The sequence below is a fragment of the Lysinibacillus sp. NPDC093692 genome, from assembly GCF_050280125.1.
In the GTDB taxonomy this organism is placed as follows: domain Bacteria; phylum Bacillota; class Bacilli; order Bacillales_A; family Planococcaceae; genus Lysinibacillus.
In genome coordinates, this window is the sequence record NZ_JBNNUW010000003.1 from 247,065 (window position 1) to 299,314 (window position 52,250).

The following is a 52,250-nucleotide window of genomic DNA, read 5'->3' on the forward strand; positions in this document are numbered from 1 at the left end:
AGCGAAAGAATGTCCAACAGATTGGACATTTTGGAAATAAAATAAGAGAAGTAGCCATTTCTACCTCTCTTGCTCAATATTCTCTAGAAACTTTCCATCTTTTATTGTAGTAATCTTTCATATCATTTAGAGCTTTTTCTTTATTCTCTGTACCAATTTTCATCAAAAGAGAGATGTAGGGCTTTGCCCACAGTAATACCAAATTGTATAAAACCTCTACCTCTTGCAGTTATGATGTTACCATCTTGTACAACTAGGTCTTCAGAAAAATGATTAAGATCGAAGAATTCTAATTTTTTAATACCTTCTAGCGGCAATCCAACAGTATACTTTCTGTTTTTTAATACTCCGGCTTTCGCTAAAAGAGTTGGAGAGCTAGAAATACTTGCGATGGTTGCTCCTTTGGCATGCGCATTACCAATAAAATCAATTAATTCTTGCTCATTTATTAGTAAAGCTATATCCATAGAGCCTGGTAGCAATAAGCTATCGATTTCGTCAAGATTAACTTCACTTATTTGTGTATCGACTATACAAGATAAACCAGATTCCCCTTTGATTTTTTCATTGTTTAACCCAACAGTAACAATGGGTTTATCTCCTTGCATTAAAATAGATAATGCTACACTCAATTCATATTCACTAAATTGGGGGTACAATAATATAGCGGTCTTTTTCATATAATTCTCCCATCTATTTTAAAACGAAGATTTAGAACAGCACTATAGTGAAAGTATATCTTATACCCACTCTTCATCTAAGACAGCATAGTAGTATTCATCCCACCACTCATCTTTGTGTGGTATACATTTTTTAAAATAACCCTCGCGTCTCATCCCGATTTTCTCCATCACTTTATAGGATGGGATATTTTCCGGCTGGCAAGTAGCAATAATTCTATGCAGTTTCATTTCTTTAAATCCGTAGTCCAGTACAGCTCTTGCAGCTTCAGATGCGTATCCATTGTTGTAATAGCTCGGATTCAATACCCAGCCAATTTCGTACGTATGATCACCAAAGTATTGATGGAAAACAATATGACCAATAACTATACTTTCACTTAGTAAAATAATAGGGAAGTGTTTTGCTTTTTCACCGCTATTTTCTGAAACAAACTTTTTTGCTTGTTCCTCATTAAAAACGCCCTCTGGAATATACTTCATCACAGTTGGATTTGAAGTATATTCATAGACAGCTTGCCAATCTTGAACTTCGAATTCTCTTATTAATAGTCTGTTAGTTTTGATAAACATTTCATTCTCCCCCAAGCATAAATTAAATGATATTTGGAACCATATAAATTAGTTATACACTTGTAGTTCCTTAAAGTCATGCAATTTATGGTATTTATTTCTAAAATATAAGGATACTAGAAAGGTTGGTATAACTGCATTTTAAGGGGAAACATGCTATACTTTGCATACCATATTCATTAAGATATGTATTGAAAGGTGTGTAATTATGTTATCAAAAGAAAAAATTAACCGAATCAATGAACTTTCTGCTAAGTCTAAAAATGGTACTTTAACAGAGGCAGAAGCTAAAGAACGAACAGCGCTTCGTAAGGAATATCTAGATACATTTAGAGCAACAATGCGTGATACAATTGAAAACGTAAAAGTGGTAGATGCTGAAGGAAATGATGTAACACCAGAAAAAGTTAAACAAGCGAAAAAAATAAATTTCTAAATTAATGTGTCACATTTAAATCAATTACGCCTCGGCGTAATTGCGTCTGGATTTTGAATTGTGCTAGCACAATTAATTCCTTTCAAAATCCGTGATATCCGCCGGAGGCATTATCTTTATTCAGTTAGTCTTATACGGTTTAACTTCTGTGAAAATAGTATATTTAAAATAAATATTTCTACTGAATAAAGATAAAGTATGTAACAAAACGTTAATAGTATAACAAAAGCATTGTTTTCTGAAGCAATGTTGACTAAACTGTATAAGAACAATATATAGGACGAGAAAGGATGTCACAAAATAATGACTCAACATGCGGATCAACTAGCGATTAATGCTATCCGAACATTGTCAATCGATGCAATTGAAAAAGCAAACTCAGGTCACCCAGGTTTACCGATGGGGGCAGCGCCAATGGCTTATACGCTTTGGACAAAACAACTTCGCCATAATCCGGCTAATCCAAAATGGTATAACCGCGATCGTTTTGTACTTTCTGCAGGTCATGGCTCTATGCTTCTATACAGCCTACTTCACCTTGGGGGCTACGGTTTACCAATGGAAGAAATTCAAAACTTCCGTCAATGGGATTCATTAACTCCAGGACATCCTGAATATGGTCATACTGTAGGGGTAGAGGCAACAACAGGTCCTCTAGGTCAAGGTATTGCTATGACAGTTGGTATGGCAATGGCTGAACGCCATTTAGCAGCTACTTACAATAAACCTGGACATGACATCGTTGATCACTATACATTTGCACTTTGTGGCGATGGCGATTTAATGGAAGGTGTAGCAGCTGAAGCTATCTCTTTAGCAGGTCACTTAAAGCTTGAAAAGTTAATCGTATTATACGATTCAAACGATATTTCTTTAGATGGTGATTTAGAAAAATCATTCTCAGAAAATGTCCAAAAGCGTTTTGAGTCTTATGGCTGGAACTATTTAAAAGTTGCTGATGGTACAGATGTTGAAGCAATTAACGCAGCTATCGAAGAAGCTAAAAAATCAACTGGCATGCCAACACTTATCGAAGTGAAAACAGTTATCGGTTTTGGTTCACCAAACAAATCAGGTAAAGCTGCTTCTCACGGTGCACCACTTGGTCAAGATGAGGTAGTTTTAACAAAAGCGGCTTATGAATGGGCTCACGAGCCATTCCAAATTCCTGCTGAAGCCTATGATACATTCGCAGCAGCTGCTGAAGTTCAAGGAGCACAACCTGAAGAAGCTTGGAATGCTAAGTTTGAAGCATATAAGCAAGAGTTCCCAGAATTAGCAGCGCAGTTTGAAAACGCAATGAATGGTCAATTACCGGAAGATTTCGCTTCAGAATTACCAGTTTATGAAGCAGGTAAGTCAGTAGCAACTCGTTCTTCTTCTGGAGATGCAATCAATGCAATTGCGAAGAAAACACCATCATTCTTCGGTGGTTCAGCTGACCTTGCTGGGTCAAACAAAACTACGATGAAAGACGCTGGAGATTTCTCTGCAGATGATTATGCTGGCCGTAATATTTGGTTCGGTGTACGTGAATTTGCAATGGGTGCTGCTATGAACGGTATGGCACTTCACGGTGGTCTAAACGTATTCGGTGGTACATTCTTCGTATTCTCTGATTATGTTCGTCCAGCTGTACGTCTTTCTGCATTAATGGGTCTTCCTGTTACTTATGTATTTACACATGACTCAATTGCTGTAGGGGAAGATGGTCCAACGCACGAACCAATCGAACACCTTGCATCTTTACGTGCAATGCCTAATTTATCTGTTGTTCGTCCAGCTGATGCAAATGAATCAGCAGTTGCATGGGAGCTAGCAGTAGCATCTGAAAAAACACCAACTGTTTTAGTATTATCTCGTCAAAACTTACCTGTTCTTGATGCATCTATTGATACAGTACGTGAAGGTGTTACGAAAGGTGCTTATACAGTATCTCCTGCTACAAAAGAAGTGGCAGATGCCATTTTAATTGCAACTGGCTCTGAGGTTTCACTTGCAGTTGAAGCACAAAAAGCACTAAAAGCTGAAGGCATGGATGTGGCAGTTGTTTCAATGCCATCTATGGATCGCTTCGAAAAACAAGACGCAGCTTACAAAGAATCTGTTCTTCCAAAAGCTGTGACAAAACGTTTAGCAATCGAAATGGGCGCATCATTCGGCTGGCATAAATACACTGGTTTTGAAGGAGACGTTCTTGCAATTGACAAGTTCGGCGCTTCTGCACCAGGTGAATTAGTAATGGAAAAATACGGATTCACAGTAGAAAATGTTGTAGCGAAGGTTAAAGCTCTATAATTTAATAAATACCGCAATACTCAGTAAGGGTTAAATCTCCACTGAGTGTTGCGGTATTTTTTCGCGTTTAGAAGATTTCATTAAAGAAATCAAATAGTTGCACAATGAATTAGAAGTATGGCAACAAAGTAGTAAAAGGCTTTGGAACTTCCTCCAATGTTAGCCCATCAACAATAGTCCACTAAATCAAAGAAGCTGACATCTGTGCAATGACTGAGAGGCTTGCAAAAAGTTGCCCAACATCGTGCTGTTGCTGTCGCTTCGCTTTCACACAAAAAACATTTGTTGGCCTAAAACCTTCGGACGTGATTATCGAGGCATATTTAAAAAATACGAAACGGCATAGATAGAATGCAGTTTCGTATTTTTTTGGAAAAACTCACTTTGCAAGCCCGTTTTGAAAAGCGTAGACAACTGCTTGCGTGCGATCTTGAACATCGAGTTTCGCTAAAATATTGCTGACATGTGTTTTTACAGTTTTTAATGCAATGAATAGTTCATTGGCGATTTCCTGATTCGCTTTGCCCTTTGCCATGAGCAATAATACTTCCATTTCACGATCGGTAAGTTGCTCATACAGTGGGGTACTAGAGCCATGGCGCATGCGATGCATCATTTTTGATGTTACTTCTGGCTCTAAAACAGTTTCGCCACCCATCGTTTTACGAATGGCTTCGGCGATTTGTTTCGCATTTGACGTTTTTAAAATATAGCTGACTGCACCAGCCTCTAATGCAGGATAGACTTTGTCATCATCTAAAAAACTTGTCACCATCATAATTTTTGCTTCTGGCCATGCTGCTAAAATTTCAGCTGTCGCCTCAGCTCCTGTCATGACTGGCATCACATTGTCCATTAAAATAATATCTGGACGCAAGGCGAGAGCGCGTTCCACTGCCTCTTTACCATTTTCAGCTTCACCTACTACAGTGATATCTGGTTGTGCTGACAAATAGGCAGATACACCGATACGCACCATTTCGTGGTCATCCACTATTAACACTTGAATCATTTACTTCAACCTCCTTTTGTAAAGGGATTTTCACCTCTACAATTGTACCTTCCCCAGGTACTGACACAATTTTGTACATACAGCCTATCTCCACAGCGCGTTCAGCAATGTTTTGTAGACCATAAGAAGTAGATTTATCGGCTTCGACATCAAAGCCGAGGCCATTGTCCTGAATACGTAAAATTGCTAAATCATCGCGGGCAACGAGCAATAATTCAACTTCACTTGCTTTGGCATGCCGTAGCGTATTCGATAACGCTTCCTGTGCAATGCGGAATAAATGATCCTCTTCCGCTTTGGATAACGCCATTTCCTCAAGTTCATATTCAATATGAAAAAATACTTTTTGCTGCAGCTCAATTATAAGTTCCTCTAGACCTTGTGCCAGCGTTTTATTATGCAGAGCAACAGGGCGTAAGTGTAATAATAATGCACGCATTTCAAGCTGTGCCTGTTGCACAATTTTTTCGACCTGCTTTAAGCTCGTAGCATTTTCATCGGTTTCGGTTAAGGCGGAAAGTAACATCGAAGCTGCGAATAATTGCTGTGATACTGAATCATGGAGCTCGCGAGCAAGACGTTGACGCTCAGCAATAATTCGCTCTTGAATAATTTTATCATTAGCTTCTGCACGTTCATTGGATAAGCGCTGCAAGCTTTTTCGTTGCGTATCAATTAACTCACTTGTTTGAACTAAAGCTTTCTTCAAGGGTTTTGGTAAAGGTTGTTTTTTAGGTAAAACAAAATCAGGTTCAACTAACTGTTTCACGATACGGGTCGCCTGAGCTTCTCTAGCACGGGCAGTCATACTAATCCAGCTGGCAATCAGTAAACTAAGTGCAAAAAGAATGACGACAATAAAACCACCGAGTGGAATATTATTGTAATTCTGTTGCCATAAGGGCTCCCATGTTTTCTCGTTTGGCTCGCCCCAAACAACGACAAGGAGACCGAATGCAGCACTCATCAATATAAAAAGTAGGGTAAATATCCTTGAGATAAAAGCAATCATTTACGTAGCACCTCCAAGTCCCCAAGCCATGTTGCAACATGTATAACAAGGGTACGCTTTGCATCCTCAGGGTTTCCATCTGAGAAACTTACACTTTCATTGAGTATACGTTGTGGACCAACATGTAGGCACTTTAATTCACCAAACAATGTTGTATAGTGTAAGCGGAATGGTATTTCATATGGGATATAAATTTGTACCTTACCAATGCCTTGTCGAATCGTAATAATACTTGTGCCGGTAGGTAAAATTGTTTGTGTTGTGTCAATCGTAATGTCGCCTGCAAGTCGTTGTATTTGGACATCTTGCCATTTATAAGCTTCTACTGGTGCAGGGAATGTACCGAATAATTCACTTTTTGTAGCGGGAAGCTTTTCGAAAAGCTCCGCACCAATAACTTTGGCCGTGTTTTCTCTTTGCAAGTATTGATAGAGCATATATAAAAGAATAATGACGATAAATAAGCGTAAACTCCACATCGTAAAGAGTGCGATCGAGATAAAGAAAATTCCTGTCCATTTAAAGAAACGATTTTTTTTCGAGAAACTTAAATAAAGAAGCCCTACTCCAATCAATAGACAAAAGGCGCCACCATTATTAAAAATTGTGAGCTCGACAAAAACGAGTAAAAAGAAGCATAGTACCCAAAAAGTGAGCTTATTAGTTGTGAAATTTTGCAAGAGGGTCACCCTTCTTTCTACTAAGAGTATAAGAGAGGGAATGGGTCCCTCTATTTCAAAACGTGAAAGAATGCGCCTCTAAATACGGCGCATTTCTTTTTATTATAACATGTTATTTATTTTCAATTAGCAGTGGTGCGTTATCTTCTGCGACATTTTTTTCAAGCTGTGCAAGACGAGTTTCGAAAGATGTTACTTCATGATCTTTGTCGATTTGGTAAGCAAGTTTATCGATATATGATTCTAAATCTTCAAAGTTGGTTTTATTGTTTTTAGCAATCATACCGTCCATTTGATGATGAGCGCGTGTGACGTTTTCTTTGCCCATAAGCTGTAATTGACGTACTTTCATATCTTTAATTTTGTGTTTCATCGTTTCAAATTTGCGTTCAAGCTCGAAGTATTCACGTGTGCTTGCTTCAATACTAGTTTGTAATATATTGTTACGTGCTGTGTATGCAGCTACTTCATCAGTAGCAAAATCGATTAGATCTTGCTCACCGCTAGTATTCGCTAATTGAAGTTGAGCTTCACGTTTAGCTAGTAAATCTGCATTTTGCTTAAATTCCTGCTCTAGTTTTTCCTTTAATTGACCTTGACGCTCTAATAATTTTCCAGTTTGCTCTGTTTGTTTTTCTGCTTCACGAATGTATTGGTTTAACATTGCAATTGGATTTTTTTGTTCTTTCTTATCAAATAAATGATGCAAGTCTGCCTCTATTGTATATTTAAAACGTTGAAATAAGTTCATGTAAATTCGCTCCTTTTATTTTGTTAAGTTAGACCATTCTTTTTCAAAGTTTGTAAACGGATCTTCTTCTTTAGCTTCAATTGTTGGGATTTTTACATCTTCGTTGTTCCATTTTTTATAGATAACGTAGATGACAGCGATTGCTCCTAAACCAATCATTGCTGGGATATTAGATATTGCTGATAGAACACCTATCAGACCTACTGTAACCCATAAGATTTTGCCGAATGTCGATTTACTCGCAGTGTAGAAGTGCATACCGAGTGCTACAAACAATCCTGAAAATAGTAGCCCTGCAAGCGGTCCAGTTAAAGCAAGTGCAACACATCCTGCGATAAAGCCTCCTATTAGTAGAAAAAATTTTCTCATATGTTTTAGCTCCTTTCGTTGATACCTTTATATTACCTATTAGCGCGCTTTGCTAAAACGGACTGGAAATTGATTTTACTCTAGGTCTTGAGGCTGAGAGTATTCTAAGTACTATAAAAAAAAGCGAAAATGCAATTAGCCATAATGTAATTAATAGAACTGAAAGTAGAAAGTTTTCGACAAAAATAGAAGATGAATGCCTCCTTCTTTTGACAAATTAAAGAGTTTGGATGAGCTATACTTATAAAAAAGAAATGAGCGAAGGAGGATTTCTAGTGAGAACCTATTCCATATATAAAATAAAAGAAGAGCATTTAACGTTTATTTTTGGCAGAGAGCGTAAGTTGTTAGAGATGATGCAAGGCTGTGAAGACGCTAACGAGAAATCCTTAAAAGAACTTGCATATATATGTGAAACCGTTCGCTTTGATGAGATAGCTACGATGCTAGAGGCGCAACTAGATTCCAAGTATGCACATTTAGAGAGAGCTCGTAATGCATTATTTTTAGAACATCCTATAAAAGGAAAAATGGCTATTTATTTAGTGGAACGCAAAATTTGTGTCTATTGTGAGGGTTCACGGATGCTTGATTTGGATCTATTCCAAATGCTTGCAAAGATGAGCGAACGCTTTATTGCATTTAATAAACAAGATAATGAGTGTGGGTGGCTAAAGCCAATGAAGTATACAATGCATTAGGAAATTTCACTACAATATATAGTAACACGCTAATATTTGGTGTATAATGGAGCGTGGAGAGTTTTTTTTCTCGGTATATATTGTAGTGGAGGAGGTTGGTTGTATGCCTACATGGGGCTGGATTATTATTGTAATTATCGCATTAGCAGCGGGCGCGGCACTTGGGTTCTTTTTAGCTCGTCAAGCTATGATGAAATATTTAAAAGAAAACCCACCGATTAACGAACAAATGATTCGTATGATGATGGCGCAGATGGGTCGTACGCCGTCTGAAAAGCAAGTACGCCAAATGATGTCACAAATGAATAAATTCCAAAAATAATTGGAATTTTTAAAAAGCAACTAGTCCAAGCCTGGGCCAGTTGCTTTTTTAATTATTTCAGAGACAAATCTTCGGATTAAATCGATTTTTGTGAATAATATAAATAATTTGTAAAAAACATATAATTCTATAGGAAAACTCGTTATAATGGAAATATTCTATTTAAAGGAGTTGTGTGCATTGCAGAAAGAAAAAACAAATGTTGAAAGCTTTGATTTAGACCATACGAAAGTAAAAGCGCCATATGTACGTTTAGCAGGTGTTAAAACAGGAAAAAATGGCGATGAAGTGTACAAATATGATATTCGTTTTAAACAGCCTAATAAAGAGCATATGCAAATGCCTGCATTACATTCCTTAGAGCATTTATCGGCAGACATTATCCGCAATTACTCTGACCACATTGTTGATTTCAGTCCAATGGGATGCCAAACGGGCTTTTATGTATCACTAATCAATCACAATGATTACGAAGACTTATTGAATATTTTAGAAAAAACATTTACAGATGTAACTAAGGCCACTGCAGTCCCAGCGTGCAATGAAGTGCAATGCGGATGGGCCGCTAGCCATAGTCTAGAGGGTGCGCAAGCGTTAGCTAAAGAATTTTTAGCAAAACGTGATGAATGGCATATCGTTTTTGCAGAATAAAATGAAAGGCAGAAAAGTTGTTATATCAACATTTCTGCCTTTTTTCGTAGCTTCTTTCAAAAATGAAATGGAATGACATTGGACGAAGAAGAATCACGATTAATTTTTTGGTAGATGAAGTTTTCTAAAAAATCATGGATTAAATCCTCATATTCAGCCATATTTTCATTAAAGGATTGTGCATGAGCACCATTATCAAATAGCTGTAGTTTCTTAGGTCCAGTTTTTTTATTGTATAAATCCAGTGACATGGAAGCTGGGATAAATGTATCAGGAATACTATGGATAAAGAGTACTGGCTTTTTAATATTTGTTACAGCTTCAGAAGGAGTCACACTTTTAAAGGAATAACCGTCTCGCAAGCGGACGAAGAAATCGGCAAAACGAATTGGAATAATCGAACCGTATTTAAATTCGGTCTTCGCAATTTGTTTTAACAGCATTGAAAAATCAGAGAACGCACAATCAGAAATATAGAAATCTGCACCGTCCTCTACAGTTCCTGCATATAGGAGCATTGTTGCGGCACCCATCGATTCACCATGAATACCAAGAAGAGCGTCTTCACCAATCATCGCCTGGATAGTTTTAACAACTGCGTCAAGGTCATTTTTTTCATAATAGCCGTAGCTAGTCGTTTTCCCACCAGTTTCCCCATGCCTACGATGGTCAAAAATAACGGAATTGTAACCAAGTCGTTCAAAAAGTCGAGCGTATTTGACGGAGTTAATTTTATTTTCCGTTACGCCATGGCAAATAATGATGGTATTATTTGTTTCCAAAGGTTGAAACATAATACCGCGAATCGTATATCCATTTGGAGAGTCAATATTTAATTCACATTTTAAATTTTTATTGTACCAAGCTTCGTCAAAACGTTTTGCAGTCGTTTCCCGTTCACGAACAAATTCAGGATCCTTTTGCTTAATGAACATTAATTTATTGGAGAGCGCGAAGCCAAACAGACCTGTTGCTGCTGCGGCAAGCGTCGTCGTTATACCTGAAAATAAAAGCATTTTCTTTTTCATTATTAACACCTCCACGTCCTGTTTCTTTTGTTGTCTAGGCATACAAATGACATCTTACGTATGTATGCACTTTGCTTAATTGTAATGTTCCCAACTGAGATTGTTTAAAACACGTCAACATTTTACAATATCTTTGGCAAAACTGCGATTATTTCTATTATCGAAAATCGTCAAAATATTTGTTAAAATAGATATATCTGCTAGTAGCATATGCATGCAGTGTTCATTTTTGAACGGGGAAAAGGGGAGAATGTTTATGACAAATGAGGTAGTAATAGTAAGTGCAGTACGTACAGCTATTGGTTCATTCCAAGGAACATTAAAGGATGTACCAGCGACAAAATTAGGGAGCATAGTTATTAAAGAAGCATTAGCACGTGCTGGTGTAGCAGGTGAAAAAGTTGACGAGGTCATTATGGGGAATGTCTTATCAGCTGGGCTTGGACAAAATCCAGCTCGTCAAGCAGCAATTGCAGCAGGTTTACCACATGAAGTATCTGCATTAACGATTAATAAAGTTTGTGGCTCAGGACTAAAAGCTGTTCACTTAGCGACGCAAGCCATTTTAGCAGGGGATGCGGATATTGTCGTTGCAGGTGGCTTTGAAAATATGAGCCAAGCACCGTATGTATTAAAAAATGCACGAGAAGGCTTCCGCATGGGGGATCAAAAAGTAGTCGATACGATGATTCATGACGGATTATGGTGTGCCTTTAATGACTACCATATGGGCGTTACAGCTGAAAATTTATGTGATGTCTATGAGATTTCTCGTGAGGAACAAGACGCCTTTGCAGCACGTTCACAACAGCGTGCAGAAGCGGCAATTACAGCAGGAAAGTTTAGCGATGAAATCATAGCGGTTGAAATTCCTCAGCGCAAGGGTGATCCTATTGTTTTTGATAAGGATGAATTCCCGCGTCAAGGCGTTACAGCTGAGTCTCTATCTAAACTACGTCCTGCCTTTAAGAAGGATGGTTCTGTGACAGCTGCAAATGCATCAGGCATTAACGATGGCGCAGCGGCAGTCGTTGTCATGTCGAAAGAAAAAGCGGAAGAGCTAGGCATTCGACCAATGGCACTAATTACAGCAAATGCAAGCGCAGGTGTTGACCCAGCTATTATGGGAACAGGTCCAGTAACGGCAGTAAAGAAAGCATTAGCAAAGGCTGATGTGACATTAGATAATATAGATTTAATTGAAGCGAATGAAGCTTTTGCAGCTCAATCGATTGCTGTAGATCGCGAACTAGGCTTTAATCATGATAAACTAAATGTGAACGGGGGAGCAATTGCACTTGGTCATCCAATTGGTGCAAGTGGAGCACGTATTTTAGTAACGCTTTTACATGAGATGGAAAAGCGTGATGTTAAAACAGGTCTGGCAACACTATGTATCGGCGGTGGGCAAGGCGTAGCAACAATTGTCAAGCGCCCTTGAAGTGAATAAGAAGGTGAAAGTAATGGGGAAAAAACGAAAACAGCAGCAACGCGTGGATAGTAGCGTAACAGCTAGTCTACCAAAGCAGGAGGCAGTGACATTAGCCGATCAACTAGGCGGTGACGTACTAGCCAAATTAAAAGCTGCAAAGCAAGATTTAACAGTGAAAGAACAAGCCGCTGAAGAAGAGCGCCAAGCAAAGCTAGCCTTTGAGCGCAAGCAACGCGAAAAAAACAAATCGTTTGAAGAACTACTAAACGAATACGGCGATAAAGGCTCGAAATTCTAAAGAGAAACAGTGAATCCAAATGCATGCGGATTCACTGTTTTTATGTTTTATCGGAAAGATTCGAAGATTTATCGGAATTATTTATGTTTTTATCGGAATAATTATCCTCCTTGCTCAATTTTAGAGATAAATTATTATTACTATATTATTGATTTATTGATAAAATTAGAAATAATCACCAAAGGTTGAAATCAACCCACTATATGGTGATTAGTTCAAAAATTATTTAAAAAATAAAAAACGGGAGACGCTGCCAATACATATATCTCTTAATAGTTTTAGATAAATCTAAGATAGGAGAGAAAAAATGATTGAATTAAGCACGAAAAAATTAAGAGTAATCCCATTGAACGCAAAGTATTTAGATTTACTAATTAATGAAGAAAAGACATTGGAAATAGAGTTGTCAGTGAGTAGTAATGAAGTTTTTCTTGATGAAGAATTAAGACAAGCTTTGAAGTTTAGACTATCAAAAGTATTAGAAGATGAAGAAAATTATATTTGGTACACGAATTGGGTAATCGTATCGAAAGAAAAAAACTGTATCGTTGGTGGCATTATGTTAAAAGGTCTACCGAATGAGCAAGGTGAAGTCGTAATCGGATATTATACATTTCCACAGTATCAGGGAAAGGGATACATGACGGAAACTGTTAGGGTGATGAAAGATTGGTTACTTAGTCAATCTCATGTTAAGTATGTGATTGCTGACACTGATAAAAATAATATTGCCTCCCATAAAGTATTACAAAAAGCAGGTGCAACGTTATATTCAGAATCTGAAAAACTATATTTCTGGAGATTCTAATAATATCAATTAAAAGGCAAAGGGTGCTTTTAACGCGCCCTTTGTCTATTAAATATCTTCCTCATCAACACGACAATCCCAACAAATACAACTGCTCCAGCGGTATCCAAAATAACATCCTGTCCGCTCATCGTGCGTCCGGGTGTGAAGCTTTGACGTAGCTCATCAAGCGTTGCAATAATAGCTGTCCCGGCAATAGCGATTCCTGCGGCAAATCGACGCTTTCCCCATGCAAAGTAAATGCCAAGTGCGATGCAGCCGAATCCAGCAAAATGCGTGAATTTCCGAATTAAAAATTCTACAAACTTAAAGTAACCACGCTCTTCAACGGAAACAACTGTATCCCAATAAGGAATTTTTAAAACAGATAATTGCTTTTCAAACGGCTTATTTGCTAATATCTGCTCTAATTCAGGAATAATAGACTGTTGTTCATAGGTCATACTAGAGGAAATCGCAAGTACTACTAAAAATACGATTAAGATAAGCCATTTTTTCATCGGTGATCCATATATTGTTCGGCTTTCGTTAGCTCTTTGATAGCTTTAAAATCTGTTATCGAATCAATTTTTTCATAGGCAGCTAGTGTTTGCGCCAGCTGTTCTTGTGAGCTTGCACCGATTACTGTTGAGGCGATAGTAGATTCCTTTAGATTAGAAGCGATTGCTAGTGCATGTAAATCGTCATAATGTGAAGCTAAACCTGTTAATGTTGCAGTTAATTCGTCCGCTGTGTAAGTGTTAAAGCCATTGACACGCTGTAAACGTTCTTTCCAACTATTCGTTAGTAACCCCTTTGCAACAGTCCCACGCGTTACAACGGAAGCCCCTTCTTTTGCGATAAAGTCGAGCCATTCCTCTGGACGACGATCTAAAGCACTATATTGCATCATGACACTTTTTGCAGAGCTTGCTGGTAAAAAACGCTTTAGTACATTTGGTCGAATAGAGGAAATACCATATTCTCGAATTAATCCATCCTTTTTCAAATCTTCAAAAGTGTCGATAATTCCATCCCAATCGTCCTCTATAGTACCGCCATGTAACTGGTAAACATCAATATAGTCAGTACCTAGACGTTTTAAGCTAGCGTGTAAAGCCTCCTTTATATAGGACGGAGATGCATCCCAATGCCAACCTTCTACACCTTCTGTCCATCGATTACCCACTTTCGTCGCGACTAGTACATCTTGACGACGCTTTCCTAAAATAGCGCCGATCATTTCTTCATTTGCCCCAAAATCATATAAATCGGCTGTATCGATGTAATTAATGCCTGCATCTAATGCCATATCGACGATTTTAGCAGCCTTTATCTTATCTGTCGAAAGAGACATGCCCCCTAAACTAATCTCTGAAATAAACAATTCACTTGAGCCAAGCTGTCTTTTTTTCATACTAATGCCCTCCTTCGATTTCTCTACTTGTAATGGTACAATGAACATATCTGAAGAACAAGCGAGGTTATAGTCAATGAAAAAGTTTGAAGAAAAAACGACAAAGACTACATCCATTTATGACGGGAAAATTGTGAAATTTCAAGTTGACGATGTCACTTTACCGAATGGTAATGTTGCAAAAAGGGAGATTATTAAACATCCTGGTGCGGTGGCAGTTATTGCTGTTACCGATGAAGGAAAGTTAGTATTAGTGGAGCAATATCGCAAAGCTTTAGAACGTTCAATTGTTGAAATTCCAGCTGGTAAGCTTGAACCTGGTGAGGAGCCGATTGTGACGGCGCGACGTGAACTGGAGGAAGAAACAGGTTACGGTGCACAAAGCTTAACGTATTTACAAGCGTTTGCAACATCCCCGGGCTTCGCAGATGAGATCATCCATCTATTTGTAGCAAAAGATTTATATACAATTGAAAACAAAGCAGATCTAGATGAGGATGAATTTGTCGAATTAGTAGAAGTTTCGTTGGAAGAGGCGAGGCAAATGGTTGCAGATGAGCGTATATACGATGCTAAGACAGCGTTTGCAGTACTTTGGCTTGCAGCACAATAAGATAATAATCTTTTGCATAATAGAAGCGGACGAGCATAAGCTGTACAAACCTTGATAGAAAAGGAGCATGTTTATGTCTCGTACGGTGTCTATATTTTATCACGCATCTATTATTGCGGTGAGTTTCGTTTGTGGCGTTATCTTATTTCATATTATTGGTGGGCCGAATGCGGAGCCTTTTATTTCATTTATAGAGCCTCGTTTAATAAATGGGGACAGGCATTCTCTATTTCGTTTAGTGTTACCTGTTGCTGTTTCAATCGCTCTTATATTATTGCTTGCAACACATAGTCTCCTGAAGGTTTTAGTACGTGTTACAGTGGCGATACGAGCAACCTTTTTTGGCTTTAGCTCGGTTTTTTTATTACAAAAACTTGAAGCTTTCTGGGTTTATACGATTTGGTGGTTTCCATTTCAGCTCATCTATTGTATATTGTTGCTAGTCCTATGTAATTTACTTGTACCAGCTTGGTCAAAAAGAAAAATCGGAAAAATGATACATGGTCGGACAATTTTGTTGAATTTTTTCGCATTTTTCATCATAATAGTGGCTGAGTTTATTGTTATTTCTTATGTGATTAAATAATAGATACAATTCACGGGAATTTAACTTCTTTCAGCTGGTGTCCTAAAATCTGTACCTGTCGCTACGCTTTCGGTACAAAAGACATTCGCTGAAATAAAGGAACTCAGTCTAAAAACGCCACGTTCTGTGGTGACGACTGAGTGACCAACATCACGTTGGCCCAAAGCCTCCGGACGCAATTATGCCGAGGCATAATTGATTGTCAGGTAAAAACATACAAAAGCAAATTCGAAATCTACTCACTACCTTGTAATAGGATTTATTCCTTTGGTATAATGGGAAGAGTTTAGGGGGGCGTCACATGGAGAGCCGAATAGATCGTATAAAAAAACAGTTGCATAGTGCTAGTTATAAGCTGACGCCGCAGCGAGAAGCAACAGTTGCTGTACTGCTTGAGCACGAGGAAGACCATCTAAGTGCAGAAGATGTTTACCTTTTAGTAAAAGAAAAAGCACCAGAAATTGGTCTAGCGACTGTCTATAGAACGTTAGAATTACTAACTGAGCTCAAAATTGTCGACAAAATCAACTTTGGCGATGGCGTTTCACGCTATGATTTACGCCAAGAGGGAGCTGCGCATTTCCACCATCATCTTGTTTGTATCGAATGTGGTGCGGTTGATGAAATTCAGGAAGATTTACTTGAAGATGTGGAAGCCGTTGTTGAAAGACGTTGGAATTTTATTATAAAGGACCATCGATTAACTTTCCACGGCATTTGCTGGCGCTGTCATGATAAAAACGACGAAGTATCAGAAGAAAAGTAAAAAAGACGTCCCAAAAAGTTTTATGACTTTTTGGGACGTTTTTTTAATCTGAAATTTTAGTTTTAATAACTTTTGAACGGTCTTGGATGTCTGTAATCAGTAATCTATTATTTGATAGTTTCATTGTGTAACGTTTTTCGCGCTGGTATGACCAAGTACCATCTTCTGTTAGGTAAAAATCAAAAATTTCCGTCGAATCAAGAATGATTGTGGATGGATCCGTAGCATATACCTTGTCAATCATATTAGACTTAAAATCATAGGAATAGTAATCAAATGTGATATGATCCGTTACGAATTTACTGTAATCTCTTCGTATTTGTGTACCCTCTAAAAAATAATCCTGAACATAACTAAAATCAGCATTATCTAAAGCGTACTTGTAGTTATTACGAAAATCATAGAAGAGGGAGCGAGCCACGTCTTCATATTCAGAAAGGAAAGTATCCAATGCTTGTTGATTTGCTTTTTTTTCGGCTTCAGCTCTTTGTTTAGTCTGTATAGAGCCAAATTGAAGATGATGTTGCGGATTATTTAATGTTATTATTTCGGATTTCTCTTCTTGACCGTCTTGTCCTTTTTTAACAGCATGTACTTTAACAGAATCATCTAGTTTTGCAGTGAAAAGCTTAACATCTTGTGCTTTTTTTTCCGTACTTTTTCCGTTGATAAATACAATTGCATCTTCAATATCAGATGTAAGATGTACCTGATAATCTGCAAGATCTATTGAAAGCATCTTTTTGTTCTCTTCATTATTAGAAATTATTAGCTGATCTTTAATTTCATTTTGAAAATATTCATCTTTTAACGCTAAACTATAATTGTAAATTCCAGGGGCGAACTTACCAATTTTTTCTGTTTCATTAGATAAATCAGTAGATACCAATTCCCCTAATTTAAATTTTGTGTCAAGTTTAACTGGACTAATAGTATGTACACTTAATTCAATTGGTTGAATATCAAATGTATATTTTTTGTAGAATATTAAGAAATTGTTTTCTTTTATCGTAATTAGTTTCGAATCATCCTTATTTGTTACAGGTTCGGTATATCCTTTTTCCATATATTCATTCAAATTTTCCTCTAACACAGGATTAATATTTTTTGTCCAATTTTGATCCTTCATATAGTTATAAAATGCCTTATTATCAATGATTGTATCTTCAGGAAATCGGAATGATTGGGCGAATTTTTCATAATTTTCATCAGAAAAATAATTGTTCAAATCAGCTAGCTGTTTTTTAGGGTCTATCTGGCTTTTAATAATAAAATGCCCACCGATTAGCAATGCTAGTATAGCAAAAATACTACTAATGATAACCTTTTTTGTTGTGCTCATAGGTTCTTTTTTGTGGGATGTTTCAGAGAAATAGCTTTGTTGTTTAGGGATGTTTGCTATAATTTCTGATTCTTCAGAACGAGTAGGTGAGAGTTTAGTACCGCATTCTAAACAAAATTTCTCGTTCGATATTACTTGTTTTCCACAACTCTGACATTCGCGCATTATAAAACTCCTTTTTTGTAAATATAATATAAATATACCATGTAAAATGGAAGAATAAAGAATAACTTATTGAAAAAATAATAAAAAATGGATACTATTAGGGATGATAACAACAGAAATAGTGAAGGAAGTGTATATATGATTGAAATGAAAGATATAAGTACAATGGAGTTGAAGGATTTAAAAAATGGCTTGAGATTGGCGAAAGATAAGCGAATGGAACTGATTGTTAAATTAGGAGAATTGGTTCATTTACAATTATTAAATCAAAAACTCAATCATGATGAATTGTCAGAAATTTCTTTGGGGATTGCGTCGCAGGATCGCTTAATCTACCGATATGGTAAGCAGATAACAAATATAAACGCGGCATCACAACAGTGTTCAAAATGCATGCAACAACTTGGCGAGAATGCAAAATTCTGCGGGAATTGTGGTACATTGAATCCTACTTATATTGATCCAAATACTGTGTATAAATCATGCCAAAGCTGTTCTGAAGAAATACATGAATCTGCTCTATTTTGTCCATGCTGTGGAATGAAACAGGGGGCACTATAATGACTTGTAGGCATTGTCACGAGCAACATCCTAATTATTTTACATATTGCCCTAATACAAATGGGGTTATTGAGAAAGAGCCATTTAAACATACATATGCAACGAATGATTTTTGCTTATCTTGTGGCACAAAAAACGAAGAATCAGGCTCGTTTTGTAGTCAATGTGGTGAGATAACTATTAAAAGAGTTGAGCAAAAAACGACATTCAATAAGGTAATAAGCGAAACGTTAAAAAATGTGAATGTACCAAACATGGGGAATATAAAAGGTCAAGAATTAAAGAATGCATCAAAGGAAAAAGTGAATTTCTTTAAAAATAACCCATTATTTTTTGTTCCTATTGTTGTGTCCATTTTGTTAATATTTATGTTTACATTCATTGCGAAAAATAGCTTTCTAGATGTAGTAACGGCTGATTTAGATCATGAACAATCAGCAATCGTTAAAGCAATTATGAGTGACCCTTCAGAGCTAGAGGATAAGATATATAAGGAGTCTGGTATCAAACTAAGTATACCTAAAATACTCTCACTTCCAAGCTTAGTGACAGTGGTTCATAATGTTAAAGCAGAATGGAATGTTGTTTTAGACGCAGGTTTTACTAATAATTCTATACATATATCTATGGACAATGTGTTATTTGGGCTAATGCTCATTCCTTTTATTGCTTTAGCAATAGGTGGTGTTATTTACGGTATTCTTGCACGTAAAAAAAATTGGTCTTTATATCAAGGGATTGTTTATTCAACAATTGTGTATGTTATTGTGATGTTAGTTGTCTCTTTCATATCAAAGTTCAGTACAAAGCTTGGTCAAGTAGAAACTAAAGGGCTATTTATGATTGAGGCGTCAATGGATTATTCAGCTTTGGATATGATTTTCTCAGCGACTATTTTATCAATTGTAATATTTGGGTTTGCTGCAATTTTAACTTATTTTAATAAATCTATTTTTGAAAAATTGAGCTATCAAGTAAAATATGTGCAGTATGCTATGTTTTCTGTAGCCATTACATTTATTGGGTTGCTTATTAATTTCTCAAACATTTATTTTAGTTTGGATAAAAAGGTTTTAGAATCAGAAACTGTTTCAATTTTTAGCAGTATTTATATGGGAACTTGGAATTGGATATGTACGTTCTTTTCAAAGCTGCATATGAATACATCACTAGATGGTTTTTCAGAGAACATCACTTACAGCCTTTTTGATAATGAAAAATCTGAAGTATATCAGTCTTATTTTTATAATAGTTTATTTGAAGGGGAAAAATATTCGTTATTGCCATCATTTATTTTAGTACTAATTACGATCGTATTGATTAGTGCAGCTGGCTATATATTATATATTGTCCATCGTATGAATTGGAAAGAATGTTTAATTTTTGCAGGTATGTTCACAGCGTTACAGTTAATGATTATTTATTTTGTGAATATCCAGCTCGATTTTGCAGCTTCCGATGGTTACATCCAGTTTTCATTTTCATTTGAAATCATTTTGACAGCTTTACTTGTTTTGATCGTCTCTTCAGCAAGTTTTGCCGCAGGTGGTTATTTGCGACAGTATCAATTAAAAAAATAAATAGACTACCTCTCTTACACGATGCGTGAAGGGAGGTTTTTTTTGTAGAGCAAGCATTTGGTTTATTGAACATGTTAATATGGAAGATAGTAGAATGTTAAGGGGGCGCTATGATGAATGAATTTCAATATGCAATAGAGGATTATATCCATTTTATCCAAGTAGAGCGACAATTATCTGATAATACATTAGCATCCTATCGCCGAGACTTAGAAAATTACGTGAATTTTTTGCGGGAAACGGAAGGGATGTCTGATTTTCGTAAAGTGGAAAGGACGACCATTTTGCGTCATTTAGAGCAGTTGCGAATGCAAGGAAAGACAAGTCGTACTGTTGCCCGCCATATTTCCTCTATTCGTAGTTTCCACCAATTTTTACTTCGAGAAAAGCGAGCTGAAACAGATCCGACAGTTCATTTAGAAATGCCAATCATTGAGCAAAAGCTACCAAATGTCCTCTCGATTGAAGAAATTGAAGCTATATTAGCGTCACCAAATCGCAGCAAGCCACAGGGCATTCGGGATGTGGCAATGCTAGAACTATTATATGGGTCAGGGATGCGAATTAGTGAGCTAATTGCATTGGATTTAACTGATATTCACCTAACGATGGGCTTTGTGCGTGTTTTTGGTAAGGGAGGCAAGGAGCGCATCATTCCCCTTGGAAAAAGCGCGCTTTCTGCATTAAGTACTTATTTAGATGGCGCACGGAGTCAATTACAAGGAAAGTACCCAAAAACGGATGCTTTTTTTATTAATCAAAGAGGAAAACGTTTAACAAGGCAAGGTTGTTGGAAATTAATGAAGGAGCACGCTTTAAAAGCAGGCATCCAACATGAACTAACGCCACATACATTACGCCATTCCTTCGCAACACATTTAGTGGAAAACGGTGCGGATTTACGTGCAGTACAGGAGATGCTTGGGCATGCGGATATTTCCACAACACAAATTTATACACATATTAGTAAATCCCGACTATCAGAGGTTTATAAGCAATTTCATCCACGTGCTTAAAATTAGTAGGAGGTCTGACCTTTATTTTTCGAGCTTTTTTGGTAAAATAGAGACATGAGAGTAGGAGGCAAAATTATGAATAAACCATTTAAGAAAATCCATGTAGTTGTATTGGACTCAGTTGGAATTGGTGAAGCTCCAGACGCAGCGAATTTTGGAGATGTAGGTTCACATACTCTTGGACATATCGCTGAAAAAATGAATGGGCTTACAATGCCACATATGGAGTCTTTCGGCTTAGCAAATATTGAACCATTACAAGGTATACAAGCTACTGACAAACCAAAAGCATTCTACGGAAAAATGCAAGAAGCATCTGTTGGTAAAGATACGATGACAGGTCACTGGGAAATCATGGGATTAAATATTGATAAACCGTTTAAGGTATATCCGGATGGGTTCCCAGCAGAGCTTATTGCAGAGCTTGAAAAACGTACAGGTCGCAAAGTTCTTTGCAATCAACCTGCAAGCGGAACACAAGTAATCGAGGACTTTGGCAAAGAGCATATGGAGACAGGAGCGATTATTGTCTATACTTCTGCTGACCCTGTTTTGCAAATTGCTGCACATGAGGAAATTATTCCATTAGAGGAATTATATAAAATTTGTGAAATCGCTCGTGAGCTAACATTACAACCAGAATATTTAGTTGGTCGTGTTATTGCTCGTCCATTTATCGGTACACCAGGAAACTTCGCGCGTACTTCTAATCGTCATGATTATGCGTTAAAACCATTTGGTCGTACAACGATGAATGTCTTACAGGATGCAGGTTTAGACGTTATCGCAATCGGGAAAATTTCTGATATTTTCAACGGTGAAGGCGTTACTGATGCAGTGCGTACGAAAAATAATACGGATGGTATGGATAAATTTGCAGAGGTAGTACGTCGTGACTTCCATGGTATAAGCTTCTTAAACTTAGTAGACTTTGATGCGAATTTTGGGCATCGTCGTGACCCTATAGGCTATGGTAACGCACTACAAGAATTTGATGCACGATTACCAGAAATTACAGAGGTAATGACAAAAGATGATCTACTAATCATTACAGCGGACCACGGAAATGACCCAACATTCCCAGGGACAGACCATACACGTGAATATGTACCGTTAATTGTTTATTCACCACGCTTTAATGGTGGTAGTGAGCTAGCACTACGTGAAACTTTTGCAGATATCGCAGCAACAGTTGCAGAAAACTTCAAAGTAGAAGCACCAAAGTTTGGTAAAAGCTTCTTGAATGATCTGAAGTAAGGGGGATTATAGATATGAATATGGCACAGCTGTTTGAAAAGAAAAAGCAAGGTAAAGAGCTATCTCAGGCTGAAATACAGTATTTTGTAGAGGGTTACACTACTGGTGCAATTCCTGATTATCAAGCAAGTTCCCTACTAATGGCAATCCGTTTATTGGGCATGACATATGATGAAACATTTTATTTAACAAAAGCAATGATAGAATCTGGAGATGTTATTGATTTATCATCTATTGAAGGTTTTAAAATTGATAAGCATTCAACTGGCGGTGTAGGCGATAAAGTTACACTAATTGTCACTCCGATCATTGCTGCACTTGATATTCCTGTTGCAAAATTCAGTGGTAAGGGTCTAGGCATTACAGGTGGGACAATCGATAAATTAGAATCGATTCGTGGCTTTAAAACAGAGCTTTCATCACAAGAATTTATCGATAATGTCAATAAACATAAAATTGCAGTTGCTGGTCAAACAGGCAACCTTGTACCAGCTGACAAAAAATTGTACGCGTTGCGAGATGTGACAGGTACTGTCGATTCCACTCCACTTATTGCCGCGTCTATCATGAGTAAGAAAATAGCAAGTGGTGCAGACGGTATTGTACTAGATGTTAAATGTGGCTCAGGTGCATTTATGAAAACAGAAGAAGAAGCACAAGTTTTAGCTGATACGATGACTGCAATCGGTGAAAAGCTAGGACGTAAAGTAGTCGCGCATATTAGTGATATGGATAATCCACTAGGTAAAATGATTGGCAATAAGCTTGAAGTAGTAGAAGCAGTTGCTTTATTAAGTGGACGTATGGACGAAACGCACGAAGATTTGCTAGATGAATGTATTATTATCTCTTCGCTGATGTACCAAGTTGCAGCTGGAGTGAATGAGGCTGAAGCAACAGCAGCTGTTAAACGCGTATTAGAAGATGGTTCAGCCGCTGCAAAATTCGAGGAATTTATCGTAGCACAGGGCGGCGATTTAGCAGATATCCTACAAAAAGACACAGCAAATAAAATAGCTGTTAAAGCATCTGCTGAAGGTACTGTAGGGACGATTAACGCACTATTAATCGGAGAAGCTAGCGTAGGTCTTGGTGCAGGCCGATTAACGAAGGAATCAGTGCTTGACTATGATGCCGGTATCCAATTAGTTGCCAAAAAAGGCGACCAAGTTCGTACTGGCGAAACGATTGCTTATTTATATTCAAATGGTCAAATTGATGAGGAAACAATCGAAAAAGTACAGAAAGCTTATACAATTGCATAAATACTATGAAGCGAGAATTCTCTTTAATAAAAGGGGATTCTCGCTTTTTTTTGTTCTGAAAAGCGAAGGGGGAAGCGGTGGAACGGAGAGTTAGAGCGGCGGGAAGAAGGGCTGAAGCGACGGAAAGAAGAGTCCAGGCGACGGAAGAAAAGCTGAAGTCGTGGATAGAATGGTCAAAGCCGTGGTTAGAACGGTTAAAACGACGAAACGAAGTCAGAGCGATGGAAAGAAGTGGCGAACCGACGGAACGAAAAGCCAAAGCGACGGAAAGAAGTGCTGATATGACGGGAAGAAGAGTAAAGGCGACGGAATGAAAAGCCGAAACGACGGAAAGAAGCCAGAGCGACGGAAAGAAGAGCCGAAGTGACGGAACGAAGTCAGAGCGACGGAAAGAAGAGCCAAAGCGACGGAAAGAAGAGCCAAAGCGACGGAAAGAAGTGCCGAAGCGACGGAAAGAAGTCAGGGCGATGGAAAGAAGTCAGAACAAAGGAAGAAAAGCCAAAATCGTGGATAGAACGGTCAAAAACGTGGATAGAGCAGCCAAAAACGTGGATAGAGCAGCCAAAAACGTGGATAGAGCAGCCAAAAACGTGGATAGAACCGCCATCCCCGCTCCATCGGACAAAACTTCTACCTCCGGCGGCCATCCCCGCTCCGCCCACCCCTGCTCCGGCGGCCACCCCCACCCCCGCCAAATTTCTACTCACGCCTCTAACATAATAATAATTCTTATGAAAAGTGTCAGCTATGTTTAAAAAATGTTGATTTATCCCATACTGCAATTAACCTAAAAAGCTATAAGTATGTCGATTTGCCACTATTTCGGAAGACTTTGCACTAGTTCTGTCAGCCGCAAGGAATCACCACATTGAATGTGGAATTGCACGAGGAGGAGGCGATGTTCATGCATTTTCAGTTAGAAATGGTAACAAGAGAGACAGTGGTTATACGTTTATTTGGGGAGCTCGATCATCATGCGGTAGAGCAAATTCGAGCTAAAATTTCTACAGCAATTTTTCAAGGTACTGTAACGACTATTATTTGGAATTTAGAGGGGCTTTCTTTTATGGATAGTTCAGGTGTAGGTTTAGTGCTTGGTCGGATGCGTGAGTTAGAGGCAGTCGCTGGGCGGACGATATTATTGAATCCATCGCCGACAATGCGAAAAGTATTTCAATTTTCAGGTTTAGGGCCGTGGATGATGGAAGCAACAGAAGAAGAAGCAATTGATCGAGTTAGGGGGATTGTAAATGGATAACGAAATGACATTAACTTTTTTAGCAATTAGTGAAAATGAGGCCTTAGCGCGTGTAGCTGTGACAGGATTTATCGCACAATTAGATCCAACTATTGATGAGCTATCCGAATTTAAAACGGTTGTTTCAGAGGCCGTTTCTAATGCCATTATTCACGGTTATGAAGAGGATGGTAAGGGCGTTGTTACAGTTCATGCAAAACGCGAGGATGATATTGTAACGGTGTCTGTTTTGGATAAAGGTATTGGCATTGCGGATGTAAGCCAAGCAATGGAGCCGTTATTTACGACGAAAAGCGCGATGGAACGTTCAGGTATGGGCTTTACCATTATGGATAGTTTTTCAGATCAGTTGACAGTCATGTCTAAGTGGCAAGAAGGTACAACCGTCACATTTACGAAGAAATTTTACTCGGTTCGCACACCGGTAATGTGAGGATGCGATTGTGAAGCCGCTAGAACAGTCGTCCGATAAGCTATTGTCACAGGGAGAAATGCGAGATTTAATTGCACGTGCACAACAGGGCGATCATGAGGCTCGTAAACGAATGATTGAAGGGAATACGAGGCTTGTGTGGTCTATTGTCCAACGCTTTACAAGCAGGGGCGTGGAGCTCGAGGATTTGTTTCAAATTGGATGCATTGGGCTTATGAAGTCTGTGGATAAATTTGATCTAACGTATGATGTTAAATTTTCGACATATGCTGTACCAATGATCATCGGAGAAATTCAGCGCTTTCTAAGGGATGATGGAATGGTGAAGGTTAGCCGTTCTATTCGTGAGCTTAATTTTAAAATTCGTCATGCAACTGATGAATTTATTAAAAATAATGAGCATCCACCAACCATACATGAATTAGCGCAGGTTCTTGATGTTACAACTGAAGAAATTGTAACAGCTTCAGATGCATTGAGAGATCCAGCTTCCTTGCATGAACAATTGTATGAGAGTGAAGGGGATTCTATTACATTAATGGATCAGATGAAGGACGAAAAATCTGAGCAGCCATTTGATTATATTCCACTAAAAGAGGTGCTCACAAGGCTTGAGCCTAGAGAGCAATCCATTATTTATTTACGATATTTCTCAGATTGTACCCAAACTGAAATTGCCAACAGGCTAGGTATATCACAAGTTCAGGTATCACGATTAGAGAAAAAAATTCTTGCCCAATTGAAAACTTGGATGGCCACAAGTGCCACAGTTGAAGAGGAAGAAGTAAAAAAAGACATTTAAGAAAATGGTGACAGCATGACAGATAAAGATAAACTATTTAACAGCTTAGAAGAAGCCGAAGATTTTCTTAAAGAACAGTTTGGAGACGGCGAATCATTTGACATTAGTATAAAGCATCTATTTGTCAAAGATTTGCCGGTTCTTTGCGCATATGTAACCGGACTTGTGGATGGAGTTGTGTTAACACAACTACTCTCTAATATGTTACCTGATGAGGACGTTGATATTGAGGATGAAAAGGAGTATTTTGAAGCCTATTTCAATTACCAAGGTCGTTCAGAGGAAACCAAACGTGAAGCCATTTTATTAGCCATATTAAGTGGACAGGTAGTCTTTATAACTAAAGGTGGTTACGGCTATGTTGCAGAGATACGAAGCTATCCGGGTCGTACCCCTGAGGAGCCTGACAATGAAAAGGTTATTCGTGGATCTAGGGATGGCTTTGTTGAAGGTATTTCTCAAAATACTGCTTTGATTCGTCGACGAATTCGCAATAGTAATTTACGTTTCGAGCTACATAAAATATCCGAAATCGGTCAAACCGATGTCGCTCTAGCGTTTATAAAAGGTATTGCGAATGATGAAACGCTCGATAAATTGCGACATCGCATTGCGCAAATTCATCATGATGGTTTGACTATGACGGATAAATCACTAGAAGAATGGCTGTTTAAACAGAAGTTTCATCCAGTTCCTTTTGTACGTTATACGGAACGACCAGATATTACCGCAGCCCATTTACTTGAAGGCCATATAGCCATTATTGTCGATACGTCACCTTCTATCATTCTCGTACCTGCAACTGCTTTTCATTTGTTGCAGCATGCGGAGGAGTATAGGCAGGCACCATCAGTCGGAACCTTTGTCCGTTTTATGCGCTATTTTGGAGCGTTTACGGGTTTATTATTATTGCCTATGTGGTATTTATTTGCAACACACGGGATACATTTACCAGATGAGCTATCCTTTTTAGGTGCTAAGGAAAAATCACATATCCCACTTTTGCTACAAGTACTTATTGGCGATATTGGGATAGAATTTTTGAGGATGGCCGCCATTCATACCCCATCACCATTATCCACTGCGATGGGGTTGGTTGCGGGTATAACTATTGGTCAGATTGCTATTGATGTTGGGGTATTCTCGCCGGAAGTTGTGTTATATACAGCGGTTTCAGCTATTCTGACATTTATTATTCCGTCTTATGAGCTGGGTATCTCCATTAAACTCTTTAGAATATTGCTGTTAATAATGACTGGAATTTGGGGAGTTAATGGTTTATTTATTGGGATATTTATATTGTTTACGTATTTATGTTCATTACGTCCGATGCAAGCGCCGTATTTATGGCCACTTATTCCGTTCTTCCCAAATGCGATGCTTCGCGTACTTATTCGTTTCCCAATGACAGCAGATGCATTGAGGCCATATGTTGTTGACTCCCAACAGCGAAAAAGATCATAGAAGCCGTTGCACTCGTTTTTTTCATGTGATAAAGTTCACATATAGTATTTTGTGATTTTTGCGAAAATTGTCTTCATTCATCAAAAGGTTCACCACATGTTAAAACACATGTGCAACTTGTTGAATGAAGCAATATCCCTCTAAATAAGGATTGTAGGCTAAATTGCCCGAAATCTTTCTAAAATGGGGTGCAATGTATCACGTGATGGAACGATGTGAAAAGGGAGAGATGCACATGCATTTATATGGAACACAAGCGATTTCTGAAGATGGTCATTTAACGATTGGACAGGTAGATACATTAGAGCTTGCAAAAGAATATGGTACACCTTTATTTGTGTATGATACAGCACTTATTCGTAAGCGTGCACGCGGCTTTATAGATACGTTTAAAAAACTAGGTGTAAAAGCAGAAGTAGCTTATGCTTCAAAAGCATTTGCATGTGTAGCTGTGTACCAATTAGCGGCAGAAGAAAATCTATCTTTAGATGTTGTCTCTGGTGGAGAATTATTTACAGCTTTAAAAGCTGGATTCCCTCCGGAACGCATTCATTTCCACGGTAATAATAAAAGCATTGCTGAACTAGAATTAGCATTTGACTCAAAAATCGGTTGTATTGTCGTGGATAACTTCTATGAAATTCAACTTTTACAAGAAATCTCAGAGCGCCGTCAGCAAAAAATGCGTATTTTACTACGTGTCACACCAGGTGTGGAGGCACATACGCATGATTTCATTACGACAGGTCAAGCGGATTCAAAATTTGGCTTCGACTTAAATAATGGTCAAGCAGATGAAGCTTTCCAACAAACTTTTAAGCATGAATACCTAGAACTTCTAGGATTGCACTGCCATATTGGCTCTCAAATTTTTGACACAGCGGGCTTTGGCTTAGCAGGAGAAAAACTAATTGATAAAATTTCGGATTGGAACAAGACTCACGATTTTACGTGTACTGTGTTAAACTTAGGTGGGGGCTTCGGAATTCGTTATACAGAGGAAGATGCACCGCTTGAGCCACAAGTATATGTAGAGGATATGATTACAGTTGTAAAGACTAAAGCGACTGTACTTGGTCTAACGATGCCAGAAATTTGGATTGAACCAGGGCGATCACTTGTAGGGGATGCAGGAACATCTCTTTATACAATTGGTTCACAAAAAACAGTACCTAATGTTCGTAAATATATTGCTGTCGATGGTGGTATGAGTGATAATATCCGTCCGGCTTTATATGATGCGAAGTACGAAGCGGTCATTGCGAGTAAAGCAGATGAATCGAAAAGTGAAACATATACAGTGGCTGGTAAACTTTGTGAATCAGGTGATAAATTAATTATTGATGCTAAGCTTCAGGAAGCAGCTTCTGGTGATGTGCTAGCAATCTTCTGTACTGGTGCGTATGGATATTCTATGGCGAGTAACTACAATCGTGTGCCACGACCAGCAGTTGTATTTGTAGAAGATGGCAAACATCAATTAGCAATTCGACGCGAAAGTTATGAAGATATTGTACAAAACGATCTCCCGCTAACGTTAAAAAAGGGTGAGTAAATATGAGAAAAAACAAATGGGTATTACTAGCGTCCATTTCAACTTTTATTTTGTTGTGGGGCGTTGTCTATTGGGTATTGGCGTCTAAAGGTATTCTCGGACCTGGTTCGTAAGACAGAAATGGACTTGCGGTAAAAGTACAAATCGTGTAGGATAATCAAAGATTATGTACAGCTAGAAAATGAGGGAATAGACAAATATGTTAATTCGATATAAGAAAGCTTTCGAGAAAATAGCAATGGGGCTACTCTCGTTTATGCCTAACGAAAAAGACATAAAAAAGCTCAAAGAGACAATCCACTCCTATGAAAATGATAATAATTGGGTTTTATATTTATGGAAAAAGAACGATGAGTATGTTGGCATTGTTGGACTTGTAACACACAATGATAATATAGCTACGATTCAACATGTTTCCGTGATCCCTTCTTATAGAGGTGAAGGTGTTGCGAAGGAAATGCTACAGGAAGTGGCAGAACTTGGTCAGTATGAAAGTGTGCTTGCAACGGAGGAAACACGTAATATTGTTCACAAATGTATAAATTGTATCGATGGAGAAGCAGACGATCATTGACGTCTGCTTTTTCTTTGTTTGCTTTCTTGACGCTCCGCAAGAATATGTGAGCGATCTCGAAGCATATGTTTATGAAGAAGATAGTTAGAGCTACTTGATGGTAAAATCTTCATGCGAGCAAATGCTAATTCCTCCAATGTAGGTGAAAGAGGAAGCTGAAATGCTTGAAAGGACTTGCCCTTCTGGGTAGCAGAAAGTGCATCTGCTAGTTGAGTTAGTAGTATTTCGTAGTCGATTTCATCAAAAAATAAATGTCCCTTATTATATTGGAAATTTTTGAGTGCTTTTTCTAATATTCTCGCAGCGCCAATATAATTGTTACGTCGCCAATGATATAAACCGGTTGCAAGCTGTACGTATCCAACGAGTGGGTGCTTTTTATCACCTGGAGCAATATCTTTCCAGTATTCTTCAAGGACTTCATGGCATTCAAAAAAATCGTGATTACCATTGAAAAAAGAACAGTAGTCGATAAATAAAGTATGGTGCTGTGGATGCATTTTAGACTCCTTTCTACTATACTAAAAGAACATATAATCTCAGGGTGGTAAAACAATGTCTTATGAAGTGAAATTAGAAGCCTTTTCAGGGCCTCTTGATTTATTATTACATTTAATTAACAGATTGGAAATTGATATTTATGATATTCCAATGGCAGAAATTACTCAACAATATATCGACCATATACATGCTATGCAAGTACTGGAGTTAAATGAGGCTAGTGAATATTTAGTGATGGCAGCAACATTATTGGCTATTAAAAGTCGTATGCTTTTGCCAATCCATGAAGGTGAGCTTGACGAAGCTGAATTAGAAGTCGACGGTCCAGACCCTCGTGAAGAACTAGTAATACGTTTAATAGAGTATAAGAAATATAAAGAAGCAGCAAGTAGCCTGCAAGAGCTTGAAACAGATCGGGCACAGGTATTTACACGGCCACCAGCAGATTTATCTGGATTAGCCTCAGATGAGCAAATGGCGTTATTTGATTTGAACGTCAACATTTATGACATGCTTGGAGCCTTTCAAAAACTAATGCGTCGAAAAAAATTAAAAAAACCACTAAAGACAACTGTTGCAAGACAGGAACGCTCTGTGAAAGATCAAATGCGTTCGGTTGTCGATTCATTACGATTTACTGGTGGACGTGCATCATTTTTTGAGCTATTTCCCTATGAAGATAAGCCAACACTTATTCTGACGTTTTTATCTATTCTTGAATTGATGAAACGTCAGGTAGTCATCGTAGAGCAAGATGGTAACTTTGAAGAATTAACAGTTACATTACAGAAGGAGGAATGGGATGATGACGAAAACAATGATGCTACAGAGTAGAATAGAATCCTTATTATTTGTTGTTGGAGACGATGGTTTAACTATTAAACAATTATCACAACTTTTAGTAGAACCGGAAGAGATAGTCGTAGAGAAAATGGAAGCATTGAAAACGACCTATGAAGAAGATGGATCTAGAGGCATAACGGTAAAAGAAATAGCTGGCGTTTATCAGCTTATAACAAAACCTGAACTAGCAGATACGATACAAAGATTAGTAGAAAATCCAACTGCTCAATCATTATCTCAAGCTTCACTTGAAGTATTGGCGATCGTGGCATACAAACAGCCAATTACGCGTGTAACAATTGAAGATTTACGTGGTGTGAAATGTGAAAGACCAATACAGACTCTCGCTTCTAGGGGGTTAATTAAGGAAGTGGGTCGCTCAGAAGGGACAGGACGTGCAATCTTATATGGTACAACGAAAGAATTCTTAAACTACTTTGGTTTAAATAGTATAGAAGAAATGCCGTCTTTACCTGAAGATGAGCTAGTTGAAGCAGAGCAAGAAACAGATTTATTTATGACTAAATTCCAGGAAACCTTCAGTGGAGTAAAGTAAAAAGTTCGGAATGAGTTATAGGTATAAAGCTTAGCTTGAAACATAAATATAATCTATATTTTCCTATTACTTTTAATAAGGAGTGGCTCGTTGCAACGGTTAGTACGTTTAATATTGTTCATGATAGTCGTGGTAATGTTAATGCTTCCACAAACCAGTTTGGCTCGAGGTGGTAGCGGATATGCTGTCTTAGATGGTGATACGGGTCGTGTTTTATATGAATCTAATAGCGACGCCCGGTTACCAATTGCAAGCTTAACAAAAATGTGGACAGCACTCGTTGTTATTGAAAATAGCAATCTTCAAGATGACGTGGTTATTTCACCAAAGGCTGCAACGTCTGAGGGCTCGTCTATTTACTTGCAGGCAGGGGAAAAAGTAACGGTAGAAACACTGTTATATGGTTTGATGCTACGGTCAGGAAATGACGCTGCAACAGCTTTAGCAGAGCATGTTGGAGGATCGGTAGAAGGGTTTGTAAAGTTAATGAATGAACGGGCTGTTGTTGCTGGCCTCACAAATACAGTATTTATGAACCCGTCTGGCTTGCATCATGATGAGCATTTATCGTCAGCGAGAGATACTGCTGAAATGTTGAGAATAGCTCTTCAAAATAAAACTTTCAAGAAGATTGCCTCCACAGTGTTATATCGTGCCAATACTGAAAACGGGATGTTATGGGAAAATAAGCACCGTTTAGTACGAGAAGGATCTGGGGTTGCTATCGAAATAGACGATGAGACACAACCTGTCAGTGCATTAAAAACAGCAAAAGGTTCAGCATTTGCCGGGAAAACAGGCTTTACAAAGGTAGCTGGGCGGACACTTGCAACCGCCTTCCAAAAGGACGGGCAAACGTGTATTGTTGTCACATTAAATGAATCCGATGATTGGAATATGCATCGGAGTTTAGCTAACAAGGTTTGGGGAGATTACAGCCTTGAGACAGTAGTGAAAAAAGGAAAATATAAAGTTAATAAAAACCTATCTATTCGCTTAGAGCAACCGATTCGTTTGCAATTAAATAAAGAAGAAAAAGAAAGTGTAAGGCAAGTATTGCATGTTTCTAGAAAACGTATGGAAGGTGTACTATCCATCTTTATCGGTGAAGAGCGTATTTATGCAGTGCCAGTAAAAGTTGAATCAGCGGATCGTTAAAAGCGATACGCTGATTTTTTTATGAGATAACGTTTGTGTGTCAATGCCAGTACCTTTCCGTTATATTGCGATAGCGTTCGAAATCATTTTGATTTATTTAACAAATGAGAAATAATCAGGTAAAATAAATTCGAGCGGTTTTGATTTAAGATTCTGAATTTTTGAATATCGATGAAGGGGGATAAGTATGTATGATGACTATATCAAACAGTAGACAATATCAAATAGGGGTCATAATAATTTTATTCTTGTCTAGCTTTATTGCTCCTGTTATTTTCTTATATCCTGTTCAAGAGTTGTTCTTTAGACCTAAGGAATCCTATTTCTTTGATCCTTTTTTTACAGCCTATATTATATTGATGGTAGTAATGATCATGTTAGCGGTCACGTTATTAGTCAATTTTTTAGTAGAACCTAAAACGAAAAAAAGGATGATTATTCAACGAGGACTTGTGGGAACATCGTTTATAATTGCTGGCGCATTCATATTTTTGTGTATTAATAACTATCAATTCATTGATACAAAAGGACTTCATATGAATCATCTTTTTAGTTTGCAAGAAGATTATATAAGCTGGGAAGATATTGTGAAGGTTGAACAGACTATTGTAGAAAAGAATGGTGTGAGTGCACCAGAAAAATTGATTTTCTCATTACAAGATGGTTCAACAATTGAACTATCTTTTTCAGGAAAGCTATCAAGTGCGAAGCAATTTATTAATAAAGAATTAAGTACATATGGGCTTAGAATTGAAAATAAATATAGTGAAACCTAGAAATTATGAAAAGCTGCCCAAATTGGGTAGCTTTTATGTTTTATAAAGATTTCAAGGCCGATAGCAAATTGAATGGGGAGGCTTGGTTAAAATTAGAATACGCCAAAAGTTAGGATGACATTTGTTAAAACTTATTACTTTCTTCATTCTGCAGAATACTCCTACCATTGAACGTGGTTCTCTTTCAATGGGGACCAGACACCAATAGAAATAGAGGAACTCAGTGTAAGAACGTCACGTCCTGTGACATTACTAAAATGACCGACATCATGTCGCCCTGTCACAGTCCTGGGGACAATTCAAAATCCGGTCACATCAAGGAAAGCACCCGGTCGGAACGAAAATCAACCTATACTATGCAGAGGACCCTTAAAATTCAAGTGCAAATTATCCAGAAATTAGTTGATAAAAACAATTTCAAATAATTTAAATACTTACGCATAATTAGTTTTTCTTTAATAATGCATAAAAGTATGACATAATTTTCACAGATTAGCGGGAAAAATAACCTTATTCATATTAGTCGAATGAGGTTTAAATTTTGGTGACTAAAACCAAGGTGAATGAAAATTAGAGGTGAAAGAATGGAAAGATTACAGAAGGTTATTGCGTATGCTGGTGTGGCGTCTAGACGTAAGGCAGAACAATTAATTGTAGAAGGTAAAGTAAAAGTGAACGGAGTCGTAGTGCGTGAGTTAGGTACAAAGGTGTCAAACTCAGATACGATAGAAGTAGAAGGCGTGAAGCTTGAGAAAGAGGATAAGGTTTATTACTTGTTATATAAACCACGTGGAACGATATCAGCTGTAACAGACGACAAAGGACGCAAAACTGTCACAGATTTGTTTAAGCATATACCACAACGAATTTTCCCAGTTGGTCGTCTCGATTATGATACATCTGGCTTGTTGTTATTAACAAATGATGGTGAATTTTCTTATATGCTGACACATCCGAAGTTTAAAATCGACAAAACATATATTGCTCGTGTTAAAGGTGTTCCGACGATTGATGGCTTAAAAAAGCTTCAACGTGGAATCAAACTAGAAGATGGTAAAACAGCTCCAGCAAAAGTGAGTATGACTTCATTTGATGAAAACGCGGGTAAGGCAATTTGTGAAATTACTATTCACGAAGGACGAAATCGTCAAGTACGTCGTATGTTTGAGGCAATAGGTACACCTGTTGTTAAACTTAAACGTGAACGCTTTGCCTTTTTAGATTTATTCGGACTAGCTCCGGGAGAATATCGTGAATTATCAAAGCATGAAGTGAAGCAATTGCGAGTGCTAGCAGAGACAGGACAAATCGGATAATTAGCATTTTCTAAGAGAAAGTGAAATACTTCTATGTGTAATAGTAATGTTTTCACTTTCTTATTAGTGAAATCGTTCATAAATCATTCATAATTATTAGCTAAGCGTTTGTGTTTCCTTTTGCTATAATAGGTGAGAATAGTGCACCTAAATTAGTTTTCATCCTGATGAAATCGGTTCCACAAATTATCAGGTGGTGTTTGACGCGCAAGTGAATGACAAATATAAAAATTGACAAACATAATAAATGGTATAAATTAGACGGTAAAAACTATACATATGAATGTTTGTAGGAAAAGCTTTGCGTCAATAGGGATTATTCTAAGCCGAAATTGATAGGGGGTTTATTAACTTGGAGAAAAAGAAAAAACGTCTCGTCATTCGTACCATTATTTTGGCAGTCTTAGTCTTAGCGATTGGTTATACGGTATACGGAACAGCGACAAAAGATAAAGTAGAGTTAATAGCAGTAGGCTCTAAAGCACCAGACTTCACGTTAGTAGATTTAAACGGTGAGAAACATAAGCTATCTGATTATAAGGGGCAGGGCGTATTTTTGAACTTCTGGGGAACTTGGTGTAAGCCTTGTGAAAAGGAAATGCCTGCAATGGATCGTCAGTATAAAGTTTTTAAAGATCAGGGTGTACAAACATTAGCGGTCAATATTGCCCAAACTGATTTTGAAGTACAGAATTTTGTCGATAGATATGAGTTAACGTTCCCGGTAGTTATTGACAAAACGAAAAGCGTTATGACTGCCTATAATGTAGGTAATTTACCAGCAACTCTCCTTATTGATCCAGATGGTAAAGTAGCCAAAATCATTACTGGTGAAATGACGGAGGCAAAAATTGCTTCGTACATGGAATTAGTGAAGCCAAAATAAGGAGTAATGACTATGGAAAACATCATTTGTGCTTGTGGTCATAGTAACCCATATGGCACGAAGCTTTGTGAGAAATGTGGTCGTCCTTTAACTGAGGAAGGTAAACAGACAAAAGTTGTTGATATGCGTTACGATGGAACGGCAATTCGTTCAAAAACGTATAATACAACATTTGTTGACAAAATTTGGAATTTCTTCTCGAGTGTAAAAGTGGGGATTGCCCTCATTATTATAACGTTGGTCGCAGCGTCAATCGGAACAATTCTACCGCAAGCGATATATGTTAATGCCCCGGAGCCTAGTAAAGCAGAGTATTATGAAAAAGTGTATGGTGTATTAGGCAAACTCTATAATAATTTAGGACTTTCTCATTTATACAACACTTGGTGGTTCCAAATTTTAGTAGGTATGCTTGCGATATCGATTATTGTTGCGAGTTTAGACCGAGGGTTACCTTTGCATAAGTCTTTAAAAAATCAACGCGTTAAACGTCATGAAAGTTTCATGAAACGCCAACGGATCATTGCGGAAGGGCAAGTGCCAAACGCTGATGAAACGCTTGATAAAGTTGAGCAAAAAATGTCCGAATTAAAATACCGTGTTCGTCGTGATGGAAGTGCACTGCTAGCAGAGCGCGGTCGCTTCGCTCGATATGGCCCATACATAAATCATGTCGGTCTCATTATTTTTTTAACAGGTGTTATGTTGCGCTTAGTACCTGGTTTTTATGTGGATGAGACGATTTGGATCCGTGAAGGTGAAACACGAGCTATACCAGGTATGGATGGGTATTTTATTAAAAATAATAAATTTATTTTGGAAACCCATGGCGAAAAGCAACAAGGCGGGGAAGCGAGCCAAGGTGTAAATGTTATGGCGAAGAACTATCAAACGGATATAACATTATACAAACAACCTGAGGGAGCTCTTCCAGGAGATTCAGACAACCTTGAAAAATTGAGAGATTATTCAATTCGTGTTAATCATCCGTTAAAAGAAAACGGTTTTGCGTTGTATCAAATGAATTATCGTCTTAATGAATTGAGACAGATGAATTTTAATTTAGTGAATAAAGCTTCTGAAGAATCACAAGGTCAAATTGAAATTGATTTAACGAATCCTAAAAAACAATATGATTTAGGAGATGGTTCCTCAGTACAAATTCTTGTTTATACACCAGATTTTGATGGTTTTGAAAATGGGGAGCCACAGACAAAAACATCAATACCAAATAATCCGGCATTTTTATTTAGAATGACAACACCAGAAACGCCAGAAGGTGAAGTAAGCTTTGTAGAAATCAGAAAGCCACCACTTGAACCACTTGGTGAAAACAAATATAGAATGAAATTCGCAGGAGCAGAGATGCGTAATTCATCAAACTTTACAATTCGTAAAGATAGTACGATACCAATTTTATTTGTTGGTGGTGTTATTTTCATGATTGGTGTAGTAATTGGCTCATATTGGAATCATAGACGTTTATGGTTACAGGTGGATCCGGATGGTCGAGTGTTGATGGCTGCTCATGTGAATAAAAATATGTTTAGTATGAAAAAGGATTTAGATTCAGTCACTACGTTTGCTGGTCTACCACCATATAGAGATCAGTTAGATAAGCCTGAAGATGACAACAAATCCGCAAAGCCAGGCACTAAAGAAAAGGAAGGTGACAACACCTTATGAGTTTGATTGACATAAGTGGAAACCTATTATTTGTAGCATTCATAGCCTACCTAGTTGCAACTTTATTGTTTGGTGGTTCGATAAAGCAATCGAATGCAACGGGGAAAAATACCGATAAATGGGGCAAGGTGGCAATTGTTGTCACAATTATTGGTTTACTTTCGCAGCTTGGTTATTTTATTACTCGTTGGGTTTATTCAGGACATGCACCTGTTAGTAATATGTTTGAATTTACGACTGCGTTCGGAATGTTCATTGTTGGGGCATTCGTATTGATTTATTTTATTTATCGAGTGACAGCTCTAGGATTAGTAGCATTGCCTGTGGCGATATTAATAATTGCCTATGCGTCGATGTTTCCGAGTGAAGTTAGTCCTTTAGTGCCGTCTTTACAAAGTTACTGGTTAACAATTCATGTTATTACAGCTGCTTTAGGTCAATCAATTTTAGCGATTAGTGCGGTAGCAGGACTAATTTATTTATTAAAAGTAGTTGATTTAAAGAAGCCTTCTAAACAACGTTTCTGGTTAGAAGCGGTAATGTTCTTCCTTGTGGTAGTCGTTGGTTTCGTAGTTGCTACATCAGTATTTAATATGATGGATTACGATTCAACATATACTTATTTAGATAAAGAAGGAAATGAACGTCAAATTGACTACAACATGCCGCCACTATTTGGTATGAATGAATATAAGGCAGTGGAAGAACATGGTATGTCTCCGTTAGTAGAAATGCCTGCGCTCATTAATGCGAAGAAATTAACTACAGTTGTTTGGTCATTATTAGTAGGGTCTATTATATACTTATTAATTCGATTAATTGCAAGACGTCGAATTAGTGCGATTTTCCAACCTTTTGTCAAACGAGTAAATTTACAATTAGTTGATGAAATTGGTTATCGTTCAGTAATAATTGGCTTCCCAGTATTTACGTTAGGAGCTCTAATCTTTGCAATGATTTGGGCACAACTTGCGTGGAGTCGTTTCTGGGGATGGGATCCGAAGGAAGTGTGGGCACTTATTACATGGTTATTCTATGCAGCATTCCTACACTTACGTTTATCAAAAGGCTGGGAAGGTGAAAAATCTGCATGGTTAGCATTAATTGGTTTTGGAATAATCTTATTTAACTTAATTGCTGTTAACTTGATTCTTGCAGGTTTACACTCATACGCTTCAGCTTAAATTGATTAACTTGAGCAAATAAATTTTTAACGTCGCTAGTATTAGAAAGAAGAGCCTTCTTGCTGTGGCAAGAAGGCTTTCTTTTCTTTTCAATATGTGTCGTACGATGTACAATAGAAGGTAGAGAAAGATTAGAAGAGAGGGATCGTGAAAGTGTCAGAAAATATTTCAGTATTAGTAGTAGATGACGAGGACCGTATTCGACGCTTATTAAAAATGTATTTAGAGCGAGAAGGATACCTTGTTGACGAAGCAGAAAATGGTGAACAAGCGATCGAAAAATCTTTAGAAAAAGAGTATCACTGTATTTTACTTGATATTATGATGCCTGAAAAAGATGGGCTTGAAGTTTGTGCGGAAATCCGTGAACGAGCAGCAACACCAATTATTTTATTAACTGCAAAAGGCGAGGAAGCGAATCGTGTACAAGGCTTTGAGCTTGGCGCAGATGATTATATTGTAAAACCGTTTAGTCCTCGTGAAGTTGTGTTACGTGTGAAGGCTATATTACGCCGTTCACAAGCATTCTCACCTTCGACAAATGCTTCTTCTTCAAAAGATTTAGTTGTGTTTCAACATTTAATGATTGATCATGATGCACACCGCGTAACAGCAGAAGGCATTGAAGTAAATTTAACACCTAAAGAGTATGAATTACTTTATTTCTTAGCAAAATCACCAGACAAAGTATTTGACCGTGAACAATTACTAAAAGAAGTTTGGCATTATGATTTCTTTGGTGACTTACGTACAGTTGACACACATGTAAAACGTTTACGTGAAAAGCTCAACCGTGTTTCAGAAAACGCTGCAAAGATGATTGTTACTGTATGGGGCGTTGGCTACAAATTTGAGGTTGTCAATGAATAGAATATGGAATAGTGTTGTCGGGAAGCTATGGGTAACCATATTGCTTCTCGTTTCATTTGTATTATTTGTTTTCACGATTTTAATGCTTGAGTTTCTTCAAAATTACCATATGCAACAAGCGGAAAGCTCCTTGCGTCAAACTGCTGCAACGATTGCAAGTATAGTGGATGCTAATGAAACAGCAAAATCGACTTCTGAATTATTAAAAGATATTTTACCTGAAAGTACAAATGCACTTATTGCTATTAATCATGATAGAGTCTCTTTTGCAATGCAGGAAGGTGTCAATAAAAAAGAAATTCAGGATATGATTTTAGCCAATAAATCGTTTCATGAAGTTTTTCAATCAGATAAACCAATTATAAAGGAAATGATGATGCCGTCTTCCGCAGACGAAGAAAAAATGGAATCTTATGTTGTGCTAGGTTTCCCGCTAAATGTAGAAAATACAGTCCACGGGGCTGTCTTTATTTATCAAAGTCCAGATGCATTGCATAAAACATCGAAAGAGACGACGAAAATTGTCTTTTTATCTGCTTTCATTGCCTTTGTGCTGACAACATTTTTTGCGTTTTTCCTTTCGTCACGTATTACGTCACCATTACGTAAAATGCGTGAGTTAGCGTTTGAAATTTCTAAAGGGAATTTTGAAGCGAAGATGCCGACTACGCAAAATGATGAAATAGGCCAGCTTGCAGTTGCCTTCAATCAAATGGGACGTCAATTGAAACATAATCTAGAAGTGATCAATCAAGAAAATGAACAGCTTTCAAATATTTTAACATCGATGACAGATGCAGTTATAACGTTTAATCGTGATCGTACAATATTATTAAGTAATCCACCAGCGGACCGTTTAATGCAAAAATGGTTCGTCAATAAAGGCTCACAAAGTGCAAAGCCAATTCCCCCAGAGCTTTACCATATGCTTGATCATGTACTGATGTTTGAGGATAAGCTTGAAGAAGAAATTGAGATGGATGGAAATTACTATACGTTTACGATTAGCCCTCTTTATAGTGAGGAATCGATACGTGGAGCGGTCGCAGTTATTCGTGATATGACTGAGCAGCATCGCTTAGAAAAACTACGTTCAGACTTTATTGCCAATGTGTCTCATGAGCTACGGACGCCGATTTCGATGCTCCAAGGGTATTCAGAGGCATTAATGGATGATGATTTTATTCAAGATCAAGAAGAACGAAATGAGATTACAAAAATTATTTATGATGAATCGAAGCGTATGGGACGCCTCGTGACAGATTTATTAGACCTTGCTCGTATGGAATCGGGGCATATGACGCTTTACAAAGATGAGCTTCCGGTTAATTCAACATTTGAACGTATTACACAAAAATTTGCACAAGTTGCAAAAGAGAAACATGTTCGACTAATATTTGACAGTGAGTTTAATGACGATGTTACGATTAGTATAGATGAGGATCGGATTGAACAAGTATTAACGAATTTAGTCGATAATGCTCTTCGTCATACAGCTGAAGGATCAGTAACCGTGAAGGTTGAGCAAGAGCCGACCTTTGCCAAAATATCTGTCCAGGATACAGGACATGGTATTCCACAAGAGGACCTGCCATATGTTTTTGAACGTTTCTATAAAGCAGATAAAGCACGTACGCGTTCTAAAGGTGGAACTGGCCTAGGATTAGCTATTGCTAGAAATATAGTCAAGGCACATTCAGGCAATATTATGGTAGATAGTGTGCTAAAAGAGGGGACTACCTTCACGTTTTATTTACCATTCGATTAAAAGCATCGCTATTAACTGCTTACAGCAAATGAATGAGGATTTAAGTTACTTTTCAGCGGGTGCCAAAGCATACGCTGTAATAGAGAACTCAGTGTAAGAACGCCACGTCCTGTGGCAATTTATCTGTGCGAAAGCGAAGCGACAGCAACAAAAGTTTTCTGTGCGACAGCAACACACGACTGAGTGATACATCACGTTAGCCCAAAGCCAATTTCTGACCAATTATGCCTAGGTATCATTGATAAATTGGTGTTAATTGGATGTAACTTCTGTGAACGTTTAAACGACAAATATAAATAGAACGGGGGTGGAGTGCTTTGAATGACTCCGTGTTCCATCGATTATACGATGCATATCATCAAGACGTGTTCCAGTTTCTTATTTATTTAGTAAAAAACCGTACACTTGCTGAGGATTTAGCACATGAGGTTTATGTTCGCGTATTGCGCTCATATGATAAATTCGCAGGCAATAGCAGCGAAAAAACATGGCTTTTTGCTATTGCTAAAAATGTTGCTATTGATTATTTTAGAAAGCAGGCTGTACGCCAAAAACATTCACTTGATTTTTTTGATTGGGAAACGGAACAGCTGCATTCAACCACACCATTACCCGAAGACGTGCTGCAGGCGAATGATGAATTTATGGAAGTTCAATCAGCACTTGAACACTGTACAGGTGACCAAAAAATGGTCATTATTATGCGCTACTTTCAAGAGTTATCGATTGCAGAAACAGCACAAATATTAGATTGGACAGAAGCGAAGGTAAAAACCACGCAACATCGCGCCATAAAATTTTTAAAGCAACAGCTACAACAGGTTAGAGAACGGGAGGCGAAACGGTAATGACAGGTAATCCATTCGATGATGACCAACTGGAACATATATTGAATAATGCCCCTAAGCTTTCTGACCGCCGTTCGAAAGAAGAAATATTAAATCGATTATTGGCAGATGCTCGCTTGCAGGATTCTGTCCATCTTCAAGCCATACAACAACCAATTGATGATGAAATAACATCACAAGAGCAAGACAATACGGAACAGACAATAAAGAAAGAAGGTCGTAAATGGCCAATCTTTATGAGTGTTGCAGCTGTCTTCGCTTTAACAGTACTTACAGGCTCTATGTTCATGAATAATCATGATACAAAAATGGATCAGGCCAATGCTCCTGAAACTTCTCAATATTCAACAATGCAGGAAGATCGTGCAGCAAAAAGCTCTATGCATGATAATATTATGGAGTCTAACATAGTAGCGGAACAATCGCGGATCATGTCTCTGCGATCATCTGTATATGAAGATGATTTAACAGATGCAGTAGCATTCCATATTGGTTTGGCAAATCGTGATAAGGAAAGTGTACCGATGACGTATATTATTCCAAATGAACGAGTGGCTACTGATTTCGGGAAGAAAAAGCCTACAACATTACAAATGTATGAAAAGTATGCGCCACAAATTGATGAGGAAGAAAATGGTTTTACTAATTACCATCCGTATAAAGGAGAATTGAAGGAGAAGGGCGATCAACTGGTTCATGTATTGCCGAAGCAAAATGATTATGATGTTGCTGCTAAAGATTCTGGAGAATATGTAGGGACTATACAGGATACATTTTCAGACTCGGAGTATAAAGATATTGAATATGAAAATCTTAATGGTGCAGAATCCGAGCTTTCTAATGAAGAAGGGACTAGTAATTCTATGGCATTAACGAGCTCAAACCATTTTAATTATTATTTATATAAAGATGAAAATGGAATTGAATATTTATCACCCGATTCTCGTAAAACTTTTTCCACTGTAACAGAAGCTCTTATTGATATGCGAGCTAAAAAAGATAATGCATACGTTCCAGTCATACCGGAAAATATAATATACACTGTAAAAGAGGTAGCAGAAGGTGTTATTGTTACATTTGACGTGCCGCTTGATTTAACGACAATGGACGTGATTCGTGCAACCCAATTAATTGAAGCAATGATGCTAACTGCTGCAAGCTTTGATCAACAAGTACGTCTAGACAATGTTGTACAGGAGAGTTGGGAAGGATTTGATTTGAAAAATTTCTTACCAAAGCCTGTAGGAGCCAATAAACGATATATGCCATAAATTGTGAAACAACAAATAAATGAACGCAATTTTATAAGTGAATTTTTTGGAGCATTCTCGCCGCTGTACGTGCGTGAATGCTCTTGTTAGTTTAGAGGTAGCAAGACATCAAAGATTAGGGGAAGGTCAATGGCTGGTAAAAGCCCGATTGGCGAAGAATAATAATCAATCGGGATGAAGTAAACACTTATCTTTTAAAGATGGGGCTATTGCGGGTATTTGTAAAACATACAAGTTTAATCGGAATTTTTTAAGCAAAGTTATTTACTTTTCCTTCAAAATTCATTATAGTAAGGCTATGAAACAAAAAAATATTGATTCATCTTCGGGGCAGGGTGAAAATCCCGACCGGCGGTAATAGAGTTGTAAATCGCTAATGTCTTTCATTAGCTCGAATAATTTACTAAAAACTCTTCAGCCCGCGACCTGTGCAAATTTTTTTTGCATGGCTGACTTGGTGTAATTCCAAGGCCGACAGTTAAAGTCTGGATGGGAGAAGATGGAGGTACGATCGTCATTCATTGTTATGAATTTAGCTATGTGCGAGCGTTTTTTCGTTGTGGATTTACGCAGCGTAAACTCAACAATAGTTAAAATGGCGTTTCTTTAATCATGCCTATTCTCCCTTATGCTTATTTTGCATAAGGGTTTTTTCATAATAAGAATTGATGAGGTCGTAACCTTTCTTCTTGCGAGATTGAATCAGCAAAGAGGAGAGAGTTTACTATGAAGAAAAATGTTAAACTTCAATCGTTTATTACGATTGGCATGCTGAGCAGTATTTCGTTTTTGTTAATGCTTTTTAATTTCCCTATTCCGCCATTTCCAGCATTTTTGGAAGTAGACTTCAGTGATATGCCAGCATTGCTTGCGGCGATCACTATGGGACCTGTAGCAGGTATTTTAGTAGAATTCTTTAAAAATGTGTTGGATTGGATATTCTCAGGTACGCCAACAGGAGTACCGGTAGGCCATATTGCGAACTTTGTAACAGGTATTTTATTTATTTTACCAGTTAGCTTTATTTTTAATCGTTTCAAAACAGTTAAAGGTCTTGTTGGAGGTTTAGCGGTTGGAACAATCATAATGGCAGTAGGAATGAGCATTCTTAACTATGCAGTATTTTTACCTATGTACACTTACTTTTTAGGTATGGAGCCTGTCGTAGGCGATTCACTATATAAAATGATCGTAGCTGGTATTTTGCCATTTAACATTATTAAGGGTATTTTAATAACGTTCATCATGGCATTACTATTTACAACAATGCGCAAATGGATTTATCAACAGCGCTCTATGTATATAACAAAATAATTTAGATGAGACCTCGAGCCAATAAGCGCTCGAGGTTTTTTATATTGGATAGATAGAATGCTGGATATGCTGGATATTATTGTGCGAAAGTAACAAATAGAAATAATCTAGTCTAGATTACTATTTTCATGTAAAATAAGGAAGAGTTTAGAATGTTAGAGGAGTTTGAAGAGATGAGTGAAAACAAGAGTCAGTGGTCTGGTAAACTAGGCTTTATTTTAGCATCAGCGGGAGCTGCAATCGGGCTAGGGGCAATATGGAAGTTGCCGTATGTTACTGGACAAAGTGGTGGGGGAGCATTTTTCCTTATTTTTGTTCTATTTACATTGTTGATTGGTTTACCGATGTTACTATCAGAGTATATTTTAGGTCGTGGTACACAGTCTGAGGCTGTGACTGCATATAAAAAAATTACACCGACGAAAACAGGCTGGGCTTGGGTTGGTCGTATGGGTGTACTAGGTTGTTTTTTATTATTAACTTTTTACAGTGTTGTGGGAGGTTGGATTTTTATATATAGTGGCCTAGGTGTGACTGGGGCTGTTATTGATCCTGCAAATGATCCTAGTAAACTATTTGGGGAAATTGTAGGGACACCTTGGATTACACTACTAGGTTTAGGATTGTTTACGCTAGTAAATGTACTAGTCATTTCACTTGGTGTGCAAAATGGTATAGAGAAGGCCAATAAGTGGATGATGCCTTTATTATTTATTATGTTTATTGTCCTTGTTGTGCGGGCTTTAACATTAGATGGGGCAATGGAAGGAGTTAAATTCTTCCTGTGGCCTGACTTTTCCAATATGACTAGTAAGGCTATATTAGAAGCGTTGGGGCAGTCCTTCTTTGGCTTAGCGGTAGGGTTTTCTTGTCTTGTGACGTACAGCTCATATTTAAAGAAGGATGTAAGCTTACCGAATTCTGCGGGCTCTGTTGTTCTTCTCACGGTGCTTGTATCGTTTTTTGCAGGATTAGCCATTTTCCCTGTTGTATTTGCTTTTGATTTAGAACCAGCATCTGGTCCAGGCTTGTTATTTATGGTTCTGCCAACAGCATTTAGTCAAATGCCATTTGGTGAACTATTTTTAGCGATGTTTTTATTATTATTTTTATTCGCAACGCTAACGTCTTCCTTCAGTTTATATGAAATTATCGTAGCGGCATTTATAGAGAAAGGGCGTATGTCTCGTTCTGCGTTGACAATGCTACTAGGTGTAGTAGTCTTTATTGCGGCGATTCCTGCAGCGCTTTCATCAAGTGCATTAGCGGATGTATCAATCTTTGGAAAAACAATTTTTGATGCAACTGACTTTTTAGTTTCTAATTTAATGCTTCCGATGGGTAACTTATTGATTGCTATCTTTATAGCATATGTAGTTGATAAAGAATTTGTGAAGAAGGAATTATTAATAGGAAGCAAATTGGGGCAAGGGTTCTATTCAACTTATCGTCTATTGATGCTAGTGGTAGTACCTTTGGTGATTATTGTTGTGTTTGTAAATATGCTATTGCAATACTAATGGTAGTAGGTTGTGTTCCGTTAAGGAATGCAACCTACTTTTTTGTTGGTGTAACAATTAAATACTTATTGCTGTCGCTTACGCTTTCGCTTTCGCGCAGGAAAAAGATGTGTTGCTGTCGGGGGCTGTAGTAAGAGAGAATGACTCTATTTATCTGAAAAAAAGATAAGTATATTCGAGAAATTGTATGTAATAAAACCTTACATAGATATTGTGTTTTTTATTCTTGTGATGTATTTTAAAAGCAGTTGTAAAAGAAATGTGTAAATTAAAATAACATTGGAGTGGTGGAGAATGAAACATTATACAAAAGAAGATATTAAACGTCGTGTTAAGGAAGAAAATGTGAAATTTATTCGCCTACAATTTACTGATATATTAGGAACGATCAAAAACGTTGAAGTACCGGCTAGTCAATTAGAAAAAGCGTTGGACAATAAAATTATGTTTGATGGCTCATCGATTGAAGGATTTGTACGTATTGAAGAATCAGATATGTACTTGTGTCCTGATCGTGATACATTCGTCATTTTTCCGTGGACTGCCGAGAAAGGCAAAGTGGCCCGTGTCATTTGTGATATTGTTAGACCGGATGGTACACCGTTTGAAGGTGACCCACGTTCCAATCTGAAGAAGGTTTTAAAGGAGATGGAGGAGTTAGGCTTTAGCTCATTTAATTTAGGACCAGAGCCGGAGTTTTTCTTATTTAAGCTAGATGAAAAAGGGCATCCAACGCTTGAGTTAAATGATAGTGGCGGTTATTTCGATTTAGCCCCAACTGACTTAGGGGAGAACTGTCGACGTGATATCGTATTAGAGCTAGAAGAAATGGGCTTTGAAATTGAGGCATCTCATCATGAGGTTGCACCTGGTCAACATGAAATCGACTTTAAATATGCCAATGCTATCGAAGCATGTGATAATATTCAAACGTTTAAGCTTGTTGTAAAAACGATAGCTGCACAGCATGGACTGCACGCAACCTTTATGCCAAAGCCACTATTTGGTGTTAACGGATCGGGAATGCACTTCAACTTATCCTTATTTGAAGGGGATAAAAATGCGTTTTATGATGAAAAAGCAGAACTGCAATTAAGCGAAACAGCACGTAGCTTTATGGCAGGAATACTAAAACATGTACATGGTTTTACTGCTGTCACAAACCCACTTGTTAATTCCTATAAACGATTAGTGCCTGGTTATGAGGCTCCTTGCTATGTGGCATGGTCTGCACAAAATCGTTCACCACTTATTCGAATTCCAGCTGCAAGAGGATTATCAACACGTATCGAGCTTCGTTCTGTCGATCCAGCAGCAAATCCTTATTTAGCAATGGCTGTTATTTTAGCAGCTGGGCTCGATGGAATTCGTAAAAATCTCACACCGCCAGATGCTGTAGATCGAAATATTTATAAAATGTCACGAGCTGAACGTGAATTGAATGGTATCGATAGTCTCCCAGCTTCATTGGAATACGCACTCCTTGAGCTAGAAATGGATCATATCGTACGCGAAGCACTTGGAGACCATATCTTTGAAAAATTCACGGCTGCTAAAGAAATAGAATGGAATAAATACCGCACACGTGTCCATAACTGGGAGCGGGAAGAATATTTAAGAATGTATTAGACGGGGAGTGTTGGGGCTTTGGGGCTCCGACACTTTTTTTGATCCAAAATGCGAGGAATTGAGTGTTAAAGAAGAAGGCTATCCCTAATCTTCATTGATAGGGATAGCTATTTTTAGTTAGGTAGTTCACTTTGGATAATTAATTTGCGTTTTTCATCTGATAAATCCTGGTTAATAATATATATATTATTTTCTGCAGAAAACCCATATATGTAAGGAGTTTCGAATTTCTCAATTTCTACCAGTGAATTATTTTTCACATGAAATAATTTTCTACAATATTCATCATTATTATAAGAAAAGAACACTTGATTATTAAAATCTGTGTAAAGAGTATTTACAATTAACACTTCCGAAACAACTTCTTGAGTATGATTTGTCGAAGCGTCATAAAAAATCAGCTTACCTTCACCAGTTGAAGATTTAGTAGGGGCGTCAAACGTTAGGTAAACCCATTGTTGATCACTAAGTAGTCTTGCCGAACCAATAAATTCATATGAACTTTTAAATTCTTTTATTTCTTTACTTTTAATATCATACAAATAGAGGTATCCAAAATAACCCTTTTCATCAGTGAATAATATTTTTCCGTCTTTCGCAGACAAATTCATATTCCTGTTTGTATAGCTATTTAAATCATATATACTTATTGTTTCGTCTGTTTTGAGATTCTTAAGCATAACTTGCGCTTTTTCATCTTTTCTGTCCTTTTGAATCCATGCTGCATAGTCTCCAATTAGTATTGGAAAATCATTAGTAACATTTTCTTCATTTTCTTTTGTCAATGGTTGAATTTCTCGCGTCTTTAAATCCATAAAATATGGATTCAAATATCCTCCGTGTTCATCGGTATCAACCCACAATAACCAAGTATCATTTAATTCAACCCCTTGAACTGAGGGCATTTTGAATTTACTGTTAAAAATGGTTGTGTATTTCTGGGTCTTTCGATTGTATTGAACAATTTTATTATCAAAAGAAGGACTCTCTTGGTCTATACTCATATAAATATAGTCAGCATTACCCTTATATGAGTTAATATTAGTAAAAGGTACGTCTACTGTTTTATTAAAATCTTTATCGATTATTTGGTAATAATTTGAACTTTGGGGTTTGATCAAAGCTCTATTTGACTGTACACCATTATATACGGCTTTAGAAACAATAAATAGAAATATAGCTGCACATGATAGTATTATTGTTCTCTCTATTATTTTCAATTGAATCTCTCCATTTAAATTGATTAAGAGCAGATCTCTCTTTCTATGAAAGGGTTGAATTTTTGGTAGCTAGTTATGTAACATCTACTAAAGCTTAATAACTTGTCCTGTTTTAAAAGATTATTATTTTTCTTTTAAAACGGTTTTGAGAATGTTAAATCCTTTTGTTCCAGTACAATGGCAAGAATAAATACAGTCAATCTTTATCCCATTTAATGTATTACCAATTGAAATTATTTCTTCTCTGGTCTTTCCTAAAGTGTTAACTATGGGGAGATCAATTTAATGAAATCCCCCAATAATTGCGTTGATATTCTGATTTGAAAATTTTCGGTTATAGTTTTAGTTATGTTTACAATTCCATGATGACTACAACCGCTAAATAGTACTAACCCATTTTCGTTTTCAATCACTAACACGATTTCGTGATTAAAATCATCTAATTCCTTCTTATCCCCTTTATATAGATTTTTTGTATATTCATTCGAGGGCTCTAAATGAATTTTTTATCTAACTTAGAATTTTCGAGGATAGCAGCAATTTTCAAAAAAAACCTACTTTCTAATGAAGATTAATCATGAATGCTAGACATAGTATATTGGTGTAACTCTTTAATTTAACTTTGATAAATGGAGAATATTTCAATACGCTGTTCTTTATTTTACCATATAAAAGGTATTTTACCTTTATTTATCGATGAAGGGGTGTAGCCTTATTGTTTATGCCCTACTCTTACTACGAAAATATTTTTTTGTGACAAATACTTCCTTTTAATCTATGATTAAAAGAAAAGGGGGAAAATGTATGACACAAGCAACTCAAGTAGTATCGATTCAAAATAATGATATTGTGCAATTTGAACATGATATTAATAACGCTTTATTAGATTTAAACGATTATTTAATAGTTGATATTAAATATAATACGTTATATATAGGGGAGCATAATGTTATACATTCAGCTTTAATTATTTATAAATAATTGATTCAAAGAGGGGGATATAACATGTCAAAAATATATTGGGTATCCATTGCTAAAAGAACAGATGAATTTGAAGTGAAACAGAGTGTCGTTGAAAAAATATTTGCGAAGAAATCGGAGCTTAAAGATTTTCTAGAAAAAGAAGGCTATTGTAAGGCAGCGAGAAATCAATATCTTAAAATCGAGGACGAATTGATATATGAAGCGGCTGTTGAAAAGGTAAAGATGAAATAATATTTTAAATGTTTACCCGCGGGTGACAGGGAACTACCCGCGGAAAAAAGGTAAATATCCAAGATTGAGAAAATGCCAAGTAGCCTAAAATTTATTGTCTATAAGTATCTTCCTACTATTATCAATCCTATATCATGACAATTTCATTTTTTGAAATAATGATAAAAGAAATTGCCTATCTTCAGGGAAGGATAATGTTAAATTGAGTATTTCTTCTTTTGATTTCCACGCAATTTCATAAATTAATTCATCAGGATCATGAATCATCATTTGTCCACCAGTAATAGTCGTCTCAAAATAACGAACTTCCACTGCATCATTATTTTTATGTAACACTTCTCCGACGATGTCTACTACATATCCTGTTTCTTCATACACTTCACGAATACAACACCTCTCAAAATTTTCATTAGCTTCTTTTCCTCCCGATGGTACTGCCCATGTCTTTTCTTCTTCTTTCGTACCTTGCAAAACCATTAATAATTGATTGTCTTCGTTTAAACAAATTCCTGCAGCCCCTTGCCATTTAAGCAATATCAAAACCTCCGATCTATTTATGCTGTTTAATAATAATTTTAACGTATTATGGTTATTTATTGGGTGTTGAAGCTGACATTTATTTAAAGTGTATGTCATGTGAAAAAGTTGATTGTAGTGGAGGCTCATCGAACGCCCCCAGGAAAGCGCTCAGCGGGAACGGGAATCAACCCCACGCTATGGTGGGAGATAAGCCAATAAAAATAAAGCTTTCATTTTAACCAGTCCAAAGTTAGCATAAAAAGACAGGAATAACTAATTTTGATGTTTTATGCTATAAGCAAGGAGTGAGGGCACATGAGTTGGATTGAGTCGATTCAAAAAGCAATTAATTATATCGAGGAGCATTTATTAGATGACATCACAATGGAACAAATCGCACGAGAGGTAAATTCTTCGATTTTTCATTTTCAACGGACTTTCTCGATTTTAACGGATATGTCTATTGCAGATTATATTAGACGGAGAAGGTTAACATTAGCTGCACAGGAGTTAATAAATACAGAACAGAAAGTAATCGATCTCGCCTACAAATATGGCTACGACTCTCCTGAAGCTTTCACAAAGGCATTTCGTAAGCAGCATCAGGTAACGCCTAGTGAAGCAAGAAAGAAGCAAGGACAACTACAATCATACAATCGCCTGGTTATCCAGGTGAGCCTGAAGGGAGCAGAACCAATGAAGTATAAAATCGTAGAAAAAGAAAAGTTTCAAGTGGTCGGAGTAAAAAGAACGTATAATTGTCAAAATGGTGAGAATACGAGAGAAATCCCTAAATTTTGGGATGAGATTAACAGCAAGGTGTTGGATCATCAATTATTTTCATTAAATAATGGAGAAATTAAAGGGGTGCTTGGCGTCTGTGCACCAAATGCCAGCGAACAAAAAAATGGGATTATTGATTATTGGATTGCAACGGATCATATTGGGGATGTTCCAGAAGAACTGAAAGCCATGGAAGTTCCAGCTTCAAAATGGGTTGTGTTTGAAGTACATGGCCCTATGCCGGATGCTATGCAAAATACTTGGAAACAAATTTACTCTGAGTGGTTCCCGTCCAACCCGTACAAGCCTGCCGGGACAGCTGAGCTGGAAGTGTACTCGGATGAAGATCCATTTAGTCCTGACCTTTATTCTGAAATTTGGATTCCGATTAAGTAACAGAAATGAAAGTAGCCAAGAATGTTCATAGTGAACTGAACCCCGAATAGTGGACACTTTAAAAAGTGACCCTATTCGGGGTTTTTTGTTCATTTCACAAAAAAATCTCGTTATACTAAATATACGAAATTAAGAACGGGAGAAATTAGCATGAGTAAAATCATTTTTAACGAACATCAGATACGACAAATAGAAGCGAATCGATTTGTAGTATCTGTATCAGATCGTTCTATTCAATATACAGCGGAATATAAAATCTTTGCGGTCAAAGAAAATCTAGCTGGTAAGGGGCCTGTACAAATCTTTA

At 37.3% G+C, this 52,250-nt stretch carries 56 protein-coding genes, 1 pseudogene and 1 riboswitch; of the genes and pseudogenes, 43 read left to right on the forward strand and 14 right to left on the reverse strand.

From position 1 onward, the window contains the following. Positions 1 to 140: 140 nt before the first annotated feature. Positions 141 to 680, reverse strand: a complete 540-nt coding sequence (locus tag ACQKN4_RS05505) for a DJ-1/PfpI family protein (protein ID WP_427482708.1) — start codon at positions 678 to 680, stop codon at positions 141 to 143. A gap of 60 nt (positions 681 to 740) precedes the next feature. After that, entirely contained in the window at positions 741 to 1,253 is a 513-nt protein-coding gene (locus ACQKN4_RS05510; RefSeq protein ID WP_079560651.1) for a GNAT family N-acetyltransferase, read from the reverse strand. 208 nt (positions 1,254 to 1,461) lie between these two features. Between ACQKN4_RS05510 and ACQKN4_RS05515 the strand changes: the two genes are divergently transcribed. Beyond that, entirely contained in the window at positions 1,462 to 1,689 is a 228-nt protein-coding gene (locus ACQKN4_RS05515) for a DUF896 domain-containing protein (RefSeq protein WP_427482710.1), read from the forward strand. Positions 1,690 to 1,992: 303 nt separating this feature from the next. Then, the gene (gene tkt, locus ACQKN4_RS05520) at positions 1,993 to 3,987 is read left to right on the forward strand and encodes a transketolase (RefSeq protein WP_427482712.1); all 1,995 of its coding nucleotides are present in this window, start codon (positions 1,993 to 1,995) and stop codon (positions 3,985 to 3,987) included. Between the two features lie 379 nt (positions 3,988 to 4,366). On the opposite strand, the gene ACQKN4_RS05525 is transcribed toward tkt, so the two are convergent. The 5 genes from ACQKN4_RS05525 to ACQKN4_RS05545 all read right to left on the reverse strand — a co-directional run bounded on the left by ACQKN4_RS05525 (position 4,367) and on the right by ACQKN4_RS05545 (position 7,811). Then, positions 4,367 to 4,999, reverse strand: a complete 633-nt coding sequence (locus tag ACQKN4_RS05525; RefSeq protein WP_079560658.1) for a response regulator — start codon at positions 4,997 to 4,999, stop codon at positions 4,367 to 4,369. Further along, the gene (locus ACQKN4_RS05530) at positions 4,974 to 6,011 is read right to left on the reverse strand and encodes a sensor histidine kinase (protein ID WP_079560660.1); all 1,038 of its coding nucleotides are present in this window, start codon (positions 6,009 to 6,011) and stop codon (positions 4,974 to 4,976) included. The genes ACQKN4_RS05525 and ACQKN4_RS05530 overlap by 26 nt, the downstream gene beginning before the upstream one ends. Continuing rightward, complete coding sequence (liaF, locus tag ACQKN4_RS05535; RefSeq protein ID WP_079560664.1) at positions 6,008 to 6,691, reverse strand: cell wall-active antibiotics response protein LiaF; 684 nt, start codon at positions 6,689 to 6,691, stop codon at positions 6,008 to 6,010. Before liaF ends, ACQKN4_RS05530 begins: the two co-directional genes overlap by 4 nt. 112 nt (positions 6,692 to 6,803) lie before the next feature. After that, a complete protein-coding gene (locus ACQKN4_RS05540; RefSeq protein ID WP_079560666.1) occupies positions 6,804 to 7,442 on the reverse strand; it encodes a PspA/IM30 family protein in 639 nt (212 codons plus the stop codon). 15 nt (positions 7,443 to 7,457) lie between these two features. Next, positions 7,458 to 7,811 carry an ABC transporter permease gene (locus ACQKN4_RS05545; RefSeq protein WP_079560668.1) on the reverse strand — a complete coding sequence of 118 codons (354 nt, stop codon included), beginning with the start codon at positions 7,809 to 7,811 and terminating at the stop codon, positions 7,458 to 7,460. 275 nt (positions 7,812 to 8,086) lie between these two features. On the opposite strand from ACQKN4_RS05545, the gene sirA reads away from it, so the two are divergent. The 3 genes from sirA to ACQKN4_RS05560 all read left to right on the forward strand — a co-directional run bounded on the left by sirA (position 8,087) and on the right by ACQKN4_RS05560 (position 9,485). Then, positions 8,087 to 8,512 (forward strand): sporulation inhibitor of replication protein SirA, encoded by a 426-nt coding sequence (gene sirA / locus ACQKN4_RS05550; protein ID WP_053483154.1) that lies wholly within the window; start codon positions 8,087 to 8,089, stop codon positions 8,510 to 8,512. Positions 8,513 to 8,615: 103 nt separating this feature from the next. Beyond that, complete coding sequence (locus ACQKN4_RS05555; protein WP_049668607.1) at positions 8,616 to 8,834, forward strand: YneF family protein; 219 nt, start codon at positions 8,616 to 8,618, stop codon at positions 8,832 to 8,834. A 147-nt stretch (positions 8,835 to 8,981) separates the two neighbouring features. Next, positions 8,982 to 9,485 (forward strand): S-ribosylhomocysteine lyase, encoded by a 504-nt coding sequence (locus ACQKN4_RS05560; protein WP_094075077.1) that lies wholly within the window; start codon positions 8,982 to 8,984, stop codon positions 9,483 to 9,485. 56 nt (positions 9,486 to 9,541) lie between these two features. Here ACQKN4_RS05560 and ACQKN4_RS05565 read toward each other — a convergent pair whose 3' ends face one another. Then, positions 9,542 to 10,513, reverse strand: a complete 972-nt coding sequence (locus tag ACQKN4_RS05565) for an alpha/beta hydrolase (protein ID WP_427482715.1) — start codon at positions 10,511 to 10,513, stop codon at positions 9,542 to 9,544. Positions 10,514 to 10,769: 256 nt separating this feature from the next. Between ACQKN4_RS05565 and ACQKN4_RS05570 the strand changes: the two genes are divergently transcribed. From ACQKN4_RS05570 to ACQKN4_RS05580, 3 genes are all read left to right on the forward strand, one after another. After that, on the forward strand, positions 10,770 to 11,954 hold the full coding sequence (locus ACQKN4_RS05570; protein WP_079560676.1) for an acetyl-CoA C-acetyltransferase: 1,185 nt from the start codon (positions 10,770 to 10,772) through the stop codon (positions 11,952 to 11,954). Positions 11,955 to 11,976: 22 nt separating this feature from the next. After that, positions 11,977 to 12,243, forward strand: a complete 267-nt coding sequence (locus tag ACQKN4_RS05575) for a YqkE family protein (protein ID WP_079560678.1) — start codon at positions 11,977 to 11,979, stop codon at positions 12,241 to 12,243. Positions 12,244 to 12,550: 307 nt separating this feature from the next. Then, positions 12,551 to 13,051 carry a GNAT family N-acetyltransferase gene (locus tag ACQKN4_RS05580; RefSeq protein WP_079560681.1) on the forward strand — a complete coding sequence of 167 codons (501 nt, stop codon included), beginning with the start codon at positions 12,551 to 12,553 and terminating at the stop codon, positions 13,049 to 13,051. Positions 13,052 to 13,080: 29 nt separating this feature from the next. Here ACQKN4_RS05580 and ACQKN4_RS05585 read toward each other — a convergent pair whose 3' ends face one another. Beyond that, positions 13,081 to 13,551, reverse strand: a complete 471-nt coding sequence (locus ACQKN4_RS05585; protein ID WP_079560683.1) for a VanZ family protein — start codon at positions 13,549 to 13,551, stop codon at positions 13,081 to 13,083. Continuing rightward, positions 13,548 to 14,447: an aldo/keto reductase gene (locus ACQKN4_RS05590; protein ID WP_427482718.1), complete on the reverse strand. Its 900-nt coding sequence runs from the start codon at positions 14,445 to 14,447 to the stop codon at positions 13,548 to 13,550. Before ACQKN4_RS05590 ends, ACQKN4_RS05585 begins: the two co-directional genes overlap by 4 nt. A gap of 76 nt (positions 14,448 to 14,523) precedes the next feature. Between ACQKN4_RS05590 and ACQKN4_RS05595 the strand changes: the two genes are divergently transcribed. From ACQKN4_RS05595 to ACQKN4_RS05605, 3 genes are all read left to right on the forward strand, one after another. Beyond that, the gene (locus tag ACQKN4_RS05595; RefSeq protein WP_079560686.1) at positions 14,524 to 15,060 is read left to right on the forward strand and encodes an NUDIX domain-containing protein; all 537 of its coding nucleotides are present in this window, start codon (positions 14,524 to 14,526) and stop codon (positions 15,058 to 15,060) included. A gap of 73 nt (positions 15,061 to 15,133) precedes the next feature. Continuing rightward, positions 15,134 to 15,646 carry a hypothetical protein gene (locus ACQKN4_RS05600; protein WP_079560687.1) on the forward strand — a complete coding sequence of 171 codons (513 nt, stop codon included), beginning with the start codon at positions 15,134 to 15,136 and terminating at the stop codon, positions 15,644 to 15,646. A 301-nt stretch (positions 15,647 to 15,947) separates the two neighbouring features. Next, positions 15,948 to 16,412, forward strand: coding sequence for a Fur family transcriptional regulator (locus ACQKN4_RS05605; RefSeq protein WP_079560689.1), 465 nt, complete (start codon positions 15,948 to 15,950; stop codon positions 16,410 to 16,412). 43 nt (positions 16,413 to 16,455) lie between these two features. On the opposite strand, the gene ACQKN4_RS05610 is transcribed toward ACQKN4_RS05605, so the two are convergent. Next, positions 16,456 to 17,919, reverse strand: coding sequence for a TcaA 3rd/4th domain-containing protein (locus ACQKN4_RS05610; RefSeq protein ID WP_079560692.1), 1,464 nt, complete (start codon positions 17,917 to 17,919; stop codon positions 16,456 to 16,458). Between the two features lie 138 nt (positions 17,920 to 18,057). Here ACQKN4_RS05610 and ACQKN4_RS05615 point away from each other — a divergent pair, with 138 nt between their 5' ends. The 13 genes from ACQKN4_RS05615 to ACQKN4_RS05675 all read left to right on the forward strand — a co-directional run bounded on the left by ACQKN4_RS05615 (position 18,058) and on the right by ACQKN4_RS05675 (position 29,684). After that, the gene (locus ACQKN4_RS05615) at positions 18,058 to 18,480 is read left to right on the forward strand and encodes a zinc ribbon domain-containing protein (protein WP_079560694.1); all 423 of its coding nucleotides are present in this window, start codon (positions 18,058 to 18,060) and stop codon (positions 18,478 to 18,480) included. Continuing rightward, a complete protein-coding gene (locus ACQKN4_RS05620) occupies positions 18,480 to 20,060 on the forward strand; it encodes a hypothetical protein (RefSeq protein ID WP_427482721.1) in 1,581 nt (526 codons plus the stop codon). The genes ACQKN4_RS05615 and ACQKN4_RS05620 overlap by 1 nt, the downstream gene beginning before the upstream one ends. A gap of 113 nt (positions 20,061 to 20,173) precedes the next feature. Then, positions 20,174 to 21,076, forward strand: a complete 903-nt coding sequence (gene xerD / locus ACQKN4_RS05625) for a site-specific tyrosine recombinase XerD (RefSeq protein ID WP_079560699.1) — start codon at positions 20,174 to 20,176, stop codon at positions 21,074 to 21,076. 75 nt (positions 21,077 to 21,151) lie between these two features. Continuing rightward, positions 21,152 to 22,333, forward strand: coding sequence for a phosphopentomutase (gene deoB / locus ACQKN4_RS05630; RefSeq protein ID WP_427482723.1), 1,182 nt, complete (start codon positions 21,152 to 21,154; stop codon positions 22,331 to 22,333). Positions 22,334 to 22,347: 14 nt separating this feature from the next. Beyond that, positions 22,348 to 23,598, forward strand: a complete 1,251-nt coding sequence (locus ACQKN4_RS05635; RefSeq protein ID WP_079560704.1) for a thymidine phosphorylase — start codon at positions 22,348 to 22,350, stop codon at positions 23,596 to 23,598. Positions 23,599 to 23,675: 77 nt separating this feature from the next. Beyond that, the gene (locus tag ACQKN4_RS05640) at positions 23,676 to 23,912 is read left to right on the forward strand and encodes a hypothetical protein (RefSeq protein ID WP_427482725.1); all 237 of its coding nucleotides are present in this window, start codon (positions 23,676 to 23,678) and stop codon (positions 23,910 to 23,912) included. Between the two features lie 153 nt (positions 23,913 to 24,065). Continuing rightward, positions 24,066 to 24,353: a hypothetical protein gene (locus ACQKN4_RS05645; protein WP_427482727.1), complete on the forward strand. Its 288-nt coding sequence runs from the start codon at positions 24,066 to 24,068 to the stop codon at positions 24,351 to 24,353. Between the two features lie 149 nt (positions 24,354 to 24,502). Next, a complete protein-coding gene (gene spoIIAA / locus ACQKN4_RS05650) occupies positions 24,503 to 24,856 on the forward strand; it encodes an anti-sigma F factor antagonist (protein ID WP_079560712.1) in 354 nt (117 codons plus the stop codon). Next, on the forward strand, positions 24,849 to 25,289 hold the full coding sequence (spoIIAB, locus tag ACQKN4_RS05655) for an anti-sigma F factor (protein WP_079560714.1): 441 nt from the start codon (positions 24,849 to 24,851) through the stop codon (positions 25,287 to 25,289). Before spoIIAA ends, spoIIAB begins: the two co-directional genes overlap by 8 nt. 10 nt (positions 25,290 to 25,299) lie before the next feature. Further along, complete coding sequence (gene sigF / locus ACQKN4_RS05660) at positions 25,300 to 26,091, forward strand: RNA polymerase sporulation sigma factor SigF (protein ID WP_079560716.1); 792 nt, start codon at positions 25,300 to 25,302, stop codon at positions 26,089 to 26,091. Between the two features lie 15 nt (positions 26,092 to 26,106). Next, positions 26,107 to 27,555, forward strand: coding sequence for a spore germination protein (locus ACQKN4_RS05665; RefSeq protein WP_427482730.1), 1,449 nt, complete (start codon positions 26,107 to 26,109; stop codon positions 27,553 to 27,555). A gap of 235 nt (positions 27,556 to 27,790) precedes the next feature. Beyond that, complete coding sequence (gene lysA / locus ACQKN4_RS05670; RefSeq protein WP_427482732.1) at positions 27,791 to 29,110, forward strand: diaminopimelate decarboxylase; 1,320 nt, start codon at positions 27,791 to 27,793, stop codon at positions 29,108 to 29,110. Positions 29,111 to 29,309: 199 nt separating this feature from the next. Next, positions 29,310 to 29,684, forward strand: a complete 375-nt coding sequence (locus ACQKN4_RS05675; protein WP_427482734.1) for a GNAT family N-acetyltransferase — start codon at positions 29,310 to 29,312, stop codon at positions 29,682 to 29,684. Here ACQKN4_RS05675 and ACQKN4_RS05680 read toward each other — a convergent pair. Then, positions 29,678 to 30,184 (reverse strand): DUF309 domain-containing protein, encoded by a 507-nt coding sequence (locus ACQKN4_RS05680; protein ID WP_427482736.1) that lies wholly within the window; start codon positions 30,182 to 30,184, stop codon positions 29,678 to 29,680. The two genes, ACQKN4_RS05675 and ACQKN4_RS05680, sit on opposite strands and share 7 nt — an antisense overlap. Positions 30,185 to 30,239: 55 nt before the next feature. Here ACQKN4_RS05680 and ACQKN4_RS05685 point away from each other — a divergent pair, with 55 nt between their 5' ends. The 15 genes from ACQKN4_RS05685 (at position 30,240) to glnA (ending at position 47,810) form a co-directional block, all read left to right on the forward strand. After that, a complete protein-coding gene (locus ACQKN4_RS05685; RefSeq protein WP_079560728.1) occupies positions 30,240 to 31,019 on the forward strand; it encodes a segregation/condensation protein A in 780 nt (259 codons plus the stop codon). Continuing rightward, entirely contained in the window at positions 30,991 to 31,584 is a 594-nt protein-coding gene (gene scpB, locus ACQKN4_RS05690) for an SMC-Scp complex subunit ScpB (RefSeq protein WP_427482770.1), read from the forward strand. Before ACQKN4_RS05685 ends, scpB begins: the two co-directional genes overlap by 29 nt. Positions 31,585 to 31,674: 90 nt before the next feature. After that, entirely contained in the window at positions 31,675 to 32,742 is a 1,068-nt protein-coding gene (locus tag ACQKN4_RS05695) for a D-alanyl-D-alanine carboxypeptidase family protein (protein WP_427482738.1), read from the forward strand. A 191-nt stretch (positions 32,743 to 32,933) separates the two neighbouring features. After that, complete coding sequence (locus tag ACQKN4_RS05700) at positions 32,934 to 33,518, forward strand: hypothetical protein (RefSeq protein WP_427482740.1); 585 nt, start codon at positions 32,934 to 32,936, stop codon at positions 33,516 to 33,518. A gap of 584 nt (positions 33,519 to 34,102) precedes the next feature. Then, the gene (locus ACQKN4_RS05705) at positions 34,103 to 34,834 is read left to right on the forward strand and encodes a pseudouridine synthase (protein ID WP_079560737.1); all 732 of its coding nucleotides are present in this window, start codon (positions 34,103 to 34,105) and stop codon (positions 34,832 to 34,834) included. A 352-nt stretch (positions 34,835 to 35,186) separates the two neighbouring features. Continuing rightward, positions 35,187 to 35,720 (forward strand): thiol-disulfide oxidoreductase ResA, encoded by a 534-nt coding sequence (gene resA, locus ACQKN4_RS05710; protein ID WP_079560739.1) that lies wholly within the window; start codon positions 35,187 to 35,189, stop codon positions 35,718 to 35,720. A 12-nt stretch (positions 35,721 to 35,732) separates the two neighbouring features. After that, complete coding sequence (gene resB, locus ACQKN4_RS05715; RefSeq protein WP_079560742.1) at positions 35,733 to 37,406, forward strand: cytochrome c biogenesis protein ResB; 1,674 nt, start codon at positions 35,733 to 35,735, stop codon at positions 37,404 to 37,406. Continuing rightward, positions 37,403 to 38,590, forward strand: coding sequence for a c-type cytochrome biogenesis protein CcsB (ccsB, locus tag ACQKN4_RS05720; protein ID WP_427482742.1), 1,188 nt, complete (start codon positions 37,403 to 37,405; stop codon positions 38,588 to 38,590). Before resB ends, ccsB begins: the two co-directional genes overlap by 4 nt. 153 nt (positions 38,591 to 38,743) lie before the next feature. After that, the gene (locus tag ACQKN4_RS05725) at positions 38,744 to 39,460 is read left to right on the forward strand and encodes a response regulator transcription factor (protein WP_049668637.1); all 717 of its coding nucleotides are present in this window, start codon (positions 38,744 to 38,746) and stop codon (positions 39,458 to 39,460) included. Continuing rightward, entirely contained in the window at positions 39,453 to 41,228 is a 1,776-nt protein-coding gene (locus ACQKN4_RS05730; protein ID WP_427482744.1) for an ATP-binding protein, read from the forward strand. The genes ACQKN4_RS05725 and ACQKN4_RS05730 overlap by 8 nt, the downstream gene beginning before the upstream one ends. Before the next feature lie 317 nt (positions 41,229 to 41,545). Continuing rightward, positions 41,546 to 42,076 carry an RNA polymerase sigma factor SigX gene (gene sigX / locus ACQKN4_RS05735; RefSeq protein WP_427482746.1) on the forward strand — a complete coding sequence of 177 codons (531 nt, stop codon included), beginning with the start codon at positions 41,546 to 41,548 and terminating at the stop codon, positions 42,074 to 42,076. Then, the gene (locus ACQKN4_RS05740; protein ID WP_427482748.1) at positions 42,076 to 43,347 is read left to right on the forward strand and encodes an RNA polymerase subunit sigma; all 1,272 of its coding nucleotides are present in this window, start codon (positions 42,076 to 42,078) and stop codon (positions 43,345 to 43,347) included. Before sigX ends, ACQKN4_RS05740 begins: the two co-directional genes overlap by 1 nt. Positions 43,348 to 43,664: 317 nt before the next feature. Beyond that, positions 43,665 to 43,852: riboswitch (FMN riboswitch) on the forward strand. 221 nt (positions 43,853 to 44,073) lie between these two features. After that, positions 44,074 to 44,661, forward strand: a complete 588-nt coding sequence (locus ACQKN4_RS05745) for an ECF transporter S component (protein ID WP_427482750.1) — start codon at positions 44,074 to 44,076, stop codon at positions 44,659 to 44,661. A gap of 173 nt (positions 44,662 to 44,834) precedes the next feature. Then, positions 44,835 to 46,181: a sodium-dependent transporter gene (locus ACQKN4_RS05750; RefSeq protein WP_427482752.1), complete on the forward strand. Its 1,347-nt coding sequence runs from the start codon at positions 44,835 to 44,837 to the stop codon at positions 46,179 to 46,181. Between the two features lie 294 nt (positions 46,182 to 46,475). Continuing rightward, positions 46,476 to 47,810 carry a type I glutamate--ammonia ligase gene (glnA, locus tag ACQKN4_RS05755; RefSeq protein WP_079560767.1) on the forward strand — a complete coding sequence of 445 codons (1,335 nt, stop codon included), beginning with the start codon at positions 46,476 to 46,478 and terminating at the stop codon, positions 47,808 to 47,810. Between the two features lie 113 nt (positions 47,811 to 47,923). Here glnA and ACQKN4_RS05760 read toward each other — a convergent pair whose 3' ends face one another. Continuing rightward, positions 47,924 to 49,030 (reverse strand): hypothetical protein, encoded by a 1,107-nt coding sequence (locus ACQKN4_RS05760; RefSeq protein WP_427482754.1) that lies wholly within the window; start codon positions 49,028 to 49,030, stop codon positions 47,924 to 47,926. A gap of 804 nt (positions 49,031 to 49,834) precedes the next feature. On the opposite strand from ACQKN4_RS05760, the gene ACQKN4_RS05765 reads away from it, so the two are divergent. Both ACQKN4_RS05765 and ACQKN4_RS05770 read left to right on the forward strand, forming a co-directional pair. Then, entirely contained in the window at positions 49,835 to 50,011 is a 177-nt protein-coding gene (locus ACQKN4_RS05765; RefSeq protein ID WP_139376949.1) for a sporulation protein Cse60, read from the forward strand. A 24-nt stretch (positions 50,012 to 50,035) separates the two neighbouring features. After that, positions 50,036 to 50,245 carry a hypothetical protein gene (locus tag ACQKN4_RS05770; protein WP_079560775.1) on the forward strand — a complete coding sequence of 70 codons (210 nt, stop codon included), beginning with the start codon at positions 50,036 to 50,038 and terminating at the stop codon, positions 50,243 to 50,245. Positions 50,246 to 50,377: 132 nt separating this feature from the next. On the opposite strand, the gene ACQKN4_RS05775 is transcribed toward ACQKN4_RS05770, so the two are convergent. After that, positions 50,378 to 50,779, reverse strand: a complete 402-nt coding sequence (locus ACQKN4_RS05775) for an NUDIX hydrolase (RefSeq protein WP_170938918.1) — start codon at positions 50,777 to 50,779, stop codon at positions 50,378 to 50,380. Between the two features lie 300 nt (positions 50,780 to 51,079). On the opposite strand from ACQKN4_RS05775, the gene ACQKN4_RS05780 reads away from it, so the two are divergent. Both ACQKN4_RS05780 and ACQKN4_RS05785 read left to right on the forward strand, forming a co-directional pair. Next, positions 51,080 to 51,943 carry an AraC family transcriptional regulator gene (locus tag ACQKN4_RS05780; RefSeq protein ID WP_427482757.1) on the forward strand — a complete coding sequence of 288 codons (864 nt, stop codon included), beginning with the start codon at positions 51,080 to 51,082 and terminating at the stop codon, positions 51,941 to 51,943. A 150-nt stretch (positions 51,944 to 52,093) separates the two neighbouring features. Then, positions 52,094 to 52,250: pseudogene (locus ACQKN4_RS05785) on the forward strand (IS3-like element ISBsp3 family transposase); the annotation flags it as partial.

Excerpts from the sequence above, each read along its gene's own strand:
- ACQKN4_RS05505 (WP_427482708.1), bottom strand. The coding sequence starts at position 680 with ATGAAAAAGACCGCTATATTATTGTACCCCCAATTTAGTGAATATGAA.
- ACQKN4_RS05510 (WP_079560651.1), bottom strand. The coding sequence starts at position 1,253 with ATGTTTATCAAAACTAACAGACTATTAATAAGAGAATTCGAAGTTCAA.
- ACQKN4_RS05515 (WP_427482710.1), top strand. The coding sequence starts at position 1,462 with ATGTTATCAAAAGAAAAAATTAACCGAATCAATGAACTTTCTGCTAAG.
- tkt (WP_427482712.1), top strand. The coding sequence starts at position 1,993 with ATGACTCAACATGCGGATCAACTAGCGATTAATGCTATCCGAACATTG.
- ACQKN4_RS05525 (WP_079560658.1), bottom strand. The coding sequence starts at position 4,999 with ATGATTCAAGTGTTAATAGTGGATGACCACGAAATGGTGCGTATCGGT.
- ACQKN4_RS05530 (WP_079560660.1), bottom strand. The coding sequence starts at position 6,011 with ATGATTGCTTTTATCTCAAGGATATTTACCCTACTTTTTATATTGATG.
- ACQKN4_RS05540 (WP_079560666.1), bottom strand. The coding sequence starts at position 7,442 with ATGAACTTATTTCAACGTTTTAAATATACAATAGAGGCAGACTTGCAT.
- ACQKN4_RS05545 (WP_079560668.1), bottom strand. The coding sequence starts at position 7,811 with ATGAGAAAATTTTTTCTACTAATAGGAGGCTTTATCGCAGGATGTGTT.
- ACQKN4_RS05555 (WP_049668607.1), top strand. The coding sequence starts at position 8,616 with ATGCCTACATGGGGCTGGATTATTATTGTAATTATCGCATTAGCAGCG.
- ACQKN4_RS05560 (WP_094075077.1), top strand. The coding sequence starts at position 8,982 with ATGGAAATATTCTATTTAAAGGAGTTGTGTGCATTGCAGAAAGAAAAA.
- ACQKN4_RS05565 (WP_427482715.1), bottom strand. The coding sequence starts at position 10,513 with ATGAAAAAGAAAATGCTTTTATTTTCAGGTATAACGACGACGCTTGCC.
- ACQKN4_RS05570 (WP_079560676.1), top strand. The coding sequence starts at position 10,770 with ATGACAAATGAGGTAGTAATAGTAAGTGCAGTACGTACAGCTATTGGT.
- ACQKN4_RS05575 (WP_079560678.1), top strand. The coding sequence starts at position 11,977 with ATGGGGAAAAAACGAAAACAGCAGCAACGCGTGGATAGTAGCGTAACA.
- ACQKN4_RS05580 (WP_079560681.1), top strand. The coding sequence starts at position 12,551 with ATGATTGAATTAAGCACGAAAAAATTAAGAGTAATCCCATTGAACGCA.
- ACQKN4_RS05585 (WP_079560683.1), bottom strand. The coding sequence starts at position 13,551 with ATGAAAAAATGGCTTATCTTAATCGTATTTTTAGTAGTACTTGCGATT.
- ACQKN4_RS05590 (WP_427482718.1), bottom strand. The coding sequence starts at position 14,447 with ATGAAAAAAAGACAGCTTGGCTCAAGTGAATTGTTTATTTCAGAGATT.
- ACQKN4_RS05595 (WP_079560686.1), top strand. The coding sequence starts at position 14,524 with ATGAAAAAGTTTGAAGAAAAAACGACAAAGACTACATCCATTTATGAC.
- ACQKN4_RS05600 (WP_079560687.1), top strand. The coding sequence starts at position 15,134 with ATGTCTCGTACGGTGTCTATATTTTATCACGCATCTATTATTGCGGTG.
- ACQKN4_RS05605 (WP_079560689.1), top strand. The coding sequence starts at position 15,948 with ATGGAGAGCCGAATAGATCGTATAAAAAAACAGTTGCATAGTGCTAGT.
- ACQKN4_RS05610 (WP_079560692.1), bottom strand. The coding sequence starts at position 17,919 with ATGCGCGAATGTCAGAGTTGTGGAAAACAAGTAATATCGAACGAGAAA.
- ACQKN4_RS05615 (WP_079560694.1), top strand. The coding sequence starts at position 18,058 with ATGATTGAAATGAAAGATATAAGTACAATGGAGTTGAAGGATTTAAAA.
- ACQKN4_RS05620 (WP_427482721.1), top strand. The coding sequence starts at position 18,480 with ATGACTTGTAGGCATTGTCACGAGCAACATCCTAATTATTTTACATAT.
- xerD (WP_079560699.1), top strand. The coding sequence starts at position 20,174 with ATGAATGAATTTCAATATGCAATAGAGGATTATATCCATTTTATCCAA.
- deoB (WP_427482723.1), top strand. The coding sequence starts at position 21,152 with ATGAATAAACCATTTAAGAAAATCCATGTAGTTGTATTGGACTCAGTT.
- ACQKN4_RS05635 (WP_079560704.1), top strand. The coding sequence starts at position 22,348 with ATGAATATGGCACAGCTGTTTGAAAAGAAAAAGCAAGGTAAAGAGCTA.
- ACQKN4_RS05645 (WP_427482727.1), top strand. The coding sequence starts at position 24,066 with ATGGAAAGAAGTCAGAACAAAGGAAGAAAAGCCAAAATCGTGGATAGA.
- spoIIAA (WP_079560712.1), top strand. The coding sequence starts at position 24,503 with ATGCATTTTCAGTTAGAAATGGTAACAAGAGAGACAGTGGTTATACGT.
- spoIIAB (WP_079560714.1), top strand. The coding sequence starts at position 24,849 with ATGGATAACGAAATGACATTAACTTTTTTAGCAATTAGTGAAAATGAG.
- ACQKN4_RS05665 (WP_427482730.1), top strand. The coding sequence starts at position 26,107 with ATGACAGATAAAGATAAACTATTTAACAGCTTAGAAGAAGCCGAAGAT.
- lysA (WP_427482732.1), top strand. The coding sequence starts at position 27,791 with ATGCATTTATATGGAACACAAGCGATTTCTGAAGATGGTCATTTAACG.
- ACQKN4_RS05675 (WP_427482734.1), top strand. The coding sequence starts at position 29,310 with ATGTTAATTCGATATAAGAAAGCTTTCGAGAAAATAGCAATGGGGCTA.
- ACQKN4_RS05680 (WP_427482736.1), bottom strand. The coding sequence starts at position 30,184 with ATGCATCCACAGCACCATACTTTATTTATCGACTACTGTTCTTTTTTC.
- ACQKN4_RS05685 (WP_079560728.1), top strand. The coding sequence starts at position 30,240 with ATGTCTTATGAAGTGAAATTAGAAGCCTTTTCAGGGCCTCTTGATTTA.
- scpB (WP_427482770.1), top strand. The coding sequence starts at position 30,991 with ATGACGAAAACAATGATGCTACAGAGTAGAATAGAATCCTTATTATTT.
- ACQKN4_RS05700 (WP_427482740.1), top strand. The coding sequence starts at position 32,934 with ATGATGACTATATCAAACAGTAGACAATATCAAATAGGGGTCATAATA.
- ACQKN4_RS05705 (WP_079560737.1), top strand. The coding sequence starts at position 34,103 with ATGGAAAGATTACAGAAGGTTATTGCGTATGCTGGTGTGGCGTCTAGA.
- resB (WP_079560742.1), top strand. The coding sequence starts at position 35,733 with ATGGAAAACATCATTTGTGCTTGTGGTCATAGTAACCCATATGGCACG.
- ccsB (WP_427482742.1), top strand. The coding sequence starts at position 37,403 with ATGAGTTTGATTGACATAAGTGGAAACCTATTATTTGTAGCATTCATA.
- ACQKN4_RS05730 (WP_427482744.1), top strand. The coding sequence starts at position 39,453 with ATGAATAGAATATGGAATAGTGTTGTCGGGAAGCTATGGGTAACCATA.
- ACQKN4_RS05740 (WP_427482748.1), top strand. The coding sequence starts at position 42,076 with ATGACAGGTAATCCATTCGATGATGACCAACTGGAACATATATTGAAT.
- ACQKN4_RS05745 (WP_427482750.1), top strand. The coding sequence starts at position 44,074 with ATGAAGAAAAATGTTAAACTTCAATCGTTTATTACGATTGGCATGCTG.
- ACQKN4_RS05750 (WP_427482752.1), top strand. The coding sequence starts at position 44,835 with ATGAGTGAAAACAAGAGTCAGTGGTCTGGTAAACTAGGCTTTATTTTA.
- glnA (WP_079560767.1), top strand. The coding sequence starts at position 46,476 with ATGAAACATTATACAAAAGAAGATATTAAACGTCGTGTTAAGGAAGAA.
- ACQKN4_RS05765 (WP_139376949.1), top strand. The coding sequence starts at position 49,835 with ATGACACAAGCAACTCAAGTAGTATCGATTCAAAATAATGATATTGTG.
- ACQKN4_RS05770 (WP_079560775.1), top strand. The coding sequence starts at position 50,036 with ATGTCAAAAATATATTGGGTATCCATTGCTAAAAGAACAGATGAATTT.
- ACQKN4_RS05780 (WP_427482757.1), top strand. The coding sequence starts at position 51,080 with ATGAGTTGGATTGAGTCGATTCAAAAAGCAATTAATTATATCGAGGAG.